The sequence below is a fragment of the Mesorhizobium sp. Root102 genome (assembly GCF_001425625.1).
Classification (GTDB): domain Bacteria; phylum Pseudomonadota; class Alphaproteobacteria; order Rhizobiales; family Rhizobiaceae; genus Mesorhizobium.
Genome location: NZ_LMCP01000011.1, coordinates 1 through 57,671, shown reverse-complemented (window position 1 = coordinate 57,671; position 57,671 = coordinate 1). Strand labels below are relative to the sequence as shown.

General features: G+C 58.0%; 53 protein-coding genes and 3 pseudogenes (1 of these 56 running past the window's edge). 7 read left to right on the top strand and 49 right to left on the bottom strand.

Features of this window, described 5'->3' with window-relative positions; genetic code table 11:
* Positions 1-176, bottom strand: partial view of a 2-amino-4-oxopentanoate thiolase subunit OrtB gene (gene ortB / locus ASD12_RS10890; RefSeq protein ID WP_056585255.1) — the 5' portion only. 1,225 nt of this gene lie to the left of the window's left edge; only the first 176 of its 1,401 coding nucleotides appear in the window; its start codon is at positions 174-176; its stop codon lies beyond the left edge, outside the window.
* Between ortB and ASD12_RS10885 the strand changes: the two genes are divergently transcribed.
* The gene (locus ASD12_RS10885) at positions 175-474 is read left to right on the top strand and encodes a hypothetical protein (RefSeq protein ID WP_056585253.1); all 300 of its coding nucleotides are present in this window, start codon (positions 175-177) and stop codon (positions 472-474) included. The two genes, ortB and ASD12_RS10885, sit on opposite strands and share 2 nt — an antisense overlap.
* A gap of 102 nt (positions 475-576) precedes the next feature.
* Here ASD12_RS10885 and ASD12_RS10880 read toward each other — a convergent pair whose 3' ends face one another.
* The 9 genes from ASD12_RS10880 to ASD12_RS10840 form a co-directional block, all read right to left on the bottom strand.
* A complete protein-coding gene (locus ASD12_RS10880; RefSeq protein WP_056585251.1) occupies positions 577-1,587 on the bottom strand; it encodes a branched-chain amino acid ABC transporter permease in 1,011 nt (336 codons plus the stop codon).
* Positions 1,587-2,471 carry a branched-chain amino acid ABC transporter permease gene (locus ASD12_RS10875; protein WP_056585249.1) on the bottom strand — a complete coding sequence of 295 codons (885 nt, stop codon included), beginning with the start codon at positions 2,469-2,471 and terminating at the stop codon, positions 1,587-1,589. Before ASD12_RS10875 ends, ASD12_RS10880 begins: the two co-directional genes overlap by 1 nt.
* Positions 2,468-3,199 carry an ABC transporter ATP-binding protein gene (locus ASD12_RS10870; RefSeq protein WP_244482822.1) on the bottom strand — a complete coding sequence of 244 codons (732 nt, stop codon included), beginning with the start codon at positions 3,197-3,199 and terminating at the stop codon, positions 2,468-2,470. Before ASD12_RS10870 ends, ASD12_RS10875 begins: the two co-directional genes overlap by 4 nt.
* Positions 3,196-3,927: an ABC transporter ATP-binding protein gene (locus ASD12_RS10865; RefSeq protein WP_056585247.1), complete on the bottom strand. Its 732-nt coding sequence runs from the start codon at positions 3,925-3,927 to the stop codon at positions 3,196-3,198. Before ASD12_RS10865 ends, ASD12_RS10870 begins: the two co-directional genes overlap by 4 nt.
* A gap of 24 nt (positions 3,928-3,951) precedes the next feature.
* Positions 3,952-5,127: an ABC transporter substrate-binding protein gene (locus ASD12_RS10860; RefSeq protein WP_056585245.1), complete on the bottom strand. Its 1,176-nt coding sequence runs from the start codon at positions 5,125-5,127 to the stop codon at positions 3,952-3,954.
* Between the two features lie 34 nt (positions 5,128-5,161).
* Positions 5,162-6,943 (bottom strand): hydantoinase B/oxoprolinase family protein, encoded by a 1,782-nt coding sequence (locus ASD12_RS10855; RefSeq protein ID WP_056585243.1) that lies wholly within the window; start codon positions 6,941-6,943, stop codon positions 5,162-5,164.
* The gene (locus ASD12_RS10850; protein ID WP_056585241.1) at positions 6,940-9,006 is read right to left on the bottom strand and encodes a hydantoinase/oxoprolinase family protein; all 2,067 of its coding nucleotides are present in this window, start codon (positions 9,004-9,006) and stop codon (positions 6,940-6,942) included. Before ASD12_RS10850 ends, ASD12_RS10855 begins: the two co-directional genes overlap by 4 nt.
* A 104-nt stretch (positions 9,007-9,110) precedes the next feature.
* On the bottom strand, positions 9,111-10,043 hold the full coding sequence (locus tag ASD12_RS10845) for a 3-keto-5-aminohexanoate cleavage protein (RefSeq protein ID WP_056585239.1): 933 nt from the start codon (positions 10,041-10,043) through the stop codon (positions 9,111-9,113).
* A gap of 196 nt (positions 10,044-10,239) precedes the next feature.
* Positions 10,240-11,019, bottom strand: a complete 780-nt coding sequence (locus ASD12_RS10840; RefSeq protein WP_082525373.1) for an SDR family oxidoreductase — start codon at positions 11,017-11,019, stop codon at positions 10,240-10,242.
* 116 nt (positions 11,020-11,135) lie between these two features.
* Here ASD12_RS10840 and ASD12_RS10835 point away from each other — a divergent pair, with 116 nt between their 5' ends.
* Positions 11,136-11,846 carry a GntR family transcriptional regulator gene (locus tag ASD12_RS10835; RefSeq protein ID WP_162252242.1) on the top strand — a complete coding sequence of 237 codons (711 nt, stop codon included), beginning with the start codon at positions 11,136-11,138 and terminating at the stop codon, positions 11,844-11,846.
* 57 nt (positions 11,847-11,903) lie between these two features.
* Positions 11,904-12,032: pseudogene (locus tag ASD12_RS35260) on the top strand (sugar kinase); the annotation flags it as partial.
* 260 nt (positions 12,033-12,292) lie between these two features.
* On the opposite strand, the gene ASD12_RS10830 reads toward ASD12_RS35260, so the two are convergent.
* The 23 genes and pseudogenes from ASD12_RS10830 to ASD12_RS10725 all read right to left on the bottom strand — a co-directional run bounded on the left by ASD12_RS10830 (position 12,293) and on the right by ASD12_RS10725 (position 37,328).
* On the bottom strand, positions 12,293-12,715 hold the full coding sequence (locus tag ASD12_RS10830; protein ID WP_056585233.1) for a nuclear transport factor 2 family protein: 423 nt from the start codon (positions 12,713-12,715) through the stop codon (positions 12,293-12,295).
* A 322-nt stretch (positions 12,716-13,037) separates the two neighbouring features.
* Positions 13,038-13,232: pseudogene (locus tag ASD12_RS34830) on the bottom strand (hypothetical protein); the annotation flags it as partial.
* A gap of 42 nt (positions 13,233-13,274) precedes the next feature.
* Positions 13,275-14,708, bottom strand: a complete 1,434-nt coding sequence (locus ASD12_RS10825) for an NAD(P)(+) transhydrogenase (Re/Si-specific) subunit beta (RefSeq protein ID WP_056585231.1) — start codon at positions 14,706-14,708, stop codon at positions 13,275-13,277.
* An 18-nt stretch (positions 14,709-14,726) separates the two neighbouring features.
* The gene (locus ASD12_RS10820; protein WP_056585229.1) at positions 14,727-16,301 is read right to left on the bottom strand and encodes a Re/Si-specific NAD(P)(+) transhydrogenase subunit alpha; all 1,575 of its coding nucleotides are present in this window, start codon (positions 16,299-16,301) and stop codon (positions 14,727-14,729) included.
* A gap of 46 nt (positions 16,302-16,347) precedes the next feature.
* Entirely contained in the window at positions 16,348-16,977 is a 630-nt protein-coding gene (locus tag ASD12_RS10815; protein ID WP_056585227.1) for a 3-oxoacid CoA-transferase subunit B, read from the bottom strand.
* Positions 16,977-17,681, bottom strand: a complete 705-nt coding sequence (locus ASD12_RS10810; protein WP_056585225.1) for a CoA transferase subunit A — start codon at positions 17,679-17,681, stop codon at positions 16,977-16,979. The genes ASD12_RS10815 and ASD12_RS10810 overlap by 1 nt, the downstream gene beginning before the upstream one ends.
* Positions 17,682-17,884: 203 nt before the next feature.
* Positions 17,885-18,799, bottom strand: coding sequence for an alpha/beta fold hydrolase (locus tag ASD12_RS10805; RefSeq protein WP_056585223.1), 915 nt, complete (start codon positions 18,797-18,799; stop codon positions 17,885-17,887).
* A 350-nt stretch (positions 18,800-19,149) separates the two neighbouring features.
* The gene (locus ASD12_RS10800; protein ID WP_056585221.1) at positions 19,150-19,842 is read right to left on the bottom strand and encodes a TetR/AcrR family transcriptional regulator; all 693 of its coding nucleotides are present in this window, start codon (positions 19,840-19,842) and stop codon (positions 19,150-19,152) included.
* A gap of 69 nt (positions 19,843-19,911) precedes the next feature.
* Positions 19,912-20,730, bottom strand: coding sequence for a helix-turn-helix transcriptional regulator (locus tag ASD12_RS10795; protein ID WP_082525370.1), 819 nt, complete (start codon positions 20,728-20,730; stop codon positions 19,912-19,914).
* Between the two features lie 115 nt (positions 20,731-20,845).
* Positions 20,846-22,048, bottom strand: coding sequence for a cytochrome P450 (locus ASD12_RS10790; RefSeq protein WP_082525369.1), 1,203 nt, complete (start codon positions 22,046-22,048; stop codon positions 20,846-20,848).
* 596 nt (positions 22,049-22,644) lie between these two features.
* Positions 22,645-23,691, bottom strand: coding sequence for an ABC transporter permease (locus tag ASD12_RS10785; protein ID WP_082525368.1), 1,047 nt, complete (start codon positions 23,689-23,691; stop codon positions 22,645-22,647).
* Positions 23,688-26,225: an ATP-binding cassette domain-containing protein gene (locus tag ASD12_RS10780; protein ID WP_056585217.1), complete on the bottom strand. Its 2,538-nt coding sequence runs from the start codon at positions 26,223-26,225 to the stop codon at positions 23,688-23,690. Before ASD12_RS10780 ends, ASD12_RS10785 begins: the two co-directional genes overlap by 4 nt.
* Positions 26,226-26,295: 70 nt before the next feature.
* Positions 26,296-27,414 carry a substrate-binding domain-containing protein gene (locus ASD12_RS10775; RefSeq protein WP_244482821.1) on the bottom strand — a complete coding sequence of 373 codons (1,119 nt, stop codon included), beginning with the start codon at positions 27,412-27,414 and terminating at the stop codon, positions 26,296-26,298.
* Positions 27,415-27,523: 109 nt separating this feature from the next.
* Positions 27,524-28,312 (bottom strand): glucose 1-dehydrogenase, encoded by a 789-nt coding sequence (locus ASD12_RS10770; RefSeq protein ID WP_056585213.1) that lies wholly within the window; start codon positions 28,310-28,312, stop codon positions 27,524-27,526.
* Positions 28,313-28,399: 87 nt separating this feature from the next.
* The gene (locus ASD12_RS10765) at positions 28,400-30,100 is read right to left on the bottom strand and encodes a class I adenylate-forming enzyme family protein (protein WP_056585210.1); all 1,701 of its coding nucleotides are present in this window, start codon (positions 30,098-30,100) and stop codon (positions 28,400-28,402) included.
* 11 nt (positions 30,101-30,111) lie between these two features.
* Positions 30,112-31,146, bottom strand: a complete 1,035-nt coding sequence (locus ASD12_RS10760; RefSeq protein WP_200953693.1) for a 3-keto-5-aminohexanoate cleavage protein — start codon at positions 31,144-31,146, stop codon at positions 30,112-30,114.
* A gap of 580 nt (positions 31,147-31,726) precedes the next feature.
* Entirely contained in the window at positions 31,727-32,455 is a 729-nt protein-coding gene (locus ASD12_RS10755) for an SDR family oxidoreductase (protein WP_200953692.1), read from the bottom strand.
* A gap of 45 nt (positions 32,456-32,500) precedes the next feature.
* Positions 32,501-33,070, bottom strand: coding sequence for an S-(hydroxymethyl)glutathione synthase (gfa, locus tag ASD12_RS10750; protein ID WP_056585208.1), 570 nt, complete (start codon positions 33,068-33,070; stop codon positions 32,501-32,503).
* Positions 33,071-33,134: 64 nt separating this feature from the next.
* The gene (locus ASD12_RS10745) at positions 33,135-34,262 is read right to left on the bottom strand and encodes an S-(hydroxymethyl)glutathione dehydrogenase/class III alcohol dehydrogenase (RefSeq protein ID WP_056585206.1); all 1,128 of its coding nucleotides are present in this window, start codon (positions 34,260-34,262) and stop codon (positions 33,135-33,137) included.
* A gap of 74 nt (positions 34,263-34,336) precedes the next feature.
* Positions 34,337-35,104, bottom strand: a complete 768-nt coding sequence (locus ASD12_RS10740) for an SDR family oxidoreductase (RefSeq protein ID WP_056585204.1) — start codon at positions 35,102-35,104, stop codon at positions 34,337-34,339.
* A gap of 57 nt (positions 35,105-35,161) precedes the next feature.
* Positions 35,162-35,947 (bottom strand): MOSC domain-containing protein, encoded by a 786-nt coding sequence (locus ASD12_RS10735; protein ID WP_056585202.1) that lies wholly within the window; start codon positions 35,945-35,947, stop codon positions 35,162-35,164.
* Positions 35,948-36,019: 72 nt separating this feature from the next.
* Entirely contained in the window at positions 36,020-36,826 is an 807-nt protein-coding gene (locus tag ASD12_RS10730; RefSeq protein ID WP_056585200.1) for an alpha/beta hydrolase, read from the bottom strand.
* A 46-nt stretch (positions 36,827-36,872) separates the two neighbouring features.
* Complete coding sequence (locus ASD12_RS10725) at positions 36,873-37,328, bottom strand: flavodoxin domain-containing protein (protein WP_056585198.1); 456 nt, start codon at positions 37,326-37,328, stop codon at positions 36,873-36,875.
* Positions 37,329-38,089: 761 nt separating this feature from the next.
* Here ASD12_RS10725 and ASD12_RS10720 point away from each other — a divergent pair.
* The gene (locus ASD12_RS10720; protein ID WP_156398578.1) at positions 38,090-39,463 is read left to right on the top strand and encodes an aminotransferase; all 1,374 of its coding nucleotides are present in this window, start codon (positions 38,090-38,092) and stop codon (positions 39,461-39,463) included.
* A 120-nt stretch (positions 39,464-39,583) separates the two neighbouring features.
* On the opposite strand, the gene ASD12_RS10715 is transcribed toward ASD12_RS10720, so the two are convergent.
* From ASD12_RS10715 to ASD12_RS10650, 10 genes are all read right to left on the bottom strand, one after another.
* Positions 39,584-40,471, bottom strand: coding sequence for an alpha/beta hydrolase (locus ASD12_RS10715; RefSeq protein WP_056585194.1), 888 nt, complete (start codon positions 40,469-40,471; stop codon positions 39,584-39,586).
* 48 nt (positions 40,472-40,519) lie between these two features.
* On the bottom strand, positions 40,520-41,128 hold the full coding sequence (locus tag ASD12_RS10710; protein WP_082525366.1) for an alpha/beta fold hydrolase: 609 nt from the start codon (positions 41,126-41,128) through the stop codon (positions 40,520-40,522).
* Between the two features lie 269 nt (positions 41,129-41,397).
* Positions 41,398-41,577: a hypothetical protein gene (locus ASD12_RS10700; RefSeq protein WP_156398569.1), complete on the bottom strand. Its 180-nt coding sequence runs from the start codon at positions 41,575-41,577 to the stop codon at positions 41,398-41,400.
* A 357-nt stretch (positions 41,578-41,934) separates the two neighbouring features.
* Positions 41,935-43,416, bottom strand: coding sequence for an APC family permease (locus tag ASD12_RS10690; protein WP_056585186.1), 1,482 nt, complete (start codon positions 43,414-43,416; stop codon positions 41,935-41,937).
* A gap of 326 nt (positions 43,417-43,742) precedes the next feature.
* A complete protein-coding gene (locus ASD12_RS10685; protein ID WP_056585183.1) occupies positions 43,743-44,159 on the bottom strand; it encodes a nuclear transport factor 2 family protein in 417 nt (138 codons plus the stop codon).
* A gap of 44 nt (positions 44,160-44,203) precedes the next feature.
* Complete coding sequence (locus ASD12_RS10680) at positions 44,204-45,406, bottom strand: cytochrome P450 (protein WP_162252240.1); 1,203 nt, start codon at positions 45,404-45,406, stop codon at positions 44,204-44,206.
* A 42-nt stretch (positions 45,407-45,448) separates the two neighbouring features.
* Positions 45,449-45,712, bottom strand: coding sequence for a hypothetical protein (locus tag ASD12_RS10675; protein WP_056585180.1), 264 nt, complete (start codon positions 45,710-45,712; stop codon positions 45,449-45,451).
* A 471-nt stretch (positions 45,713-46,183) separates the two neighbouring features.
* Complete coding sequence (locus tag ASD12_RS10670) at positions 46,184-46,396, bottom strand: hypothetical protein (protein WP_056585177.1); 213 nt, start codon at positions 46,394-46,396, stop codon at positions 46,184-46,186.
* A 111-nt stretch (positions 46,397-46,507) separates the two neighbouring features.
* Entirely contained in the window at positions 46,508-47,827 is a 1,320-nt protein-coding gene (locus tag ASD12_RS32990; protein WP_162252239.1) for an FAD-dependent oxidoreductase, read from the bottom strand.
* A 548-nt stretch (positions 47,828-48,375) separates the two neighbouring features.
* The gene (locus ASD12_RS10650) at positions 48,376-48,588 is read right to left on the bottom strand and encodes a cold-shock protein (protein ID WP_056585170.1); all 213 of its coding nucleotides are present in this window, start codon (positions 48,586-48,588) and stop codon (positions 48,376-48,378) included.
* A 522-nt stretch (positions 48,589-49,110) separates the two neighbouring features.
* On the opposite strand from ASD12_RS10650, the pseudogene ASD12_RS10645 reads away from it, so the two are divergent.
* The 3 genes and pseudogenes from ASD12_RS10645 (at position 49,111) to ASD12_RS10635 (ending at position 52,250) form a co-directional block, all read left to right on the top strand.
* Positions 49,111-50,530, top strand: a pseudogene (locus tag ASD12_RS10645) (NAD-dependent succinate-semialdehyde dehydrogenase).
* A gap of 701 nt (positions 50,531-51,231) precedes the next feature.
* Positions 51,232-51,822, top strand: a complete 591-nt coding sequence (locus tag ASD12_RS10640) for a DUF433 domain-containing protein (RefSeq protein ID WP_056585168.1) — start codon at positions 51,232-51,234, stop codon at positions 51,820-51,822.
* Complete coding sequence (locus ASD12_RS10635) at positions 51,819-52,250, top strand: type II toxin-antitoxin system VapC family toxin (protein WP_056585166.1); 432 nt, start codon at positions 51,819-51,821, stop codon at positions 52,248-52,250. The genes ASD12_RS10640 and ASD12_RS10635 overlap by 4 nt, the downstream gene beginning before the upstream one ends.
* A gap of 271 nt (positions 52,251-52,521) precedes the next feature.
* Here ASD12_RS10635 and ASD12_RS10630 read toward each other — a convergent pair whose 3' ends face one another.
* From ASD12_RS10630 to ASD12_RS10610, 6 genes are all read right to left on the bottom strand, one after another.
* Positions 52,522-53,838, bottom strand: a complete 1,317-nt coding sequence (locus ASD12_RS10630; RefSeq protein ID WP_156398567.1) for a hypothetical protein — start codon at positions 53,836-53,838, stop codon at positions 52,522-52,524.
* A complete protein-coding gene (locus ASD12_RS32985; protein WP_082525362.1) occupies positions 53,819-54,040 on the bottom strand; it encodes a hypothetical protein in 222 nt (73 codons plus the stop codon). Before ASD12_RS32985 ends, ASD12_RS10630 begins: the two co-directional genes overlap by 20 nt.
* A 564-nt stretch (positions 54,041-54,604) precedes the next feature.
* Positions 54,605-54,859 (bottom strand): hypothetical protein, encoded by a 255-nt coding sequence (locus tag ASD12_RS10625; protein ID WP_156398566.1) that lies wholly within the window; start codon positions 54,857-54,859, stop codon positions 54,605-54,607.
* Between the two features lie 42 nt (positions 54,860-54,901).
* Positions 54,902-55,513, bottom strand: a complete 612-nt coding sequence (locus ASD12_RS10620; RefSeq protein WP_056585160.1) for a GIY-YIG nuclease family protein — start codon at positions 55,511-55,513, stop codon at positions 54,902-54,904.
* 253 nt (positions 55,514-55,766) lie between these two features.
* Positions 55,767-56,468, bottom strand: coding sequence for an SMC-Scp complex subunit ScpB (locus ASD12_RS10615; protein WP_056585158.1), 702 nt, complete (start codon positions 56,466-56,468; stop codon positions 55,767-55,769).
* A gap of 5 nt (positions 56,469-56,473) precedes the next feature.
* Positions 56,474-57,496, bottom strand: a complete 1,023-nt coding sequence (locus ASD12_RS10610) for a DUF1403 family protein (RefSeq protein ID WP_056585318.1) — start codon at positions 57,494-57,496, stop codon at positions 56,474-56,476.
* Positions 57,497-57,671 lie beyond the last annotated feature (175 nt).

Here is a 57,671-nt window from a genome sequence, read left to right as displayed (position 1 = left end):
ACGCCCGTCTGACGTTGAATTTCGGCTATGCGATGCAAATCATAGCCGATGTTGGCCATGAGGTTATCATAGTCGAATGCAAGCCGGCCCCGGCTGACGCGCGCGTAATCAATCCCTGTTGCCTTTAGGAGGATCTCGGACCGACGGCTCATGACACTGGTATAGTCATTCTCCATGGACGAGTTCCTCTTTAAGCAAGGTAATTTCGCTTATAGCCGCCGCCAAGGCGGGGTCCGGTTGACCGAAGCCGTGACCGGTCACGGGTTGCACCTCGGTCAGTTTGCCCGTGATTTGTCGGCCCGCGACGGTCCGGATGACCACCAAGTCACCTATCAAGGCCTTCTCCAGGAGATAGCCATTGCAGCGGACGACATATGGTGTGGCAGCAGTGTCCGAAACCAGACCTGGAGCACGCTGATCGGGCTCAAGCAACGTAAACATGATTCGAACAAAGGTCTTCGGGGGGACTTCTAAACTCGTCAATTCATGCCTCCATTGCGCCTGCAGGCCGACGCCGCATGCGCAGCAAATGCCAGACGCTCTCCGTTGTTACGTCCTTGGGATCATGGCGTGCCGTCATTTTGGGCTTGCAAGTCGGCTAGGCAGCGCAAGTTCGTGCCCGCCCATGAGGCCGCTCGGACGCGCCCTCAGCACGAAAAGCATAATCAGCGCGAGAGCAATCTCGCGCATGCCCGGCATTGGCGGGATGGCGATACCGCCCACAGTGCCGCCACCCGCGCCGACCCTTAGCAGCTCTCCGACGGTCGCAATAAGCAGAGTTCCCATGACAGCACCCGAAATGCTGCGCATTCCCCCTATGACCAGCATCGCCAATGTGAGGAAAGTGAACTCCAGGTAAAATTGTCCCACGGACAACATACCAAGAAAATGGCCTTGCAAAACACCACCGAGCGCAACCACTGCGCCCGACAGAACAAATGCCACCAGGCGCAATCGATGGACCGCGATACCAGCGGCCAAGGCTGCTGCCTCATCCTCGCGCGATGCTTCAAGCATCAACCCGATGGGGGAATATTTGAAAAAAAACGCGACGGCGAGGGCGATCAACGCGCAGATAGCTGCCGTGCCGGCACCAACATCTAGCGGCAGGCCGACGAGCGAACTGCTTCCTTTGGTCAACGAGTCGGCATTGGCAAGTATGGTGTTGATGATGACAAGCCAAGCGAGGGTAGCGATACTGGCCGCAATACCTGAGAGCCTGACAACGGCGATGCCGACGATCAAAGCGAGGGTGGATGCGAAGACAATGCCAATTGTCGCGCCGGCAGTGAGGCCGTATTGAGTGGCGAGGACGAATGCCGGCAACTTAGGCAGAAACAACTTCTTTGCAACGATCGGCATCGTGAACCAAGCGGCGCCATAAGCGCCGAGCGCCGCGAAGCTCGCATGTCCGAACGATAGCACGCCCGAATTGCCGATGAAGATCGAAAGACCGAGCACGACCACGAGCTTGATGAGCATGTCGGTCACAACACGCTGCACAACCGGATTGCCCAACGCGCCAATGGCTGCAACAAGCAACACGATAAGCGACAGTATGACCAGGGTGGACCAATGCGCGCGCATTACACACGCTCCCTTTCAGCCGCGCTGCGAAAAAGTCCCTGCGGCCTCAACAGCAGCACTGCGATCACCGCGGCATATACGAAGGCTTCGCGGAACACCCTGAGATCGGGGGGCAAGACCGCTTGAAGCAATACACTGATCGCACCGACTGCTAGACCTCCCAGCACAGCACCCGGAAGATTGCCCATGCCCCCGATGACCGTGGCGACAAAGCCGACCAAGGCTAGTTGCAGACCCATGGCTGGCGAGGCCGTTCCTGTCTGAGCAGCGTATAGAATTGAGACCACCGCCGACATGATGCCGGCAAGGCCGAAGCCGACTGCGATTACCCTGTCAGCCTTGACGCCCATGAGACGCGCCATTCGGAAATCCACAGCTGCGGCACGCATCTCGATACCAGTGCGCGTGAGGCGCAAAAAGAGGCCTACACCCAAGAGCAGGGTGCTTGTTGCGGCGATCGTCACGATATTGAGCAGCGGGATGCGCACCGTTTCGACCTGGATAGCCTGACCCAACCCCGGCAGCACATCAAAGCCAATCGGGCGCGCACCGAAAAGCAGAACGAGCCCATTCTGAAGAAAATAGCTGACCGCGAAACTCGCAATCAGCAGCGTGGCTGGATCGGCGTTCCGCACAGGACGAAAGGCCAGTCGTTCGACCGTGAGCGCAAGTAGCACGACGACGACGACGGCCGCCAACGCCGCCAGTGGGAACCACGCATTCGCCAACATCATGAGCGTATAGACGCCGACGGTGACGAACTCGCTCTGGGCAAAATTGACAAGCCGCATGATCCCGAAAAGCAACCCGATACCCAGGGCCGAGATCGCATACAATGCCCCGACACTTATAGCGTCTATCAAAGTTTGGATCGCGAACGTCATGCGCAAACCTCATGTTCCTCGGCGCCCAAATAGGCCCTGCTCAACAGATCCGAAGAAAGTACATCGGCAGACGCGCCGGAAAGCCGAACCGCTCCGTTGGCCAATACAACGGTCCGATCCGCGACTTCAGCAATCCTGGCGGGGTTCTGCTCCACCAGGAGCAGCGCCACGCCTTGCTGGCGCAAGTCCCTAAGTATCTTGTAGACCTTATCGACCATAATCGGCGCGAGGCCGAGCGACGGCTCGTCCAGGATCAAAAGGCGCGGGTTCATGAGCAGCGCACGCGCTATGGCCAGCTGCTGTTGTTCGCCGCCCGACAGTCTTGTGCCGAAACCCGTCCGGCGCTGGCGAAGGATTGGAAAAGCATCGTATATACGTTCGAGCGCATCGCGCCTTGCTTGCCTGCCGACAGCGCCATTCAGGCCAATGAGCAGATTCTCCTCAACGGTGAGGCCCTCAAATATGTGGCGGCCCTCAGGAACGAGAGCTACGCCAAGCCGTGCGATGGTCTCGGGGAGCAACCCAGCAAGTGACATGCCGTCGAAAAATATGTCCCCTGACGATGGACGCACGATTCCAGCTATTGCCAGGGTGAGCGTCGACTTCCCGGCTCCATTGGCTCCCACGACGCCAAGCGTTTCTCCCTCCCCCAAGGATAACCCGACATTCCGCAGCGCCGGAACGGGGCCGTAGGCCGCACTGAGGCCGTCAATTCGAAGCAAGGTCATTGTTTTTCCCCGGAGACTTCGCCTAGATACGATGCTCTGACGGCCGGATCGCGCCGCACTGCCTGAGGCGATCCGCGCGCGATCACACGCCCGCTGTCGAGCACGACGAGCCGCTCGCATGTCGACATGACAAGTGACATATTGTGCTCCACGAGCAGCATTCCGGTTCCGGTATTCTCCCGCACCTCAAGGAGGATGGCCTTGATGTCCGCAACTTCAGCGGGCGTCATGCCTGCTGCCGGTTCGTCAAGCAGCAGAAACCTGGGTTTGAGCGCCAGACTGCGCGCTATCGCCAAACGCCGCTGGTGGGCATAGGAGAGCGATCCAGCCCGCTGATCGCGAAGATCCGAAAGACCGAGCATCTCGATGAGAGTGTTCGCAGTTGACAAAGACCCACCCAGCGCCGCCGCCGCAGCCGCTACATTGTTGACGACCGACAAGTCCTGAAAAAGACGCACGGCCTGGAAAGTACGCACAATTCCGGCCCTGGCCACAAGATGCGGGGACAGGCCGCCTATTGGACGGTCGCCCAGCTTCACGGCCCCAGCCGTGGGCCTCTGGAAACCGGAGAGCACATTGATCAGCGTGCTCTTTCCTGCTCCGTTCGACCCGATCAGCCCCACTATCTCGCCAGGGCCGATCGCGAGATCGACCGCCCTCAGCGCCTCCAGGCCGCCAAATCTGACACTAATGGCTTCCGCGACGAGATGCTGAGAGGCGGTGTTCATGGACAAATGCCGATCCCTGAGCGACTAAAAGCTCACTTTGGGCAACTTGGTCGTGATGAACCGCTCGATCGGCTCGTGCTTGCCGTTGACAATCTTCATGATGAGCATCGGTCGGTCGACGTTGATATGCAGTTCCGGCGTGAAGGTCGTCTTACCCACCATAAGCGGCTCAGCAGTGAATTTATCCAGTTCGGCACGCACGGCATCAGTATCGAAAGTTCCAGCACGCTCGACCGCTTTTGCCCAGGCTTCGACTACTGAATAGCCCGTCAGTGCGTGCCCCGTAACCGGCGCCACCCCATATTTCGCGCTAAAGCTTTTTACGAAGTCATTGACCTTGGGATCGGGATCATTTCCGAAAGCTGACCCGTAGACCGCCACATAGAAGTCGGAAAGGTTAGGAATGGCAGCAAGCCAATAGGCGCCGTCCATCGATTCGCTGGATAGCAGTGGCAGATCGATGCCGGCGGCGCGAATTTGGCGCACTGCCGAACCGCCATTGACGGCTCCGCAGAACATCACGAAGTCCGGCTGCGGAGAGTTGGCCTTGATCCTGGAAATCTGGCTCGCAATAGAGGTGTCGTTCACACCGTGAAATGTGTCGCGACCGACGATGCTTTCTGCAGAGCTGAGTTCTGTCCAACGTGCTTCGAACGAGTCGCAAACTGACTTGGTATACTCGACCATCGTGTCTTTCAGTATGTAGACGGTCTTGAAGCCCTTCTCGTTGTGAGCCCATTCAGCGAGCGTAGCGCCCTGGGAAATCGATGCGGTCGACATCGTATAGGCATTCTTGCCAATTCCCTGAACGCCAAACTTCGGATCCGCCGCGCAGGACGAAAAGGCGATGACGTTCTGCGATTCGGCAACCAGGGCCGCCGGCGCGCCGAAATCGAAATCACAAGTGACCATGATCATCTTGGCGGCCTTGCCTAGAACGTCGGTAGCGGCAGTGGCCCCTTGAGCGGGGTCCGACTTGGTATCGGACTCAACGGAGATGATCTTCTCCCCCAACAACCCGCCCCTGCTGTTGATGTCGTCGATGGCCAGCAGAGCGGCTTTCAGAGGTCCGTCGTCATAGGGCGCTACGAAGCCCGACAGGGCAAGTGGAAAACCAACCGTCACTGCGTCATCTTGAGCAGACGCAGGCAAAACTGAAACGGCTACGGCGGCAAGTGCAGTCAACATTAGGATTTTCATGTCCAAGTTCCCCTTTTGGTTCTTTCTTCCTTGACTAATTGTGGTGGTGGTCTGACCTGAGTGCTACGGTAGCTTCAAGATCGACCCGGTCTCCTGCGACCGCGACACGATAGACGTTGCGTGCACGCTCCGGGGTAATCCAACCCTCGGCAACGTCGCGAGCGACGGCGTCGGGATCCCGTTCTTCCGGAAACCCGTAGCCCCCGCCCCCGCAGGAGATCGAAAGCAGCCTTTCCCCGTCGCGGAGCGTGACTTGTGCGCAACTGTCGAGTTGGGCCTTGCGGCCTTCGGAAGTCAGGCGAAACTGGTTGGCGTTACCGCCGTTCCCACCGCCGCGTACGCCCCTTGCCGCATTGATGGCGCCGTCACTCACATAGCCAACGGAAATGCAACAACCGACTGGACCGAACTCGACGGCCACGGAGGGCGCACCGCGATAGCGGCCCGCGCCCTCGGTATCCGGAACGAGTTCGCGCGAATATACGTGGATCGGCTGGCGCAACTCGTCGAGTTCAACGGAATCGACGTTACACAATCCGCCATTGCCAACGTGGCAGATGGTTATCCAGGCATCTGCACCTGGTGCCGCAGCTCCGCCGGTCATGCCAAGGCAAAGCTGGTTCACGAAGTGCGCTCCGGTGGTTGGCTTCACACCCGAAATCACGCCCGCGGCAGGCGGGATCACTGCGCCGCATTCGGCCAAACCATACCCGTCGGCAATGTCGGCTATTGCTGCCTGCACGACATTGGCGACGCGATCGGCGATGTTGGTCGTTGCGACCGACGTCGAGGTCGGATGGCGTGGGATCCCCACGACGCAGTTCTCGCGCAGGGACAGCTCGATGCGGCGAAAGGCGCCTGCGTTCTTTGGCACGGAATGATCGATTGAATTGAAGATTCCGACCATCGCAGCGGTCCGTGCGCAGGCTTCCGACAGATTGAGGCCGCATGGTAGGCAGTCGATGTTGTCCGTTAGATCGACCTGAATACGCGCTTCGCCCGGATCAATCGAAACCGTTGCGTTTACGGTTACGCCTTCGGCTGGTGTCCCTGGAAAGGGGTCGTGCGTGCTGGACCGTTTTGCCGATCCGACCGGCATCCTGCGAATGGCGTCCTCCATCCGGCGTTCTGAGTAGTTGAGCCATTCACGTGAAAATGCCGTCAGGAGGTCCCATCCGACTTCGGCGGCCATTGCCATGATCTCCTGCTCGCCGATGCGCGCGGATCCAATCGCAGCAAGGAAATCACCCCACCATTGATCGGGCACCCGGATGCGCATACGGCACATCCGGACAATGTCTTGGTTTGTCTCGTAGTTTTCCTGAACCTTGGTGGAGGGGAAAATGAGAGCCCCTTCTTCGTAAACGTCGCGCGCGGAGCCGTGATAAGTCGTTGGAATGGAATTTCCGACGTCTGCCTGATGCGCTTTCGCCAATACCGTAAAGCGATGGACGCCTTTGTCGTCGATCACCGGCACAAGGATCGTGTGATCGGCTGCATGGCTGCAGCCGTGATAGGGTGAGTTGTTCAGGAAGGCATCGCCGCGCTTCAACATCGGTGCGACTTCCTTCATTATCCGGGCCATGATATCGGGGCCCGAGAGGACGTGGATCGGAAGACCTTCATTAGCGACCAGCAACTCGCAATCTGCGGTAACGATGCAGCATGAAAAGTCTCGGGCGATGTTCAGCACACCAGACCGCCCCGTGCGCAGGAGCGTGTTGGCCATCTTGCGCGCAACGCCCTCAAAGCGATGGTTAAGGAGCGCCAAGGTGACGCTGTCCAACTTGGCAGTATTCTCCTTCAGAGCAGTCATTGGCTTTGTTCCACCTCGATCAAAAGGCTGCCGGACTGCTGTCGTGTGGCCACCGCTCCGGGATCGACAACAATCGTGGTGAACGAACTCTCGACGATCGCGGGCCCGCTCACAGCTTCGCCGATAACCAGGTTGTTGAACTGTCGGACCGGTACATCGACCCAATCGGTCGAATGGAAATAAGCCGCCCGGTTCGGGCGCTCTGCGAGAGTCGCCGCGGATGTGAGCCGCAAGCCGGATTGTTCACGAAAGCGGCAGTTGACCTCGGCTGTCCACGCAATGATCTCGATGGGAGAGATGGGGTCCGAAAAGCCGAAGAGATTCTCATGCGTCAGATGGAAATCCTGAACGAAACTGGCAAGCTCCGCCTCGGAAGCAAGTTTGCCGCGCAATAGCACCTCGATCTCCCACACCTGCGTGTCGTAGCGCGCATCGACCTTGAAGGTGATCGCAGTTTCAACGGCGCCGGCACCAGGTCCATCGATAAAAGCGCGGCAGCGCGAGGAAAGGCGGTCGAGAGTCCTTTTCACGCCATCAAAATCGAGGGAAGACGTAGAGACGAAGAAGGCGGCGTGAAAATCCGCCTTGAGACTGGACATCATCGCCCCGGCAGCGGACAATGCTGCGCCGGTGTCGGGGATGATCAGAGTGCGGCAGCCAAGGCGGCTCGCGATACGCACGGAATTGAGTCCAGCCGCGCCACCGCCACCGACCAGCACGGCCTGTCGTGGATCCACCCCTTGGTTGACAGTGATATCTACGATAGCCTGCACCATGTTTTCCGTGGCTATGCTGATTATGGCGTTCGCTGCCTCGGCAACACCCAACTTGAGCGGATCCGCAATCTGGCGGATTGCGGCAACGGCCAGATCGCGGTTAAGCTTGATCGCGCCGCCAAGAAAATAGTCCGGGTCGAGGTGACCGAGTGCGATCGAGGCGTCGGTTACCGTGGGCTCCACACCGCCGCGACCGTACGCAGCCGGTCCAGGCACTGCGCCTGCGCTTTTGGGACCGACCCGCAAAAGACCGCCCGAATCGATCCACGCGATGGAACCGCCGCCTGCCCCGACGCTTTTCACGTCGACCCACGGAAATCCGATCATCGTGCCGCGATACGGCTCGCCGATCCAAGTCTCACGCGAGGTCGGAATGTGCCCTTTACGCACAAGGCTGACATCGTAGGTTGTCCCCCCGGTGTCCGCCACGATCGCTGTGTGGGATCCACTTTCCATCAACGCATAGTGACGGCCTGCGAGTGGCGCCATGGAAGGTCCGGAGTTGACGATATGGATCGGGGCTTCCGCCGCATCGCGCGCATCTATGACACCTGCGCCGGACGTCACCACCAACGTTCGTCCCGCAAAGCCCGCCTCATGGAGCCGGCTTTCAAGCGTACGCATGTAGGTTCCCATGGTTGGCTTGAGGGAAGCATCCACCGCCGCAGACGAGGCGCGGCGGAACTCGCGGATTGTCGGATTGAGCGCGTGCGACAGTGTGAAGGGCACACCTGGCAGGCATTCCGCCAATAACTCTCCGATCCGCATCTCGTGTGCAGGATTGATTATCGACCACAGCAAACAGACCGCCACTGCTTCGATTTTCCGCGAGGCCAATTCGGCCGCGGCTGCGCGTACCGCAGCCTCGTCAAGCGGGACCATGACCGAGCCATCGGCGCGAACGCGCTCAGGAATCTCGAATGTCAGGCTGCGCGGGACATAGGGTTGCGGATATGGGTCTGTGAAATTGAAGGGATCTGAGCGACCTCCTTCACGCAACACCAAAACATCCCTGTGGCCGCGCGTGACCAGGAGGGCCGTTCGTGCTGTACGGCCCGTGATAATCGCATTGATAGCGCGGGTGGTTCCGTGGACCAGGATCTCACCGCGACGAAGCAATTCGCCTAACGTCATGCCGTACGCGTCGGCTGCCAAGGTCAACGCGTTCAGCAATCCCGTGATCGGATCGTCGGGCGTCGTACGGGCCTTGAACATCCGGCACTCACCCTCGTCGTCCTCGACGATGAGGTCAGTGAAAGTGCCCCCTGTATCTATCGCGAAACGCATCAATCCCGTATCCCGTCTATCAGCCCGGCTTACCCTGCATCACGGCTCATCAGCTTACCGACCACATGCCTTCGGACATGGTCACTGGATGCGCACGAAAGGGGTCAGAATGCCACCCGGTCGCCCCCCTTCAGATTCAGCATGTCGCGCGCCTCTTCGGGCGTGGCGATTTCCATGCCCAAGTCCTCGACGATGCCCCTGATCTTGCGCACCTGCTGAGCATTAGAATTGGCGAGCTGGCCGTGCCCTATGTAGAGGGAATCTTCCAACCCCACTCGCACATTGCCGCCCAAGAGCGCGGCCATCGTTAGAAACGCCATTTGCGCCTTGCCGATGCCGAACGCGGAGAGTCGGTAGTTGGACCCGAACAGGCGGTCAGCGGTCTGTTTAAAATACATCAGGTTCTCAAGGTCGGCACCCATACCGCCCGCTACGCCGAATATGCCCTGAATAAAGAAGGGGGGCTGAACCAAGCCGCGGTCAGCAAAAATCTTCAAGTTGTAAAGATGGCCGATGTCATAACACTCGAACTCGAAACGAGTCCCATAGGCTTGACCAATATCAACCATTATTCTTTCGATCATCTCGAAGCTATTTGGATAGAATGACTTCCAGCTGGACTCGACATATGCCTTTTCCCAGTCATGCTTCCACTCAGAGTATTTGGAGGCGAGTTGGGCGAAGGAGAAGTTCATTGAGCCCATGTTGAGACTGGTTACCTCGGGTCTCGCCGCGTGGGCCGGCGCCAGCCGTTCCTCGAGCGTCATACCCAGGGCGCCACCCGTGGTCAGATTGAGCACTGCCTTTGTCGACTGCTTGATGCGCGGCAGGAACTCCATGAAAAGGTCGGAGTTCTGCGTCGGCCTTCCCGTCTCGGGGTTGCGCGCATGTAGATGAATGATCGCGGCGCCCGCCTCCGCCGCCTCAATCGCCGACGCGGCAATCTCGTTCGGTGTTATCGGAAGATGCGGCGACATGGTCGGCGTATGGACGCTACCGGTGACGGCACAGGTGATGATGACTTTGTTACCGAACATAATTCCGGCCCCTTACTGATCTGATGTTGCGCTTGCGGCGACAGCCGGACCGGCGTAGCGGTCCATTCGCCTCGTCCCTAGATCTACAACGTTACTCGTGGCTGCGACGCAGTGGATCGTCGCCCGCTCACCCGCAGAAAGGAGCGCGACACGTCGTGCGTGCTCGAAAGGTCAAGCAGCACGGCCAACCCCTCATTCATTCTTCCCACTCCATGTTGCCGTCGACACCGATCAGCTGTCCGGTGACCCGGCTTCCGCCGGGCGAAGCCAGAAACAGGATCATCGCCGCGATGTCATCCGGCTCCACCATGGTGCGCAGTGAGACATAGCGGAGCACGGACCGCTCATGCTCCTTGGGATCGATGCCGAGCGCCTCTGCCTTGGCTTGAATCACACGGTCCAGTCGCGGGCCGCGGATGGCTCCGGGCAAAATCGCATTGACGCGGATACCGAAGGGCCCGAGCTCGCGGGCAAGGTTGGTCGTGAGCGCGAGCACGGCCCCCTTGGAAACGACGTAGGGCAAGCGGAGCGGCAACCCAACCTTGGCACTGCCCGACGATATGTTGACGATAAGTCCGCTCTGCGCGTCTTTCATTAGAGGGATTGCCGCACGGGCGAAGAGAAAGTGGCTGGTCAGGTTGACGCGAATCGATTGGTTCCACTCATCCAGCGTGACCTTCTCGGCCGGCGCCGTAGGCCCGCTTATGCCAACGTTGTTCACCAATACATCGATGCCGCCGAGCTTTTCTCGGACCACTGCAAAAACCTGCTCCACGCCTTCTTCGTTGCCTGCATCGGATTCCACGCCGACCAGTCTTGGACAGTCCTGTTCCAAGTCGCGGAGTCCTTTGCGATCCAAATCGCAGGCTACGACATGAGCGCCCGCTCTATGGAAGCGTGCGGCGATAACCCGTCCGGCCCCACCACCTGCGGCCGTAACGACCACACGCAACCCATCAAGCCCATCAAATTGCATGGTAATTTCCGTTCCCGTGCCAAACCATTGGCATTACTGCTATATCAGTATTAGATATCGATGGCCCCGCAAATGTCAATCTGCTATTTCAGAAATAGATGACACTGGAGATTGGAATGGATTGGGCAGCTGGAACCAAACGCAGGCGTGGCAAGCCATCCGTGCCGGCACCGCCGCTCTCGCCCATCGATTCGACACTGGCCGATCCGGTGGAACGGCAAGTCTACCGGAGCATTCGAAAAGCGTTGATGAGCGGGCTAATTGCCCCCGGAGCCACGCTGTCCGCCCGCTCGCTCGCGACCGAATTGCTGGTCAGCGCTCAGCCTGTCCGCGACGCGTTGAAACGACTTGAAGCCGATGGTGTGTTACTCGGAAAACCGCAGAGCGGTTTCTTCCTCCACAATCTTACGGTTTCCGAGTACCGCGAGATAGCGCAGATACGAATGCGCCTTGAAGGCCTCGCGGTGCGAAGGGCCATTGAGCACATAGCGCCCGCGAAGATCATCAAGCTTAAGGAGATTAACGAGAGGATCGGGCGGTCCGATAAGCCCCAAGACTATCTTTCCGAGAACTACCGCTTCCATTTCTCAATCTATGAAGAAGCTCGAATGCCTGCGCTTCTCGCCATTATTGAGAACCTTTGGATGCGGGTTGGGCCGGCATGGCATCATCATCCTTACGACTACAATCTAGCCGAGACTCGACGCAAGCATGAGGCAATTATCGACGCATTGGAGCGCCGCGACGCAGACGCGGCGGAGGCTTCGCTGGCCTATGACATTAGTGACGCAACGGAAAAGGTCGTCGTCAAATTGCCGCCGGGATAGGGTCTTGAAGATGTGCTACCTGCGTGACGCTCTGAGACGTTATGCCATGTGGACCCACCGCCGATCACGCCGGACTGGGCCAACGATTCCTGGGCGCGGGGCGCTGCTGCCCTCGCTACCCAGAGGCTTTTCGACTTCGAAGCTCTCTCCGGCGCCACGCGAATGATACCTCTAACTAGGCCGTGAACTCATAAATGTTGGCGTCAGCAAGCAGCAGCAATCCCTGATCGGAGCAGAACGTTCGGTGATCACTGGAGGGGGAGAAACCTCAGCCGAGAAGTTTCTGTTCGCGAATGTTGCTAGCCATCGGGTAAGCCTCGCATCAACAAGGACGTCCCGAACGCCAAACACCGATTGACCCGCCGATCTCGTATTAAGGGCGGCACGATTTTTCGTGCCGCCCTAGGACGTTTGTGCCTTCCGAGGCGCTATCCGGCTCGGTCACATTAGTGGGAACGGTCAAGCAGTACGTCGAGCCGAGACAGGCGCCAAATGCCTTCGTCACAGACGAAATCGGCCTCGCATTTGCCGGCGCTGACGATTGAGCAGCTATCGCCTGTTGTCGAGTTCAGGGCGAGGTAGAACCTTGCAGACGCAGAGGAGTCAGTTTGTTTCGTGAAAAGAAAATTGGTGATGATATGCCTGGGCTGATCCGATTGGCCCTTACGCATCGCGCTCAATACGGACACGATTTCATCGCGTCCACGCATCGGTCCCCAAGCCACGTCGCCAGTCGACCAGACACCCTTGCTGGTAGCGTCCTTAGTGAATGCCTCGCCAATCATCTTGAACCCGGCCTCGTCATAGCCGAAAGCATATCGTGAAACGACCTCCAAGATGAGCTGGCGATCAACGGCATTGTAGGTCATGTAATCTCTCCTCCGGTCTACATTTCAGGATTTGCTGTGAAGTGAGCTTCGGCGGATAACCACGTCTGTGTCTGCCGCCTCGGCAGGAAGGGTCGGGCACAAGCGTTCACTTTTGACGGTCCCCTACGGCCGAGCTGTCACCCGGCGCCGGAGCCAGGCGCTTGGGCGATCGTCTCTCTGTTGTCCGCCTCGAAGCAGTATCAAACCGACGCAGAAGACGCGCATCGACGCGTGTCAAAGTGTGTTTCGAATGAGCCATCTTGAGCTGTGCTGGTGACAACTGTCGCCCATCGCAGAGCAGACCGCGCATCGGCCAGCGGTTCTTTTCCTGCGGAATGCCGGCTTTGATCGCCGCCTGACGCGCCGGGTTGGCCCTCGCCGGCGCGCTCCAGAACCCCTTTGACGGCGGCAGCGCCGATTTCGTGAGGCGGCGTAGTGCCAAAGAGCCGACAGCTGTGCAGGCGGCGCTCGCGATCACGATTGAGCCGGAAGCATGCTGCCAACCCTCGCAGACAATGCTGGCAACCTTGCAAATGTTACTATCGGTTTTATCCTGCCTTCACACCACAATTGGAAGCAAATCGCTTACCGATTTCTTGGCATCGCCATAGTACATGCGTGTGTTTTCCTTGTAGAAAAGGGGGTTTTCAATGCCAGAGTAACCAGTTCCTTGGCCGCGCTTCGACACGAAGACTTGCTTGGCCTTCCATACTTCAAGAACCGGCATGCCGGCAATTGGGGAGTTGGGGTCTTCCTGGGCAGCTGGGTTCACGATGTCGTTCGAGCCGATGACGATGACGACATCCGTTTCGTGAAAGTCGTCGTTGATCTCGTCCATCTCGAGCACGATGTCGTAGGGCACCTTGGCTTCAGCGAGAAGTACGTTCATGTGGCCTGGAAGGCGACCGGCGACCGGATGGATGGCGAAGCGCACGTTCTTGCCGGCGGCGCGCAGCTTGCGGGTAAGTTCGGAGACCGCCTGTTGCGCCTGGGCCACGGCCATTCCGTAGCCCGGAACGATGACCACGCTGTCGGCTTCGTTGAGAGCGGCTGCCACGCCTTCCGCATCGATTGCGATCTGCTCGCCGATGATCTCCATCTGCGGCCCTGTAGTGGCGCCGAAACCACCGAGGATGACCGAGACGAAGGAGCGGTTCATTGCCTTGCACATAATGTAAGAGAGGATCGCACCCGACGAGCCGACCAGGGCGCCGATGACGATCAGAAGATCGTTGCCGAGCGTAAAACCAATCGCGGCTGCCGCCCAGCCCGAATAGGAATTGAGCATCGACACAACCACCGGCATATCGGCACCGCCGATGCCCATGATCAGATGGTAACCGATAAAGAAGGCAAGAGCGGTCATTAGGATCAGCGTCCAGGCGCCTTCGCCATTCACGTACATGACAAGCAGGATCAATGAGAAGATCGCCGAACCGGCGTTGAGGAAATGACCACCCGGGAGCTTCTTCGCCTTGCCGTCGACCTTGCCGGCAAGCTTGCCGAAGGCGACGATCGAGCCGGTGAAGGTGACCGCGCCGATGAAGACGCCGAGAAAGACCTCGACGTTCATGATCGCCAGCTCGACCGGCGTCTTGTGGGCGAGGATGCCGGCAAAGCCTGACAGTGCGTCCTTGCCGGTCCCATCGAGCATAGCCACACCGGCAGCCTCGATATGAGCGTTGAAACCTATGAAAACTGCGGCAAGGCCGACGAAGGAATGCAGCGCCGCAACAAGCTGCGGCATCTCGGTCATTTGCACCCGGCTTGCCACAAAGGTGCCGAGCACGGCACCGCCGGCGATCATCAAAAGAATGATGAACCAGTTGCCGATACCAGGGCCCAACACGGTGCCGATCACCGCGAGCGCCATTCCGACGATGCCATACCAGACGGCGCGTTTGGAGCTTTCCTGGCCGGATAGTCCGCCAAGCGATAGGATGAAAAGAACTGCGGCTGCGATATAGGCGGCCGATACGATGCCGATTATCATTTTGAGTGCCCTACCCGCTCAGGACTTCTGGAACATGGCGAGCATGCGTCGGGTCACCAGGAAGCCGCCGACGATGTTGACAGTGGCGATCAGAACCGAAAGGGCCGCCAGCGTCACCACCAGCCAGTTGCCGGAACCAATCTGCAAGAGCGCACCTAAGATGACGATGCCGGAAACGGCGTTGGTCACCGACATCAGCGGCGTGTGCAGTGAATGCGAGACGTTCCAGATCACCTGGAAGCCCACAAAGCACGCCAGCATGAAGACGACGAAATGGCTCATGAAGCTTGCCGGCGCATAGACGCCGACTAACAGAAGAAGAGCGGTGCCGCCGGCTAACAGGATCCCCTGGTTCTTGGTCTGTGCCTTGAAGGCGGCAATTTCCTGCGCCCGCTTTTCCTCTGGCGTCAGTTCCTTCGCCTTTTCCTTGGGCTTCTGGGCGGCGATTGCCTTCACCTTTGGTGGCGGTGGCGGATAGGTGATCTCGCCCTGATAGGTGACGGTCGCGCCACGGATGACGTCGTCTTCCATATTGTGGACGATCACCCCATCCTTGGCGGGTGTCAGGTCCGTCAACATGTGGCGGACGTTGGTGGCATAGAGCGTCGAGGCCTGCGCTGCCATACGGCTGGGGAAATCCGTGTAGCCAACGACGATCACGCCGTTGTCGGAGACGACCCTCTGGTCGGCGATGGTGAGGTCACAATTGCCACCGCGCTCGGCGGCGAGATCAATAATCACCGAACCGGGCTTCATGGCTGCGACCATGTCGGCCAGCCACAGTTTTGGCGCGTCGCGACCGGGGATCAGCGCGGTGGTGATGACGATGTCGATCTGGGGCGCCAGTTCGCGGAACTTCTCAAGCTGCTTCTCCCGGAATTCCGGCGACGAAGGCGCGGCATAGCCGCCGGTCGCCGCCCCATCCTGGCTCTGGTCGGCAAAGTCGAGATAAACGAACTCGGCGCCCATCGACTCGATCTGTTCGGCCACTTCCGGCCGCACGTCAAACGCGTAGGTGATTGCGCCAAGCGAGGTCGCCGTACCGATCGCTGCAAGGCCAGCAACGCCGGCACCGATCACGAGCACTCTGGCCGGCGGCACCTTGCCGGCCGCAGTCACCTGGCCGGTAAAGAACCGCCCGAAATTGTTGCCCGCTTCGATGACCGCACGATAGCCGACGATATTGGCCATGGAGGATAGGGCGTCCATCTTTTGTGCGCGGGAAATGCGCGGCACCATGTCTATCGCGATGACATTGGCGCCCCTGTCTCTTGCCTGTTCCAGAGACTCCTTGTTTTGCGCCGGGTAGAAGAACGAGATCAGCGTCTGGCCGGCAGCTAGCCGGCCGATCTCACCCAATTCCGGCGGGCGGACCTTGGCGATAACGTCAGACAAGGCCCACAGGGCTTCGGACGTCGGCACAATTTCGACCCCGGCACTGCGATAGACGTCGTCGGAAAACCCCGCGCCTAGACCAGCACCGGTTTCCACAAAGCAATGATAGCCGAGCTTCTGCAATTGCAGCGCCGAGTCCGGCGTCAAAGCCGCACGCTTTTCCCCCGGGAAAATCTCTTTTGGCACCCCTATCTTCATGTTCGCTTTCCATTCAAATTCGTGGACTGCGTTGCCTGTGGGATCACTAGTCGACGATGGCTGCCTCCGTCGCACTGCGAAACTGCTCCTTGGAAACACCTTCAGCGAGTTCGACGATCTTCAATCCGCCAGGCACAACATCAAGGACGCCAAGGTTCGTTATGACCCTGTCGACGACTGCCTTGCCGGTCAAAGGAAGCGTACACCGTTTCAGAACCTTCGATTCCCCAGCCTTGTTCGTGTGGTCCATCACGACGACCACGCGACCCACCCCCGCAACAAGGTCCATTGCTCCGCCCATGCCCTTGACGAGCTTGCCTGGGATCATCCAGTTGGCAAGGTCACCTTCTTCGCTGACCTCCATGGCGCCGAGAATTGCCATGTTGATTTTGCCACCGCGGATCATCGCGAAGCTGGTAGCGGAATCGAAATATGCCGAATTGGGAAGCTCTGTGATTGTCTGCTTTCCCGCATTGATAAGGTCGGCATCCTCCTCACCAGCAAACGGGAAGGGTCCCATTCCAAGCATTCCGTTCTCAGACTGAAGAGTGACGGAAACGCCGGGAGGAATATGATTTGAAACAAGAGTCGGTATGCCAATCCCAAGATTGACATACCATCCGTCCTGAGCCTCGCGGGCGGCGATAGCTGCCATCTGGTTGCGATCCCACGACATCAGGCTGTCTCCTTGGCTCTTACGGTTCGTTGTTCAATCCGCTTCTGATGAGTTCCCGTAATCAGCCGGTGAACGTAGATCCCAGGCAGATGGATACCATCGGCAGGGATCGCGCCAACGGGGACGATTTCCTCGACCTCGACGACGCAAACCTTTCCGCATGTCGCAGCGGGAACGTTGAAGTTGCGCGCGGTCTTCCGGAATATCAGGTTTCCGGATTCATCGGCCTTCCACGCCTTTACGATTGAAAGATCTGCGTTGATGGCCCGTTCAAGGATGTATGTGCGGCCATCGAAATCCTGATGCTCTTTGCCTTCGGCTACGACCGTGCCTACGCCGGTGGCCGTGAAAAACGCGGGAATTCCGGCCCCACCCGCTCGCATTCGCTCCGCAAGCGTTCCCTGCGGATTGAATTCCAGTTCCAGCTCTCCAGACAGGTATTGGCGCATAAACTCGGCGTTTTCACCCACATAGGATGAGCTCATTTTCTTGATCTGGCGCGATTGCAGCAGGAGACCCAAGCCGAAATCATCGACACCGGCGTTGTTTGAAGCGACCCTTAGATTCTTGACGCCGCTCTCGCGGAGCGCGTCGATCAGCAATTCCGGGATGCCACACAATCCGAACCCACCGGCCGCGATCATCATGCCATCAAAAAGCAGACCATCGAGCGCGGCTGTAGCGTCCGAGTAGACCTTGCTCATCCTGTTCCCCTCCATAAGTCACGCGACGAAGCCTTCGGCGCGGCAGGGTCGGCGGCCTGCGCCATGAGATCCTGGCACAGCCCGAAGCAGAGACCCTTCCGGCTTCCTTCTTGATGGTCTTTCGCGCCCGCTCTGGTGATACACTCACCGGAGCGGGCGCCTTGAGTGTCGTACGCTCGACGCCCCGTTTTGCAGAGTCTCGTTCAGAGGTTCGCGAGGGTCTCCTTGAGCCACTGTGCCGAGGCTCTACCGATCTTCTCGAGGTGGTCCGGCTTTGTGTAGAGGCTCATGTGATCGACCCCACCTACTGACACGAACGACTTGTTCGGATTGGGGATGGCGTTGAACATCTCGATTTCGAGGTCTGCGGACGTGATGTTGTCGCCCTTTGCGATCGCCACCAAAATTGGCGTTTCATAGATCCGTTCGGCATAGGGCTTTGCCTGGTAGCGCAGCAACCATTCCACGGATTCGATCGTGTTCCAGTGTTCGTGCAGCGGGGCGGACTCTTCCTTGATCGCCATGAAGCCGGAATAGATATGGGGGAACGGCCAGGAGGTGAGCTCTTTGCTCGGATCCTCTTTCGGCGATTGCGCGATCTTGCCGCTGGGCTTGCCTTGGTATCGGTTCTTGCGATCTTCCGCCACGACCTCGAGCAGCTCCGCAAAGCGCGTTTCGCCGTGGCAGCGGCGAAGCGTAAGATAGCCGTCGATCACGGGCACCGCGGAAATGACGAAAGCGAGGCGCGGTTCGATCGCAGCCGTGATGATCGCGTGACCTCCCGCATAGGAAATACCCATCAGACCGATGCGGTTGTGATCGACGCCCTCGAGGGTTTCTGCGAATGAGATCGCGTTCCTGATATCCTCGATCTGCTCCCAAGGGTTGAGATCTTGGCGAATGTCGCCTTCGCTTTCGCCGAAGTTCCGATAGTCAAATGCCAGGGTCGCGCACCCGATGTCGACAAATTTCTTCGCATAGTTGGGAAGGACGATCTCCTTTGTATAGCACCAGCCGCCAGCCATAACCACGAGCGGAACATTGCTCTTGCCTGCTGGTCGTGTAAGCACCCCTTTCAGAGTGTAGCCACCGCTTTTGAATTCGACTTTCTGTTCCAAGTTGGATCCTCCGCTGGGCCATATCTCGCCGACGCAATCCGTCCGGCGCGTCGCTGAAGACGTGACCATAGCGGCGCGGTGTCTCCCCTGCCCTTTCCTTCAAGCCAACTTTTACGCAGGAAAGGCCATTCTTTGCCGCCACTCATCATCGCGAAGAGAATGACAGCTGGGTTCGCCTCGTCTTGTCACAAGGATCATCAAACCATTGAATTTGTGATATCATCTGGCCCTAGTTGGCCGGCCTGGGATCTAGGCACTATCGCTAGGGCGACGCCCATTTTGGTCGCACGAACGACACTTTCGATGATAGAAACCCGGTCGCCTTGGGAGGGATCGGCCCCGAGTGTCCTTCAGGCGTCCACCTTTGCCGTGCGCAACGCTTGCGGCCGTTGGGTCGCCTCCGAAGTCAGTACGCCACGAGAGAACGCAACAGCTTTCGTAAGTGTCGCGGTCTGGACTTTCGGATCAGTGGACCAATCGCACCAGATGACCGCGCAATCCAACAGAGACATGACTGCACGGGCTTTTTCCATCGAGTTGGAGAACCCAAGCGCTTCAGCGACCGCGGCATAAAGTCGAATGAACAGATTAAGCCGCTCATGCATATCATGGCGGAGGGGCGGCGGCAGGAATTTGCCAACGCGGTCCGACGCAACAATCATGTCCCATAAGCTGTTGTTGGGGTTTATCAATTGTTGTTTGCAGTGGTTTCGGACCAGAGCGTCCCACAATTCATCATGATTTCGGGCAGTCTGGACTGTCGCAAGGACGGACTCGGCATAGTCTCGAGACTGCCAGCGAAGGCAATATTCGGTGATCTCTTCCCGGCCGTTCGGAAAATGGGAATAGATGCTCGGGGCCTTGATCTTAAGTTCAGCGCCGATCGACCGCATCGTGACCGCTGCATAGCCGCGAGCTGCTGCGAGCCGCATGAAAACGTTGAGAATTCCAAGCCTCTTGCTGCCAACATCCGAGAAATCAAAAGTCGAGACGCTGGCTCGAAGCTCCTCAAGTATCGCCTCGATCTTGTCCGAAAATGCCACAATTCGCTCCTTCAACAAGAAAGACGTTTACACTCGACGGTCCCGGTCCACAACATTTGTTCCTCCATGCTAACAGGCAGGAATAGCCATCATATCGCTCCGGGGAGTCGGAGAATTCGCGACATATCCGCTCGGCGTCACTCCCGTCACGCGTCTGAACATTGCTGAAAACGCGGCGGGCGTCTCGTATCCCAAATCACATGCAACGATGGTGACTGGCTCGCCTTGGTCGAGCCGGGTTGAAGCGGCTGCGACACGGACCTGCTGTCTCCATGCCAGGAACGACAGGCCGAACTCGGACTGAAAACGCCGAGCCAGGGTCCGTTTCGATGCGCCAACCAGATCCGCCCATTCGTCCAGGCTTCTATGGCAGCCCGGATCTTCCAGAAGTGCTGTACATACCTTGCTCAGCCTGCGATCCTGGCATTGCGGCAATGCAAGCTCGAGCGGAATCGCTCGCTCGCTCTCGCGCAGAAGAGCGCCCATTTCGTCGACAATGAGCGATAATATTTGGTTCTTGAGCCCGTAGCTGTCGTGATTGTTCGGCGAGTCGACACTCCGCAGTACGAGCTCGCGCAAGAGGCTGCTTACGGAGACCAGGATCGGAGCAGACGGAAATGTGTGAGGAATAGCGTCGGGCGACAGATATACCGTCCTCAGCTCGACGGTACCGCGAGCGCGCATTTGGTGGACAACGCCGGGAGGCATCCAGACCCCGCGCTGCGGCGGGACGAGCCAGAGTTTGTTTCCGACGATCACCTCCATAACGCCTGCGATAGCGTAGATGAGCTGGCCGCGCCGATGAGAATGAGGCTCGACGAATTGCGCGTTCCGATAGCTCACTTCGCGCGTAACGATATACTTTACGGCGTCAATACAATGCGGCATTTGAGCTCCTCCCTTTTGTAGACCTCGACCGCTACTGCTCACCAGAAGCACGGTCAGATTCTCTCGAGCTCCTCTCCCATGGAGCCCGAAACCTTGGCGGGGTTTGCCACCAAGACTAGTGTGCCGCGTGGGATACTTTGGCTGGCAAGGCCACATACGCTCGAGAGCGGTCAGTCACGTCGTATGTTGGCTCACCTGCAAGCTCGATCCGTTCCACACGATCGCTGATAACCCGGAAGATTGTATCCGCCCCGGCGCGGCTAATGACTTGGCCGGCACACGCATGAGGGCCAATTCCGAAGCTGAGGTTCTGAGCGGCCTCGGGAGGCCTCGAAGGATCGAGCTTGTCGGGTTCGGGGAATACTTCAGGATCGCGGTTGGCGGCATCGAGAAGAAAACGAACCCGTTCACCCGCCTTGATGTGCGTACCGCGGATCTCAACATCCTCGGTCGGATAGCGCACGAAGGAAAGTTCCGGCGGATTGAGCCGCAGAATTTCGTTCTGTATTCCCGCGCGGGACTCAGGTTGTTTGCGATAGAGCTCGTAAATTTCGGGGTGCCGGGCAAAATACTCGATGCCCGCGCCAACAAAGAACGAGGGGTTATGCCCTCCAGAACCCCAAAAGAGCGAGATGGTCTGAATGACTTCGTCCTCTGTCATTTCTCCGCTTTTCTCGGCCTCGAGAAGAGCGTCGGCCAGGCCGTCGCCAGGATTCTGGCGCTTATAGGCCACCAGCTCAACGGAGCGAGACCGCAGATACTTAAAGGCTTCGGCCGCTCGCTGATCATCTTCCTTGTCGGCTATGGCGCTGAGAGCGGCCATGGCTTTCAGCATGGCAGCGTGTACCGGCTCAACATTGTCGGTCTGCAATTGCAGCGCGCTGCACATCGCCGCATGTGTTGGGATAACGCCAAGTTCGAGGTTCGCTTCGAACACGGCACCAGGCTGCAGGCGATCCAGGGCCTCGTTTACCGCACTTTCCGCTGCCTTGACCCACTCCTGAACAAGCTTTGGGGTAAACCAGCGATTGGTCCGGCGCCGCAGCGCAGTGTGTGCGGGTGGGTCGAACCCAAGAACGGTCTTCGAGAGGGCCGCCCACGGACCTTTCGGAACCCATTCAGGGTCGACGATACTCATGATTGGCAATTTGCCGAACTTCATAATGTCGTCGTAGCGAGAGACGACATAGGTGCCATCGGCCATCTTGTAGACGGGGTGTTCAACTCGAACCCGAGCATACCAAGGGTACGGATTCTTCCGATAGTTTGCATCCCCCCAAGGAAGATATTCATCTTGAGCTATTGCCGCAGCTTCCATCGATACGATCCCTTACGCGTGATTGGGATGTCAAATGCTGATAGGGTCCCTCGCCGTATTAATCGGCGAAGTCGCCGCCGGTTTAGCAGCAGCGACGATCAGTCGAGCAAAAGTGAAAACGTTGCGCTGGCTGCATCCCAGCCGTCTGCCGCACACTCGCGCTCCCTCGCCGACAGCGGTCCACGACGACCCCCCGGGCAATCGCGCACTTGCCGCTGCACGGCCTTGAGTGCGATCCTGTCCGACGTTCCGGACAATTGTCTGGTTTCGAGTCCCGAGCCGTAGCGCTGCGGTCGAGGCTTTGCGCCAATAAGAACTCGACGGCGAAACTCGAACAAGAGCGCCACCTATTTCTCGGAAATCGCGCGGCCCCGAGATGCTTGGTTGGATCGCATGCATACTTCGTATTCCCCTTGGTTTTTTGTACGAAGTAACGGAATGACCCATACTAACGTTTGTTAGCTAAAAGTCAAGCGAGCTTTGCAATTCTGTCACACAAAGCGTCGACAGAGCGCAGCTGGCAAACGATCAAGTGTTTGAAAGTCAATAAAAAAAGCCGTTCTGTCGTACAATTCGATTTGCCGGCGGAATTAGGCCTACTTGCCTTGGTGAGGCGACCTCAGCTCTGAAAGGTACATACCTGTCCCAATGGCGACCCCCTGGATTACCAGTTGCCACGAGGTCGGCAGCCCGACCATTTTGAGCGACTGGTCGAGCTGGATCAAAAAGATCGATGCAACGGCAACTGACAGCATATTTCCAACGCCGCCACTCATTGCAACGCCGCCCAACACCGCCGCAGCGATCGGACTCATAAAATAGGGCGCGCCAACGTCTAGGGTGGGGTTTCTAATAAAGCCGGCGAGCAACATTGCGGCAATGCCATACATCATGCTCGCAGTCACATATGCTCCAGCCTGATAGATCCGGACCCGCATGCCGATGACATGGGCAGCTTCCGGATTTGTCCCCACAGCCTCAAACCGGCGACCCGCCACAGTTTTTGTCAGAAAGAGCCCCGCCAGGCACGTCACTAAAAAGGCAATCGCGACAGACGTCGGAATCCCGAGCAGCCGGCCGTTTCCGAACTCGGCAAGGCTCGGCGGGACAGGTGACTCTGCTCCCACGCTTTGGCGGTACCATATCGTAACGCCGGTCACGATTGCGCCTACCGCCAAGGTGACGATCAAGGCGTTCAATCTGAGAAACGCAATCAAGACCCCATTTACCGCCCCGACCAGAACCGCCGCCAGGATCGCGGCACCAACCGCGCTGAAAAGGTAGGCGTCGTTCCCAGCCGAGAACCCGATCAAAATGGCGCATGAAAGGGACATGATCGCAGGAACGGAGAGATCTATTCCGCGAGCCATGATCACGATCGCTTGCCCGATCGCCGTGATTGCCAAGAATGCAGCGAACGGCGAAACTGCCAGCAGTGTTGATCTTTGAAGGCTCCTCGGAAGAAAGACGGCATCAATGAGGACCAGAGTCCCAAGCGCGATCCAAATGGCCAGGAAGCGGATTTCCACCTTGGCGACTCGCGAGAAACGGGGCTTCAAGGTTGTGAGTATCTCTTGGGTCCCGGACGGCGTGGATTGGGGTTCTGAAACGAGATTGGGGTAGCTTTTTGAACGTTCGGTCATGATGCCGCGCCTTCCGCTTCTCGTCTTGACCTTGTGAAGAACCGAACCAAGCGGTCGAAGCCGGCGACGCCTGAGTAAAGTACGATCGCGACAAGGGTCATTGTCCCCGACGCTATGACCCCAAAGGCGGAGTTCAGTCCGAGTACCGAAATCACGTTCGACATCAAAGTGAAGAAGAATGCCCCCAACAGGGCACCGGAGAACGAGCCGCGTCCACCTGTCAAAGCAGCTCCACCAAGAACCGCGGCCGCTATGCTGGCCAGCGCGTAATTCTGGCCGACGGACGGATGTCCCACGCCAACTTGCGCGCCGAGAAACATACCTGCAATCGCTGCACCCACGCCGGCCAGGATATAAGCGCGAAGATGAATCCAGGTGACGGGCGCACCGCTTCTACGTGCAGCTTCTTCTCTGAAGCCAGTAGCCTTGACGAGCAGTCCTGATCGAGTGTGATGCAGCCAGTAATCGCCGACTAGCGCAGCAATGACGACGAATATCGTTGCCGCAGGTAGAACACCGATACAGGTGCGCAAAAGCGAAGTGACGCGTCCATCGATAATTCCGGCTGGTGTCGGTCGACCAACAAGTGCGAATCCCTGCAAGATGCTCAATGTGGCGATGGTCGTAATGACCGGGTTGATCCGGCCGAACCGCACAAGGGCACCATTTGCAAGCCCAGTCCCAACTCCAAGAAGGAGGCAAGCGGCGGTTCCTCCCGCAATCATCAGAGGGCTCGCTCCTGATACGACAAGAAACGACATCGCAACGACAACGGTGCTCATGAGGGAGCCGACGGAAACATCGATACCTTTTATGAGAAGCGTATGAAGCTGCGCCATTGCGACGATCGCCACTGGAGTGAGGGCAAGCAGCAGATGACGGAAGTTGATGGGTTTGAGGAAGACGCTGCTGTTCGTCGTAGCATAGGCAGCAACGATCGCGACGAGTCCAAGCAGAAAGAGTAGTGGAACCCACCAACTTGCGCTCCCGCCTGTTAGCTGCTGGAGGAAGGTGGCGGTTGCCGTTGCAGCGTCAGCGTTTGTCGTTTGCCTGTCATCGCGAGCCGTGAGGAAACCACCAACGATGTTCTCTTCCGTAATCGCGTCGCCTACAAGTTCATGGACAATTCGGCCGCGCGAAAACACGAGGACTCGGTCGCATATGCCTGCAAGTTCCTGAGCGTCCGAGGAATTGACGATGCACGTACCATCGCTTTGGATGTTCTCTCGGATGGCCTTGTAGATTTCGAAGCGAGCACCCGCATCGACGCCCTGTGTCGGTTCATCGATCAGAAACGCCTTTGCACCCGATCTGAAGCTGCGGGCCAGAACGGCTTTTTGCTGATTGCCGCCCGAAAGCTGGATCACCGGGACGGACAAATCGGCAGCAGCGACCCCGAAGTCGCGTTTCATTGCTGCAGCTGTCGCCTGTTCCTTCTTACGCGACAGCAGACCCAGAGTGGTCAGCTTGCCGAGAAGAGGGAAGATCATATTCTTGCCAACGCTTAGCTCGGGGAAAATAGCTTCTCCCTTGCGGTCGGAGCTCAGAAACAGCAAGCCGCTTTCGAATGCAGATCTGGGCGACGCGGTCGAGACTTGCTGGCCGGCGCATTCAACGGTCCCATGCGCCTCTTCAAGCCCGACAAGGGCACGCAGGACTTCACGTTGACCGTTCCCCTCGGCACCTGCGAAACCAAGGATTTCTCCTCTTCGGGACGAAAAAGAGATGTCTTGGAAGGCTTTGCCGGAGAGCTTTTTTACAACAAGCACCGGGTGCTCGTCGATGATGGTCGCCTTCGCGGCATACTCAACATCGATATCCCGGCCGACCATCAATGTAATGAGGTCGTGCTCAGAAAGGCTCTTGGTTACAGCGAAGGTGCCTTGGTGCATGCCATCGCGCAAGACAGTGACGCGGTCGGCGAGCGCCAGAATTTCAGGCAGGCGGTGGCTCACATAAATGATGCCGGTCCCACGCGCGGTGAGGTCGCGGATGATGCTGGCGAGTTTGCGCACGCCATCTGCATCGAGTGTGGAGGTTGGCTCATCGAGCAGGAGCGCCTTTGGCTCAGACTGCAAGGCCTTCACGATTTCCACGAACTGCCGCTGAGCAGGCGAGAGATCCGCGATCAGGGCGTCCGGAGCGATATTCACGCCGTAGGCCGCAAGCCGTTCGGCGGCCCATACGTTCATATCGTCGAACCGCACAGAACCCGGTCTACTCGCCATGAACAGGTTTTGAGCCACGGTTAACTCTAGAACGAGCGAATCGTCCTGGTAAACCGTCGAAAGGCCAAGTGCTGATGCTGTCCGAGGATCGACACTCGCTGAGCGCTGTCCGGCAATTTCGACAACACCGCTGTCGGGTCTGACGACGCCGCTTGCGATCTTCATCAGGGTACTTTTCCCCGAACCATTCTCTCCGATGATTGCGTGGACTTCTCCCGGCAAGCAATCAATGCTTACCTGATCCAGTGCCCGAACACCGGGGTATGTTTTGGACACGCCCTCGAGTTTTAAGACAGGCATGCTCATTGGGGCTCCGACGTTTTCAATGCGGTCGTGCCGGCTAGCGCCGCGGCGCCAGCCGGCTCTGGGAGGAGCACTAGTTCGGGAACATCGCCTTCAATGTCTTCGCATTGACGAGCGTTGAGACCGGTGTTTCCAGCGGGAGGTTTTTGTCGCAGAGACCCTTCTTCACGGCTTTCATGGAGAAGGGCACCTTGATCCAAGGCGATACCGTTTCACCAGCCTGAGCCATCATCGCAGCCGATACCGCGAAGCGCGCTGTGACCGTCGTGCCGGAAGCCGAATAGTAGATACGAAATTTGGGGTTGTTGGCCGCTTCCCAATCGCAGAACAGACCCTGCTCGTCGGTGCGCAACGCCGCGACAGTGTCTACCTCCTTGCCGGCTGCTTGATATGCACGCATTGCGGCCCTGAATCCGTCCGCGTACTCGTAGATCCAGCCATCAAAGTCACCGTATTGCGCCAGAGCCGCCGACACAGCTGTGAACGTGCCTTCTTGCGTCCAGTTCGTATCGAGTTTTGCGAGGATCTTGATGGACGATGCATCGGCCTGCTCTTGCGCGCACTTCTGCCAAGTTGCGCTGAGCGAATTGCCGGGCGTGCCGCCAAGTGCGACCAAAGCTTTGGCGCTTGGCTTGTCAGCGACGACAGCCTTCACCATGTCCTGCCCGAGAGCGCACAGATCCTCGTGCACGGTGCTGACGTAGTCCTCGCCCGCGGTGCCGACCTCTTGGCCGTTGTTCAGCACGACGGTGATGCCCGCTTCTTTTGCTTCGCGAACGGTCGCGAGAAGTGCTGGACCGGCATCAGCGTATAGAACGATGATGTTCACGCCCTGGGCGATATTTGCATTGAGATCTGCGATCGCTTTCGAGACATCGCCCCGAGCCGACGAGTACTGGATCTTGCCGATTTCCGGATAGGCAAGCGCCTGCTGGATGAACTCCATCTTGGTGACGCGGCGCCAGACATTTTCTCCGAAACCGTCGGCGTACGCGATCGTCAGTTTTCCGCCCGTGCCGGTTTCACAAACGTCGTTCTTCCAACACTCAAGCGCTTTCGCCTCCAGTTCCGGCGTAAGTGGCTTCGCGGCGATCTCAATCGCCTTCGCGATGGCAGGGTCGACGTCGGTTGTGCCAAGACGGCTTTTCAGAATTTCCTCTGCCGTTTCGGCAAAGGCAAGGTTTGCACTCAAGCAAAAAGCTCCAGCGACAATGGCTGTGGTCATTGTGGACCGAAATAGGTTCATAGACGCCTCCCGTTAGTGTTGGCTCACCTCCCCGGATGAGACAAGCGTTGAAGTTTCAGATCAGGACCATGCCGCCATCGACCATGATGGTCTGGCCGGTGATATAGTCCGAGGCATCGGATGCGAGGAACGTCGTCGTGCCGACGATATCCTTTGGAACTGACACACGGCCCAAGAGAATGTTTGCCGAAAATTCCGTGATCAACTGCTCCGGCTTGGAGGTGATCCCGTGTTGCAGAGCTTCGTCGTCAAGCTGCTTCCACAGCTCCGTGGCAACGACACCCGGGCTGAAGCAGTTGACCGTGATACGGTGCTTTGCGAAGGAACGCGCAGCGGATTGTGTCAGCGAAACCACTGCAAACTTCGATGCGCAGTAATGGGCGTAGTCTGGCCACCCCTGCTTTCCTGCGATCGAGCTCGTGTTGATGATCTTGCCGCCATGACCCTGGTTGATCATCTGCCGGACGGCCTCCTGGGTGCCGATCAGCACACCGAGGCCGTTGATCTTCATGATGCGGTTGAAGTCATCTTCGGTGACTTCCATGAATGGGCAAGTTTGGCTGATGCCGGCGTTATTGAAGAGAACGTCGAGGCGGCCGAACTTTTCCACGACCTTTGCGATCATCGCCTTGATTTGTTGACGGTCGGAAACGTCTACCGCGACCGACATTGCCTCGCCACCGGCCTGCTTGATCTGCTCGGCAACCGTCGCAGCATTCTCGGCATTGACATCCGCAATGGCTACACGGGCTCCGTTGCGCGCCAGATCGCCAGCGATGGCGGTACCAAGGCCACGGCCTGCTCCTGTGACGATAACGACCTTATCTTTTACTGATCCTGACACGAAAGGACTCCTCCATTTTTCAATGATGCTATTGAAGCAACAGCTGTCGCTGCTGCGCGGAATTTGTGTGTTTCGGAAGGGCACGATCTATGAAGCATGGAGCTGCTTGGCGAGCTCCCTTACATCGGCTTTCTGAACCTTTCCGTTTTGGTTCCTTGGGACCGGTTCGTCTCCAACAAGCCAAAAATCTGGAACCTTGTAGTCAGCAATGTTGGCCCGAAGGTAAGCGCGCAACGTCTCGCCATTCAGCTCCGCAGTTCGACGTTTGACAAAGGCAAATGTCCTTTCACCCAGGACCGGGTCGGGGACGCCGACCACCGCGCATTCCTCGATATCGGGATGTTCCATCAGCGAGTTTTCCACTTCCGCGCTGAAGACCTTGAAACCGCCGCGATTGATCATGTCCTTGAGCCGATCGTGGACGTAAATCAGGCCGCAGATGTCCCGCTTTCCGATGTCGCCACTCTTCCAGAACCCATTGTTGAACGACTGGCGGGTTGCCTCCTCGTTGTTCCAGTAACCAGGGCTGACGTTTGGTCCCCTGATCCAGAGTTCTCCGGATTCCCCGTCAGGAACCGGCTTTCCATTGGGGTCCACGATGAGGATCTCGTCGCACTCCAGGGAGAAGCCGACGCTGGTCGGAGCTGATGACGTCAGCTCGGGCGGGATGATCGTGCATACGGCGCAGGTTTCTGTGGCCCCGTACGCATTGATCATCCGGAGCCCAGGCGTGATCTGGCTGAACCGCTCAATAACAGCGGGCGGCATTATCGCACCGCCATAGATCCCGTATTTCCATGCCGACAGATCGTAGTCCTGGATATTCGGCGCCATTGCCAACAACTGGTACATCGAAGGCACCAGGACGGCATAGGTAACTTGTTCGCGAACCATGAGTTCAAGGACAGGGGCGACTTTAAATTCTCGCGCCATGACAAGCGTGCCACCGGAGGCCAAGGTTACCGACGCTAGAGGACCAAAACCTGCAATGTGGGTTGCGGGTACGGCCAACAGACTCCTCTGCGGGCGGTCGATAGCGAGTGCGTAAAGGTAATGAAGGCAGGTGTGCACGAAATTAGTGTGCGTAAGGCAAGCCCCCTTTGGCTTACCCGTGGTTCCGGACGTAAAGACGATCATCATGAGACCTTCTTTGTCCAGAACAGGAAGAGCGACCGGCGAGGCCTGAGCCAAAGTGGCGAACGTGTCCGCCGCACCTGGGTCGCCGTCAACTACGAAAACCCGTTGAAGGCTACTCCCCGAAGCCGGAAACTTCTCCAACCATTGCGACCCGGTAACGGCAAGAACCGGTGTCGCGTCGCCAACAATGTAGCTGACGTCCGAAGGGCCAAGCCGCGTTCCGAGTGGGACGGCAATCCCTCCGGCCCTCACCGCAGCCAGGATCGCGACGAGGTATTCGAGCCGGTTGTCGAGCATGATGGCGATACGGTCGCCCTTCTTGAGCCCTGCGTTGATCAGACCGAATGCGGTTTTTTCCACCACGCTGTCGAGTTCCCGATAGGAAACTCGACGATCTCCGCAAACCACAGCCTCCTGGTTGGGAAAACGCAGGGTGGTCGCGCGAAACATTTCGTCATATGTTTTTGGGCGAGCGGCGTAACGGACATGAAGACGCTCGGGCTCTGTGATCGTCTTGTTGATTTCAGCATCGACATTCCACCGACCGCCGCGGAATGCGCCCAAGGGCGCACCCCAGCTATCTCGGTACGCGGTCCGGTCGAATGCCCCCTGTGCGGGGACACCGTCTCCTTCGTTGTTCTTGTCCTTCATGGCACTTCGCCTCACTCGGCTGCAGCGGAGGTGCTGGCTCTTGCAGAAATTCCGCACATCTGACGGAACTCCTCGGCAGTCATAAGTTCGCGACCAAGGCTTTCGACCATCGTTCGTGTGATGCGGAACGCATCGACGTTGCGCTCGATCAGGTCGTCACGATGCGGCCACTTCCACACGGTGTCTTCCATACCGACGCGAACGTGGAGACCCATCAGCAATGCGAGGTTTGCGAGGTGAAGGCTTGCCCGGCCGCCGGCGCAGACGATGATGTTTGCCCCCGGATCAACTTGCCGGATGAGCCCAACCTGGCGAACCAGACCGTCGATCATGCTCTGCGGCGAGTACATTGGCGTGCAACCCGGAAGACCGGCAAGCAGCAACCAGGTCAAAGGGCCCTTCACCAGACCGCTGTCGATGAGGAGCCGGCGCGCGTTATCGACGTCGCCGTCGGTGTAGACGGCGAGCTGTGGGACCAGCCCGGCCTCGAGGACCATGCGCGTCTTTTCGATAATGGCGTGCGGCGGCTTTACGAAGAGGTTATCGCCGAGGATCAACGCCGTGGTGTTCACGGGAACAGCGTTCACGAGCATTCGGTCGATGACCTCCTGCATGGCCTTGCATTCAGTGTCGTTGACGGCCACAAGGCAAGCGTCGAGCGCGATGCCCGGGTGATCGGACTTCAGACGCCCAAGGACATCGGCGAAACGGTCGACATCAAGGACGTTGTGGCCACCGTCATCGCGAACGTGAATGTGTATGATCTGGGCGCCTTCAGCGATGCAGTCCTTCGCGGACCGAATGATCTCCTCGGGCGTCTGCGCTTGGTTTGGGTTCTCGGCCTTGGTGAAAAACGCGCCGTTGATCGCAACAGAAACGGCAGCTTTCGGGGGCGCATCCCACCGCGGCATTTGTGGTGCGCCTGAGATCAGACTATCGCCGGCCGACATAATGGTCGGTGCCGCATACGGTCTCCAATAGGTCCGTATGCCCTCCTTGGCGACTTTGTTGCGGACGCGTTCCCAATTGATCGTGTTGCTGCTCATGGATTTCCTCCGATCAGTTTGACGTGTCAGGCAGACTTTGACCGATCAGTCCAAGTCCTTTTGTTGGACTGAGCTTATCCAGTCAGATCGGGGTTGGCTCGGCGCCGGTTGACAACTGCTACGCCAAACCTGCCAAAATGGAGCTTGAAGCCCCAGGCAACATCATTGGAAGCGCTCTATACGAGGACAAGCCCATACGAATGCCAGACGTGTCGACTAAGTGTGGCCTTGCTACTTTTGAGCAATCGCAGCCACCGATTGGCCGGTTCGCAGTAGTCAGTGTCCGATACTGCCCTTCTGCCGCAGCCAGTTCCCCGTAGCCACAAAATGACCAACGCAGATATGTTCTATAGTTGCTGTTTGAATCTGCTGGACAAGATCAGCCCGAGGACTGTCCCACTGGGGCAAGCCTATCGAGGGAAGCCATATGAATCGGCATAAATGGTGACACATGCTGCGCGGATCATTGGCAGAGTTGAGATCCGCGCAGTGTGCCCACTCGGGCGAAAAGACGACTCCGCAAACTCGGGAAGAGAGGAAAGTGCGACGACGCTGGCGCTAGCCGCACCTGAAAAACGGGCTATTGAGCGGTGAAGCCGCCGTCGATCACATGTTCTGCGCCGGTAATGTAAGCCGACTCATCTGAGACAAGGAACAGAGCGAGTGAGGCAATCTCCTCGGGGCGGGCGAACCGCTTCAATGGGACGTGGTCAGCATTGTAGCCTCTGCCTTCGATCATGGGGGTTTCCGTGTCCCCCGGATGAATGCTGTTGACGCGAATATTCGAGGGTGCCAGATCCAGTGCGGCAGCCTTAGTCATCCCACGAACCGCCCATTTTGTGGCAGTGTAAGCAAAGAACCCGGGGTAACCCACGATGCCAGCCGTCGAAGAGACAGTTATGATCGACCCTCCACCCGCGCTTTTCATCGAGGGGATGACAGCTTTCATCCCGAGAAAAGCACCGACCTGCATGACATCGACCAAAAAGCGATAGGTCTCCAGACTCGTCTGCTCGATCCCTTCCTCAACCAAGATGCCTGCATTGTTGACCAATGCGTGGATGGGTCCGTCAAAATGCCTCTCGGCTTGACTGACGACATTAGCCCAACCCTCTTCGCACCGCACATCGAGTTCGACGAACGCAGCCGCGTCGCCGATCTCCTTGACGAGCGTCGCGCCCTGAACACCACTTCTATTGGCGATCAAGACTCGAGCCCCTTCCGAAGTGAACCGCCTCACCTGGGCAAGCCCCATCCCGCTCGTCCCGCCGATGACGATGATATTCTTACCTTTTACTCTTCCAGTCACGTTGCTGTTCCTTCCAATCGCTGCTGCATCCCGATCTTCCTCGGATTACGACGGACCTACGCCATTCTTCTTCGCGGTCCAGGTGGCGATGTAGTCCATCAGGGCCGGGTTGAGGCAGTCATAGGGTTCCAGGCCAATTGACTTCAGCTGCGCGCGGATGCCGTCCATGCGCTTCGGATCGACACCGGATTCGATGATCGACGAGACGAAGGCGGTGAAGCCCGGCGGCGACCAGCCGTCCTCGACGAAGCGCTCGGGATGGATGAAGGACAGGCCCTTGAACGGATGGTCGCGCTCGACCGGGCCGTGCATGTGGACGCCGCAACCGGTGCAGACGTGGCGCTGGATCAGCGCTGCCGGATCGACCACTTTCAGCTTGTCGCCGTTCTCGACGACGGTGACGTCGCCGGTACCGGCGACGGCAACGACCGAGAAGATCGCGCCATCAGGCTTCCAGCACTTGGTGCAGCCGCAGGCATGGTTGTGGGCGATCTTGCCCTTCACCTTCACCTTCACAGGCTTGCTGGTGCAGGCGCAGACCAGTGTGCCGCCGGCGAAGCTTGCGCTTTCCCTGGGCAGGCCATTGTCGATGCTGTGATGCAGTTTCTCGTTCATGAAATTCCTCCCTTGTTGAACCTGTACAACGTCCATGTGTATCCGCGGTGGATAGCTTTCTTCGTCAATAGACCACGACGCTACGAATGCTCTTGCCCTCATGCATGAGGTCGAAGCCCTTGTTGATGTCCTCGAGCTTGAGCGTGTGGGTGATCATCGGGTCGATCTGGATCTTGCCGTCCATGTACCAGTCGACAATCTTGGGCACATCGGTGCGGCCGCGCGCGCCACCGAACGCGGTGCCCATCCAGGTGCGACCGGTGACCAGCTGGAACGGCCGCGTCGAGATCTCCTGGCCGGCACCCGCCACGCCGATGACGACCGACTTGCCCCAGCCGCGATGCGACGCTTCCAGCGCCTGGCGCATCACCTTGGTGCTGCCGGTGCAGTCGAATGTGTAGTCGGCGCCGCCGATCTGGTCGGCGCCGCGCTTGGTCATGTTGACGAGGTGCGGGACGACGTCGCCGTCGATCTCCTTGGGATTGACGAAATGCGTCATGCCGAATTTCTCGCCCCAGGCTTTCTTGTCGTTGTTCAAATCGACACCGATGATCATGTCGGCGCCGGCAAGCCGCAGGCCCTGGATGACGTTGAGGCCGATGCCGCCGAGGCCGAAGACCACCGCTGTGGCGCCTTGCTCGACCTTGGCGGTGTTGATGACCGCACCGATGCCGGTGGTGACGCCGCAGCCGATGTAGCAGATCTTGTCGAAGGGGGCGTCCGGGTTGACCTTGGCCAGCGCGATCTCGGGCAGCACGGTGAAATTCGAGAAGGTCGAGCAGCCCATATAGTGAAAGATCTTGTCCTTGCCGATCGAGAAGCGCGACGAGCCGTCCGGCATCAGGCCTTGCCCCTGCGTGGCGCGGATCGCCGTGCACAGATTGGTTTTTCTGGACAGGCAGGACGGGCACTGCCGGCATTCCGGCGTGTAAAGCGGGATGACATGGTCGCCCTTCTTCACCGAGGTGACGCCCTTGCCGACATCGACGACGATGCCTGCGCCCTCATGGCCGAGGATGGCTGGAAACAGGCCTTCGGGATCGGCGCCCGACAGCGTGAACTCATCGGTGTGGCAGATGCCGGTCGCCTTGATCTCGACTAGCACTTCGCCGGCACGTGGGCCTTCGAGCTGGACCGTCATGATTTGCAAAGGCTTGCCGGCTTGAACAGCAACAGCGGCGCGTACGTCCATGTTTTCCCCTAGGTAGTTGTTCGTTTTCAACTTGGAAGGCGCGGTCGCCTTCACATTGCAGGCTCGAACGGACGCTAAAACGCATCTCGAGCGGCGGTCAGCCAACCGCCATCAATGACGAACGAACTGCCGTGTACAAAATCGCCCTCGTCGCCTGAAAGAAAGGCCGTCAAGCGAGCGATCTCCTCCGGACGGCACCAACGTTGAGCCGGGGTTTTCATGATGCCTTCGTTCATATCCGGAAGAGCGTCGGTTCCGCCATGCAGTGCCATCGGCGTTGCCGTGGCTCCGGGGCAGATGGCATTCACACGGATGCCCTTGGCCCCGTACTCGAAGCACAACTGCCTGGTCAGACCCAGGAGCCCATGTTTGGAAGCCGTATAGGCCGATCCTCCACCGGCGGCACTGAATGAAGAGAGCGAAGCGATGTTGACGATCGAACCCTTCTCCTGCCGCAGCATGTGGGGAATGACGTACTTCGACATCAGAAACGGGCCAGTCAAATTGATTGAAAGGACCCTTTCCCAGTCCTCAAGACTGACCGTATGGGCCGGCTCATAGGTATCGAGGACGCCGGCGTTGTTGACAAGAACATCAATGCGACCCCAGTGCCCAACGATCTGCTCGATCGTTTTGGCAACGCTGCTTTCAACTGAGACGTCTGCACGGAAGGTCTTGGCTCTTTCCGGGTTACTTAGGAGCCGAACGCTTTCGTCGATTTTCGACTGTGTACGGCCGATCGCCGCAACAAAAGCGCCGCGGCCCGCGAATTCTTGCACCATCGCACGGCCCATCCCGGATCCGGCGCCGGTGATAGCTACAACTTTGTTCTCATAGTCCATGCTAAGATACCTTTTGCGCAGGTCGGATCCCAAGAATGAGCCTAGGTTTGTCCACGGCTACACGAATGAAACTGCGTCACCCACCGCGACCTCTCCGGAGCAGCGAACTTCCGCATAGGAAGCAAATCCCGGTGTGGCGTAGTCAACCATCAGCCCGTCCGGTAGATTCACACTTTGTCGGAATCCCATCAAAGCGGGGATCGTACGGGCGTTGTTGACCCCTGTGTCCGGATCGAGTTGCGTTACGACACAGCGCGGAACCGAGCTGCGAATTCGCAGAACAGCGGAACCGATCCGCATCGTTTTGCCGTCCCAGCCGTCCTCGGCAAAAGGCTCCTCATGCTCGATCACTAAATTCGCCCTAAAGCGACGGTAGTCAACGAGAGAGCCCATCCGCTTGCTGAGGTCATCCAAGGAGCCCGTCGTAACAAGGGTGATCGGCAGCACATCGATCCCGTCTCCATCCCTAACGACTCTCACAATCGTCACCGCCTTGCCGGAAAACTTTCCCAAGCGATTGTTCCACTCCCCCTCGACCTTGCGGACTGCGATGTTGCGCATTCCGAGGAAGTCGAGATCGAACGTTTCCTCGCTCAACAAACAGTCCTCGGCCACCCAACTTCCGTCCGGATATGTCAACATCAGAGCGTTCTTCTCTTCGTCGAAGTCGAACTTGAGCGGCAGGTAATGCCGGTGATGACCAGGGGGTAGCGGGCTTCCGGACTCATCGAGCAAAACGAACTGACGATCGCCCGCGATGCCTCGGGCCGTCACGGATGCCCGTTCGAGTTCGAGCAATCGTGTGGCCTTCACGTGAGCCATTCCAATATGTTTGACCTTCATGAATCGGAACCTGTCATAGCAACCAAAATTGGCTTTCGCCTGACGCCGCAACGCTTCGGTGCGACCAGATCGCTAATGAAGAGGCTCCCATGCGCTGCCGCTGAGAAACTCCATGATATCCTTTGCCGCCATCTCGGGACTTTCCCAGATTACGGAATGACCATAGTCGACGTAGGTTTTGTACTTCGCTTCTGGAAGGACTTTCTTTACGTCTTCCTGATCTTCCGCATTGAAAAATTGGTCCTTGTCTCCCCACATAACGAAGACCGGCGCCTTGATATTTTGCGCCACCATCGACCAGTTCGTGACCCGGAAAGCGACAAGGCATCCGAGCCAAGTCTCGTAGGGAACCTCTGAGGCTTCCTGCTTGAGGTACCTCATGATGATCGGATTGATCGGATGTGGATTCCAGGTCCATTCCTCAAGGAATTTGTCATTTACATCGAGCGGATAGGTTTGTTTCTCGATTGTTTCGACAAGCCAATCGGCCACGGCCGATCCAGGCTGCAGCGCTGTGGCTAGCAAAACGACTTTGTTGACTTTGTGACCGTACAAGGCAGCAAAGATTACCGCGGTCATCGACCCCATCGAGTGGCCGACGAGATCCGCTTTTTCGATACCAAGCTTATCCATGAACTCACCTAGATCCGCGGCGAAGCTCAAAAGATTGATATCCCTCTTGACCTTCTCGCTGTCTCCGTGACCGCGAAGGTCGATCGTAATGAAGCGCCGTGACTTCAGGTAAGGCGGAGGGGCACTCAAGTCTCCCCATTCGACATAGGCAAGTTCAATGCCACTTTGGATCGTTACCTTTTTCTTTGCCTGGACCCAATCGTCCTGGCTGGGAGGTAGGATCTCGCTGCTTTCCACCGTTGGCATTCCAGTACTCCAACTTTTGCCGGAACCGTATCGACAAATGTTGGGCTTAAGCGGCCCGGCGACCAAGCTCTGGCAGGTATTTACTGACCCAATCGACGGCAACTTGCGACAATGCCAGCCCCTTGGCTGCATCGTGACGGCCGGTATCTCCGATCTGCTGGGCTCCAAGATTGCGCAGCAAACCAGATACGACATCAATCCCGTTGCCATAGGTCTCGTAGGTGCTATCACCCAGACCAAATGCAGCGAATTTGAGAGCAGACAAATCGGGGCGGATCTCTGCCAAGGCGTCATGAAAGGGCTTGGTTGTTTCGGGCAACTCACCTTCACCGTAGGTCGAGGTGATCACGATTGCGAACCCTGTCGCGGCCAAGTCCGACACGTCGCAGTCCTCCATCGGGATGACCTGGGCGCTTTCGCCATTGTCGCGAATATACTGCGCAATATCGTCCGCAGCCATTTCAGAGTTGCCGCTTTCTGTCCCAAAAAGCACCTTGATCATTCATCAGTTCCCTTTTTTATTCGGTCAGATTGCTCAGATCATCCGGATTATGTTGCCAGGTTTGGTTTGTTGAGCGAATTTTTCAGGGGCCGCGACGGACAGCATTTGCGGTAAGTCCGTAATTTTTCTGCGGCACCGATCTGGGCCCGCAGTCGCCAACGTTGGATTCACTAACGCCCTGCACATTGATCCGGCAGACACCGAGACGGCGCACGTTTGTTTTGCTTGGCCCCCTCCTGCTCAGCGCTTTTGCAAGCACGCTCCATGATCCACGACAATAGGATTAATTGGCGCCATTGGCAGATGGGTTCTTGCCAAGAATTACGCCGAAGGGGACAAACTTCCTGCGGCAACGCGCCGACGCCCGCGGGAACAATCGGTGGCTCCTGGGACATGTACAGCAAGGCGAATTACTGCTCCTTGCGTCTGCTGGCGGTATGTTGCCGATAGGCTCTAAAGCTTCCGGAGGTGAGCCAATCTGCCCATTCCAGGGGGTCGAATTCGGTACCAAAAAAGTTTGCAGGAAGAGCGTGCTGCTCACTTAGACGTACGACCGGGCATCGGGCAGCGGCATGGCGATGAGGCTGTGTTGATAGGCTGCGCCGAGATAGGCATGTGAATTGCGTCGTTGCTAACTATCGTTAGTTTGTGCTTAATACTCAAGGAACCCGGCTGAGGACACCGCACATAATCCGCGCAGCGTCCAGAACTGAACTACCTAACGGAAATTCCGCAAATGAGAGGAGGAAGACATGAACCTGATGACAACGGTAAATTCCATGGAAGCGCGCGACATCAATTATGTCCTGCATTGCCATACTAACCACGTCAAACACAAAGAAGTCGGCCCGACGATTATCGTGCGCGGCGAAGGCGTCTTTGTTTACGACAACGACGGCAACCGCTTTCTCGAAGGCATGTCCGGCATGTGGTCGGCGGGACTTGGCTTCAGCGAGAAACGGCTAGCTGACGCAGCAATGCGACAGTTCGATACTCTTCCATTCTACCATACATTTTGGCACCGCTCGACGCCGCCGACCATCGACCTTGCGGAGAAGTTGGTCGAAATGGCACCGGTCCCCATGAGCAAGGCGTTTTTCAACGCATCTGGCTCGGAAGCGATTGACACCGTGATCAAGCTGCTATGGCATCGCTCGAACGCGATGGAACAGCCGAAGCGCAAGAAAATTCTTTCGCGCAAGCGCGCTTACCACGGCGCAACCATCGCGACCAACAATCTGACGGGGCTCGATGGCAACCATATTGGCCATGACTTGCTTATGCCCGTAGTGCGCTTAAGTTGCCCCCATTTCTACAGTGAAGGTTTGCCAGGCGAAACAGAAGAAGACTTCGCGACACGTCTTGCTGTCGAGATGGAAGATGCGATCATTGCCGAAGGGCCGGAAACGATCTGCTGCTTCATCGCTGAACCCGTCAACGGCGGCGGCGGGGTCATTGTACCACCGGCGACCTATTGGGAAAAAATCCAGTCTGTCCTAAAGAAATATGACATTCTGTTCGTGGCCGACGAGGTCATTTGCGGTTTCGGTCGCACCGGCAAGATGTTCGGCACCCAGACTTTCAACCTTGAACCTGACGTTCTCGTCTATTCCAAACAGCTAACCTCATCCTACATTCCTTTCGCGGCTTTCCTCTTCAACGAGAAGGTTATGGGTCCGATCTATGACGCGAGCGAAAAGTATGGCGGCATGTGGCACGGGTTCACGACTTGTGGCCATCCGGTAGCCTGCGCATTGGCATTGGAGACCATTCGTATCATCGAGGAAGAAAAGCTCGCTGACAACGCAGCGGTCATGGGTGAACGTCTGCGCGCGGGTTTTCGGAAGTTCCTGAACCACCCGCTTGTCGGAGAGGTTCGTGGCGTTGGTCTTTTGGCCGGTGTTGAACTCGTCCTCGACAAGGAAAAGAAAACCGCACTCGGAACTGTTGGAGAGCTTGGCGCCATGATGGCTGATCGGATGCAGGCCAATGGGGTGATCACCCGGCCGACCTATGATGCCGTTCTGTTTGCTCCGCCGATGATCATTAAATCTGAAGAGATCGACATGATCGTCGACGCCTTTGGCAAATCTTTGGACGAAGTTCTTGAGCAAGTGACACTTCTAAAGCGTTAACCCAATAGAACTGAACTGGGCTTGCTGGCCCAGTTCAGTTCCTGCAGCTGCTCGAAAGCGATCGCTACCAGCATCCGGGTCATGCGTGCCCGCCATGCTCACCTGGCGGGCAATCTCTGGTCAAGGAGTCAAAAACCCATTGATCTCCTTCGCGGCTTTCTCTGGTTGCTCCCAGAAGAAATTATGCCCAAGTCCGGTGAAAGTTTTGTATTCTGCGGCAGGCAGCAACTCTTTCAGACGGGTTTGGCTGGCGGCATCGAACAGCGGATCCTGATCGCCCCAGATGACTAACGTCGGAGCGGTGATGCGCGAGGTAATCGAACTCCAATCCGTCGGGGTGAGCGCCCTGAGTACACCCATCCAGACCTGAGCAGGAACAGCGGCACTTTCGCCGCGTTCTCGGGTTATGAAATCTTCATTCACCGGCGTTGGGTTCGCATACCATGCCTTCATAAATTCCGAATTGGGATCGATCGGATATTTCAGTTTCGGTACATTGTCCCACAGCCAGTCAGCTGTGCCTTTCGGAACATTGGTGGCGGTTGACAGCAGCACCAGCTGATCGACACGTTCGGGGTAATAGGCGGCCAGAGTGGCGGCTGTCATAGAACCCAGCGAATGGCCAACGACATCAGCCTTGTCAATATGCATCACCTCCATAAAGGCGTTCACGTCATGGGCAAACGAGTCGAGCCCATAGCAGCAGTCAGGTGCTGCGCTGCCGCCATGGCCGCGCAAGTCAAGGGCGATCAAACGCCTCCCTGTAAGAAGCGGTGCAAGCATCGACCAGGCGCGGCTGTTGTCGGTATAGCCATGCAACAGCAGCACCGGTTGACCATCGGCGGCGCCCATCTCGACATAGCTAAGCATCTGCCCGTCCGCAGTGGTCACCGTCTTGCGGGCGGCGTTCCAGTCTGCCTGCGAAGGCACAGGTGTATCGGCAGCCGCCGGCGCGGCGAATGATAGAAAAACTGCAAGCAATCCTTGGCTGACCATCATTTTAAACATAGTGCCATCCTCGTTATATTGTTGAGTTATAGGTATGTTCCCTTTGCGCTAGCGGGCAAGGAACCGATTGATTACCTTCGCGGCTTTCATGGGTTGCTCCCAGATGAAATTGTGGCCAAGCCCCGGGAAGGTTTCGTACTGTGCGGCGGGCAGCACCTCTCTCACGCGGCTCTGGCTGGCAGCACCAAATAAGGCATCCTGATCGGCCCACATGACAAGCGTCGGGGCGGTGATGCGCGTGGCGAGCAGGCTCCAATCGAGCACGGTAAACGCCTTGAGGACACCCATCCAGACCGGCGCGGCAACCGAGGCGCTTTCCGCGCGGTCGCGGGTCAGAAAGTCTTCTTCCATCGGCGTCGGGTTCGAGAACCAGGCAAGCATGAATTCCGAATTCGGGTCGAGCGGATGGCTAAGGTTGGGCACGTTGTCCCAAAGCCAATCGATGGCTTCTTTCGGAAAGCTTACCGCTGTGGAAAGGAGGGCCAGCCGATCGACGCGTTCGGGGTAAAAGCCGGCAAGCGCGGCCGCAGTCATTGAGCCGAGCGAATGGCCGACGACATCGGCCCTATCGATGCCCAGCGCCTCCATAAAGCCATTCACGTCATGGGCCAACGTGTCGATGCCGGTAGCTGCCGGCTGGGATTGCGCTACCACCATGGCCGCGCAGGTCCAGCGCGATCAGCCGCCGTCCCGCCAGATAGGGGGCCAAAGGCGACCAGGCGCGGCTATTGTCGGTATAGCCATGCAGCAGCAGTATCGGCAGACCATCGCGGGCGCCCATCTCGACAAAGCTAAGTCTCTGCCCATCAGCCGTGGTCACCGTCCTGCGTGCTGCGTTCCAGCCGGCTTGCGAAGGCACGGACGTATTGGCGCACCCGGTAACATTGTCTGGCTGGCCCTCTTTTGGTGTTGGTTCGCACATGTCATCAACCGCCGGGGATCGACAGTTCGGCCCAAGCGTCGAAGCCGTCGGCAAGAGAGCCGGTCGAAACCAGCGTTATTGGCTTGATGTCAACGCCACCGTTAGGACCCTCTGTGCGTACCTGCCGGGTCGCACGACCAGCGAAAGCACCGAGTTTGGCGTTCCAGTCGCCCAGAACCGGCATGATCTCGACTTGCCGTATCCCGAGGTGATTGATGGTGGGGCAAAAGGTTAAAAGCGCCTCGATTTTGTGGCCATCTGGGAAAGTTAGACTCATCTGCGCCTCATACGCATGGATTCAAGCGGTAGATAAGCCCGTGCTTGCTCGGGGAAATCAGACAATCCTGGCCATCGAGCAGCACAAACCTGCGATCACCCGCAATGCCGGTTGATGTGATCATCGTGCTGTTGATGTTGAAAAAACGAGTGCACTTAACATGCACCATTCCAAGGCTGTGAACCTGCAAGAGATAAAATCTCTCAATCAGGGCCATGGTAGTACGGGGGCGGATGCGCGGGGTGCGCAGCCGCCCCCGTCTACTCATGTCCGGGCGATAGCGTCGAAAATGCGTTCAGCGCGACCGAGTTTCTCGTAGAGGTCATTGCGATTGAACTTGTAATGGGCCGCAAGACCTGCACCCAGCACAAAGACCCCGATCAGCACGAAAATGATCCAGTTGTTTGCATCCGGTTCTCCGCCAACAATGAAGTGGAGGTGCAGCGCGGTGAAGATCGCGACACTGAGAAGTGCCGCCCCAGCGATTGCCGGCGCGATAAACACTTTGAAGGCGTTCTCGCCCTTCGGAACTCCGGTCTGGGCAAACCAGCCGATCACAGCGACGCAGACCAACCCCATCAAGAAGATGACGCCAATCGAGCCAATGCCGACCACCATGCCGTAGAGCAGGCTGCCGCTGATGCCAGTCAAGTAACAGCCAAGCAACAGCAGACCAACGATGGCGCCGGCAGCTGTCGAAGAACGGTGAGGCGAATGGTGCCGACTGTGAACCGCCGCCAGTGATGACGGCAGCGCTTTGTCAATGGCAAGGTTGAAGATGTAGCGCGCAAGCACGTTATGGATGGACACAATCGCGGCGAAGGTGGACAGCGCGACCGAGCAGCGGGCGATCTTGCTGAAAAGTGGGGAGACGAAAATGCTGCTCGAGGCTGTGAACATTCCTGTGGGATCATTTTTGGCCGCATCCCAGGCTCCGGCGCCAAACGCCGAGGTCATCGCATAGCAAGCCAATGTGTAGAGCAGGCCGATGAGGATCACCGCACCATAAGTAGCGCGCGGGATCGTCTTGTCAGGATCGCGGACTTCGTCGCGAAACAATGCAGTCGCCTCAAATCCCATGAAGACGAGGATCGCGTAAAGCATCGTTACAGCCATATCACCTTCAGAGAAGGCCTTTAAGGTGAAAGGCACGGAACTTAGCCCTTCCTTGCCGCCTGCAGCCAGCGTGCAAAGGCTGTAGACCACCACGATGATCACCTCAATCACCATCGCCCAGGTCAGGACTTTTGCAGAAATCTCGATATGCAAATAGCCCAAGGCCGACACCGCCAACCAAGCTGCGATTGCCCATGGCACCCATGAGGTTTCCGGCCCCCCAAAAGCCGTGATCACTGAGGCCACGCTTATTCCGCAGAATATGGTACTGCCTGTCAACACGCAGAGATAGGAGAAGACGGCAAGGAATGCAGCGCCGAGGCCCGTGATGCGGCCCAGCCCGGAACTGATGAATGCATAAAAATCGCCTGGTTTAGGAACATTGCGCGCCATGGTCACGTAGCCGATTGCAAAGAGGCCCAGAACGATCGACGCAAACACAAAAGCAAGCGTCGCCCCTGGCCCCCCGAAATAGATTGTGAATGGGATGAACCCATCGACAACCGCCATAGGCGCCGAAAAGGCAAGAACCGTCAGCATTAGCGAGAGGGTGGTCATCTTCCCCGTCAGGCGTATGTCACGGCTGGGTGGAGATTCGATCACTCCGGAACCGATTGTTGTGTCTGTCATTTACGTTCCCCTGTTGTTTTCTTCGAAACGAGTTTGGTTAGTCGTTTTCAACAAAGCGCGGTCCTTCTCCACATTCTGCGAACCCGACTGGCACTGCGGAAGTTACTGCTCGTTCAGCATTTTTCTTTTTGGCCGAAATCTCGCATTTCGGCAGATCCCTATAACTAACATTCGTTAGTTACATCAAGGCATATGAGACTTCTTCAGCGGCTGGATTGAGCGGCTGCTTGCGTCCCCCTTCGGGCTTCACAAGCTTAACAGACCCGGCCCCGCAACTAAGTCATCCTGCCTCGCTAAAAGTTGCGGCCCGCCCGTTTGCTTTTTCGTTATTGCTTCAAGGCGAAGTCAGTTCCCATTCCAAAGAACTGTGACAAGCATTTCCACTTTCCATCAGCTTTTGTCCAAATGAGTTGGATCTTGTAGGCGAGTGTTTCTTCAGTTGTGTCAACAGGGACGATTGTGCCGATCAAAAACTCTGACACGACATTGTCTGATAACTGGATAAGGCTCTCGCGATCGTTTTTCCAGCGATACTTGCCAACGATATCGCGGTAGAGTGAGACCATCCCGCTCCGGTCACGCCAGGTCATATCGGCACCGCCAACAACCCAAGCATCATCGGTAAAAAATTCATCTCCGAGTAGGGCCGCGTCGGCGTTTTCATACGCCAGACGCATCAACTCATGCTGTGCATCAATAGCTGCGACGGTTTCTTTGCTGATAGTCTGATTTGACGTGGTCATCGCTTATTCCCATTGGGGCTTGCTTCAGCTTAATTTAGGCCATCTCAACTGACGAGCCGCAGTGGCAATCGGAGGTAGCGCGCTGAACGGTCATCATGTCCGTAGATTGGCGCACCGCCGAGCTCAATCCGCTGAACGCGCGCAGCCAGCGTGTTGAACACCGCTGTCGCTTCCGCCTGTGCAATGACAGTTCCCGGGCAGGAATGCGGACCTGCCCCAAAGCTGATATGCGGCACGGTGTCGGCTGGGCGGTCCACCCGGAACTCATGAGGGTTATCAAATGCCTCTGGATCGCGATTCGCGCTCGCAATCAGGAAACGGATATGGCTATCCACAGGGATAGTCACGCCAGCGATTTCAAGCGGCTCGGTGGTGAACCGCTCAAAGGACATTTCTGCAGTGTGAAGACGCGCAAGCTCATTCAGAATGGCATGGTGCTTTTCAGGAGCATCGCGCCACATGGTGAAGAACTCGGGCCGACGCGCAAATAGTTCCAGGCCACCCGCGATAAGATAGGCCGCGTTTGGCGTACCAGTCGCCCAGAAGAGGATCAGCGCTTCGTTTAACTGGACTTCAGTCATCTCACCAGCAACGACCAGCTCAATCCAATTGGAAAGTGCGCCGGGCTGTGGGTTCGTGCGTGCATTGGCAATATGGTGCTCGACCCGATCCTGTAGGAAAGCAAAGGCAGCCACACAACGCTCTTCCTCTGCATCGGTCACCGCCGCGCCAAGTCCGATCATCGCGTCACGCATGTATGCCGAGCCCGCATCGTAACCGTCGTTGGGCACACCCAGGGCTTTGCACATGGCATGGTGCGCGGGCATCAGGGCAAGATCGCGAAAGCCTTCCACCATGCCATTGGGACCGAGATCATCTATCACCCGATTGACTTCGGCTATGCTGGCTTCGATCCATTGCGCCGCCATTTTGGGTGTGAACCATTTGTTCGACAGCCGACGCAGCGCAGTATGTTCAGGGGGATCCGTGACGATTATCGAATCCTTGAATCTGCCCCAGGCCCCTTTCACGATCCAAGCCGGCGCGTGCGACGTCAGAGAAGAGTGCTTACCGAATTTTGCTACATCGGCGTATCGAGAGACATTGTAGGTGTTCGATCCGTTGGGATCGAGATAGACGGGCGCCTGTTGGCGCAAGACATCGTACCACGGGTAAGGATTGGCTCGAAATTGCGGGTCAGTCCAAGGCAACAGCGTTTCAAGCGCGGTTGAGATTTGCATGTTCATCATTGATCCCTCGATCTTGGCGTCAGCTGGCAAGAGCTGGTATCAGCGCGCCAGTCCAGCGCACCGCGACATCACAATCGCCGCGTCGTGGTGGCCCGTTACGCCAATTTGTTTGGCACCCAGCACGGTCATCGACTCAGATGCCTGATCGATGCCATTCCATTCGGTTTGAAAGGTGCCGTCACCTAAACAACGCATGCTATTTTGCACAGCTGTCGCCATCCGTAGACATCGCCCCTCGCCCAGTGCTTTGATGCGATCGATCCTCCATGACGCATCCAAGCACGCCACATGGTGCGAGAACATGCCAAATCCTGCCAAGAAATACGTCGAAGAAGACAAAGTTCCTGCGCTAGACGCACCGACACAAACCGGCCTTTGGACGGACCTGATAACCGAGCGTAACGCGAACGCCATGGGACATCGGGGCCATCTCACGCCGTGATTCCGCCTCGACAAGGTGTGTGTGCCCGAGCAGAACCTGGTCGGTGCCGACGGGGCGGAAGAGACATCGTAATGGCAAGTTTTGTCGCCACACACCGCTCTTGTCGATGTCATGTCCACGGGTGTCATGCGGGCATTCGATTGCGCCCTCAGATACGCAAAGACCGAGCGGCGGGGTGGGGCCGCCCCAATTGTCGAGCACCAGGCGGTTGGATATGCGCTGGCCGACGCCAAGGCTTCGCTGGAATCCGCCCGTCTCTCAGTTGGCGTGCTTGTTGGCGGCCGACGCTCAGGTCGCGAGGGCGGCCGAGCTTGCCCCATGGCGCGCACCAACTAGATGCCGCTGCCGTCCGAATCCAGCTTTGACCGTATTGTGTTGATGGCGTCCACGATGGCATCGGCAGTCTGCTGGTCTAGAGCGATATCCAGCAGGCCTTCAGTTGTCAGGATAGAGAGGATGCCAAGAGCGCCTCTCTCGTCCCTGACTGTGCTGACATGGATTTCGGTCGGCACGAAAGGCAGCGCCTTTTTTCCGGTACGCGTCATTGGTACTCTTTGCCCATTTTTAGGCCGCGCGGTGACGATCGCGTAACCCAGCAATGATTTCAAACTGAGACGCGATCCAATCGTCAGTTCCCTTTTGTGTATCCAGAATTCTCAGATCATCCTGATTATGTTATCGGGCGTCGTCTGCTGGGCGAATCTGCCGGGGGCTGCGATGGATAGCATCCGCGGAATGTCCGTAATTTTCCTGCGGCATCGATCCGGATTCGCAGTCGCCAACTCGTGTGAATCGATGTTTTTCCAACCTCGGAAGTCGACGGCGTAGGGTTCGATTGTCTTTTCGATCGCAGTGAAGCCCTTGGCATCTACGGACAGGTCGCCGGCTTTGAATTGCGCTATGATAGCTTCGACACCGGCCTTGGCCACTCGCCGGTTCTCGGCAACTGTCCCTTTACCGTCTCGACTTAACCAACCCGTGCGGAAAACATTTTTTCCAACCCAGTGTTCGACGTCGCCCGTAGCGGCTTCGCTAAATCTATTTGCAAATCCGATCGCAGTAATGATGGAGTCGACCTCGAACTCCGAAGGAAGCTCTTGTGTGTGACGACGGACCGTCAACAGGCTTCTGTCGCTGCTTTTGGCAACCCTGAGCGGATCGGCCTCAAAATGGAACGTCACACGGATGCGGCTGTCCAAGACGCCATTGCCGGGATCTGTCCCAGGGTTTGCATCGAGGTGCTGTGAAAGAAGTCGGTAACGCTGGCAGCCTTCCTGTGCCTCTCTCAGGCCAGTCACGGCAATGGTTACAGACGGTAGATGCAATATCTCCTTCAGCATTGACAGGTCGAACTTGGCGCTGGAGACCGACGAGCGGCCAAAAACGTCGATAGAGCGAATTCGTTCTGCCCGAAGCTCCGAGAGACGTTTGTCATCAACGTCGGACCCTTGGAAATTGTGAATGGACTTTGACAGAATGCGGATAACGTCCATTGCGACATTTCCGTTTCCGACAACGGCCAGCCGCTCGCCAAGCGGCGCCAATGCTCCGTTCGAAAGGAGCGGTAAATGAACTTCCGGGTGGCCATTCAGCGCTTTTAAAATTGAGCCTGCCCCAAGGACTCGGCTGCGATGGTCAACCTCTGCAGTCAGTCCACGATCGCTGTTCAAACCGGTCGCAAGAACGACGATATCAAAATTAGATGCAAGGTTCTCGAAAGCGAGATTTTTCCCGACCGTGACGTTTCCCGCGAAACGAACGTTTTCACGTTCGAACAGCCGATCAAATTGGGCCGCGACGGCCTTTGTCCCTTGATGGTCGGCGGCGACTCCATAACGAAGAAGGCCGTATGGCACAGGTAAAGCTTCGAAGACGCAGATCTCGGCGTGCGGCCATTCCTTTCGAAGGAATTGAGCCGTGTAACAACCCGCAGGGCCGCTTCCGATGACTGCGATACTGGGCTGGGGCTCGACCAACACTGCCTCCTCCGACAGATAACTAACGTACGTTAGTTTAATAAATACAAGCGACTTCCATGCCAAGCCCTGATCGCTTGCATCCTGGGTGGAATTGGCGTTTTTTCAGCTGCGCCCCGCACACCAATCCGGCAGATGCCAAGCTATGTCTATTTAACTTGCCGGCCGTCAATACCCACCAGGAATAGCTGATTGCACGGCGCTTTTGCGCGTCGCAAGGTTAGCTCCGTAGGCAGAATGCCGTGAAAGTGTTGCAGCACGGGCTCCTCGTCCGATGCATACTTGATGCGATCGATCCTCATCGAGGCATCGAAGCGTTCATTGTCCAATATAGAACTAAATAGTGCCAGATGCGTGCCGGATCTTGCCAAGAAATACGTCGAAGGAGACATCCTTTCTACGGATGAACGCCTAAACCGCGCGTGCTTCCAGCAATCTGCTGCTCCAGCCTTCCGGTCGAGCCCTGCTCTCGCTCGCTCTCATCGCGCGGCGTCAGACACCCTGGACCTACCGCGTCGATCCGGCTGTCGCCAGGAGCAGCAGAAAATTCAGCCGGCTTTGCTGAGGCTGCCAGCTGAGGACTTGCCAGTGCGGGGGTCCTGTTCGATTTCATAGTTGATCTTCTGGCCATCAGTGAGAGTCGAGAGGCCCGCTCGTTCAACGGCGGAAATGTGGACAAAAACATCCTGACCGCCATTGTCGGGCTGGATAAATCCAAATCCCTTTGTGCTGTTGAACCACTTCACCGTTCCGGTCGCCATATGCGTTTTCCTTTGTAACAATTGCAACGTGGGTAGGCCGTCAGGCCAGTCCCGATTCATAACCGAAACGTCTGCGTTCGGCCCAGCAAAAACGAGAAATTTGCAAGCCCCGGTTTGACCGGCGGCTTAACCCCTCATGGACCGTCCAGCATCCGCCCGTTGGGCTCACGTTACGACACGTTTTATGTCCGCAATGCGATACCCGAGACGGACGGGCTATAAGGCAAGCGCTACCAGCCAGGGCGACGAGACGTTGATGATGGCTTGGGGACAAATGGGGCTGTGAACGACGCCGCCGGCGGAGGTTTGGGGCTTGCCAATGTCGACGGAAGCTGGCCGTCAGCCTTCCCCCGCGGCGGGTCCCCCCGGCCCCAAGGGACGCACGACTTTTCGTGAGAGGTGGTCCTATGCAAAAGCCATCCGTGCGCAGTAGATGTCCACCCGGCCGGACAGGCCAGGGCCTTTAAGGAACCGACATTGCCGCTGCTCCCGTCTTTGATCCGCCACCTCAAATCTCCTGACCTGTTTGGCAGCCTTGACCGCCTGCCGGCGCTTGGCAAACCAGTTAACGAGCGCACATTCATGGTCCTCAACCCATCGACGGGGAAGTGCTGGCAGAGCTTCCCGACATGGGCGTCGAGGAGACGCGCGCTGCGATCGCCAAAGCCTATAGCGCGCAACCTGGATGGGCGGCATTGACGGCCCGTGAACGCAGCGACGTTCTGTGGCGCTGGCATCAGCTCATTATCGACTACGCCGATGACCTTGCCGCGATATTGACCGCGGAGATGGGCAAGCCCCTTGCCGAGGCCAAATCGGAAGTGTCGCATGCGGCGGCGTACCTGCAATGGTACGCTGAAGAAGCCAACCGCATCTATGGCGAGACGATCTCCGCACCATCGACAGACCGTCGCTTGCTGGTGATCAAGCAGCCGATCGGCGTCGTCGGCACGATCACGCCATTGAATTTCCCGGCTTCCATGGTGGCGCGTAAGATTTCGCCGGCCTTGGCGGCGGGCTGCACGATCGTGCTGAAACCCGCTGAACAGACACCGCTCGTGGCGGGGGCAATGTTCGCCCTTGCGCATCAGGCTGGCTTTCCCGAAGGCGTGGTCAACCTGATCTACGCGATGCCGTCGGCCATGAACTCTGCACAAACCCCAAGGTCCGCAAGATCAGCTTCACTGGTTCCACCGAGGTCGGACGGCTGCTCATGCGCAAGTGCTCGGACCAGATCAAGAAGGTCAGCCTCGAGCTGGGCGGCAATGCGCCTTTCATCGTCTTCGACGATGCAGACGTCGATGCTGCGGTTGAGGGGGCGATCCAGGCGAAGTTCCGCAATGCCGGCCAGACCTGCGTTTCCGCGAACCGCCTTTACGTACAATCGGTCGTTCACGACGAATTTGTCGACAAATTCGTGGAGCGGGTTCGCCAACTTCAGGTTGGTGACGGTTTCGATCCAGGTGTGGCCGTCGGCCCGCTGATCGACAGGCAGGCCCTGGCCAAAATTGAATTGCATATTTCCGATGCCGTCGCAAAAGGCGGCGTAATTCGATGCGGGGGCAAACGCATTGGCAAGGACGGCACATTCTTCCAGCCGACGGTCCTCACTCAGGTCTCCAGCGAGATGACGATTGCGCGAGAGGAGACATTTGGGCCGCTGGCCCCGACCATTCGCTTCGACGATGCGGATCAGGTCGTGCACGAGGCAAATGACACGATCTACGGTCTGGCCGCCTACTTCTACGCCTCGAACTTGCAGCGTGTCTGGCGTGTGGCCGAGGCCTTGGAATATGGCATGGTGGGCATCAACACGGGACGCATGTCATCGGAAGCGGCACCCTTCGGCGGGATTAAGCAGTCCGGAATCGGGCGGGAGGGCTCCCGCCACGGGCTCGAGGACTACCTCGAAATGAAATACCTCTGCATGGGCGGCATCTGAAGCATCTGCTTGCGAAATTGTGGAGCGGCCCGCGCGGGGCTGCTGCTGCCGTAACACATCTCCCTAGTCTGGGGGGGTTCTCGATCTTGCCTTTCAGGTCGCCTAGTGCATCCATATGCGACGCATCATTGCACGTTCCAAGAAGCTCAATCGCCTCGTTCACGTTGCTGCTGGCATACGTCAGGTATTTCGTTTCCCTTGACCCACCCAACTTGACTCGACCCCTATTAGGCTGATCGTCCGAGAGAGCATGGCTGTCGTGCCGCGTCGGCTAGCCACAAGCAGCTAATGTAAACCTAGCGACGGGTGCACCAGATTGCCCTAACCCAAGACCATGAGCATCGGGACTTTCGGTACGGATGCCTGAAGATTCTCAGGAAATCCCGCCCAGTCGATTTGGTGGAAACCAAACCGACTGGCTGGCAATGCCGGCATGTCATCAAGCGGTTCTGCCGTGCCTGGCTTTCTCATTAGCATCAAAAAGGGTCGGGAAAGTCGACGATGTGCCCACGCAGTTAGAGCACTGCCGCGATGCGGCGTCTATTGTCCCGACGGTCTGGGTTTCTTCGCTTTTCCCAGGACCCAGCGGTTGCTTCGTCCGCCCGGCGCCGACACTAGCCCATCTCCGCGCCAACGGGCATAGCTTGCGGTCAGGCTAATTCCTCCCTATTTTCGGGACGAATTGTGAAGGAGATTTAGATATGGAAACCCTCACTGTAGCCCAGGCGGCGTTCGTGGTCGGGGAGTCCGTGGCCTCTTTCCGGAAAACGGTCGAGAAAGCTCCGATCCGGCCATCATCCCACGGTCCGAGAAAACGATGGACATTCGAGGTCAACGATCTGGTCTTTTTCCACGCCTATTCGGAGCTTAAGCTGGCGCTCACCGATGCCGGTCGGCAGGATCTTTATTCCGCACTGCGCGAAATACCTGCCGGACGCGAGGTTCGGATCGTTGCGTTCGGCAAACAGAAATATGACTTGAGCGACCATTATCGAGCAGTGGTTCGCCAACTGAAGAGACTGCGGGCTCTTCATGCCGAGATTGACGATTCAGGTGATGAGCCGCTGATAAAGGGCACAGGCATTGAGGCGCACCGCGTCGCTGCACTTCTCGCGGGCGGGGCTAGCCTTGAGCGAATTCTGGCTGATTATCCATCGCTTGATGAGGATAAGGTTCACGCCGCTGAATTATACGCCGCGGCCCACCCCAAGTTAGGACGGCCTTATCCGAAAACAACGGCGAAGAAGGCTATGGAAAGCGTCGACTTCAGCGCATTGGACGATCTTGCTTGAGATACTTGCTTGACACCAATGTCCTCAAGGAAGTTGGAAAACCTGACGCGCACCAGAACGTGAGGCGCTGGCTCGATTCGGTTGATGACAATGAGTTGGCAATCAGTGTGCTGAGCATCAAGGAAATCTTCAAGGGTATCGAGAAGCTCCGCGCCAAAAAGCCCGATGTCGCAGAAGCTCTGGAGATCGGTACGAGTGGCCTGGTGGCCGCGTTTTCTGGACGACTGATTGTGATCAACGACGACGTCGCCCGGGTTTGGGGAACCTATCTGGGAAGAAGCGACAAGCATGTTGTTGACAAAGGACTCGCCGCGTCGGCCCAGGTTCACGAGCTGGTCCTCGTGACACGCAACACTGCTGACTTCCAAGGCCTAGGCATCGCCGTACTTGACCCCTTTAAAGCCAGCCCGGTGAGATACACTGCCTGACTGAACGGGCGTTTCGCGGAACATGGCGCGTTCCCGCCCATGCTTTCATATCGCCGGGTCGAACGACGTAGGGCCTAGACACGAAGCTTGCTCATGGCGAGCCGCTGAAGCTGTGACAGCCTTTGCCCTATTCAATTGGTTTCAATTGGTTTCAATTGGATCTGAGCTCGGTCGCAGCCCTTCGCACAGCATTATACTCATCCCGGCTCATCGCCATCAGTCTCGACGACGGTTCTGAGCCTCCGTCGTGCTCACTGTACCATGCACCTCCTTAGGACCGCCGCGCCAAAGCGATCAGGAATCCCTCCCGATCGCTCGGTGGAATTCCTTTTTGACCCAGCGCCTGGCCGATGAGGGCGACGACGACGCGCCTCGCCAACTTCCGGGCGCGGAAGCGATCGGTGCTCGAGATCGAAGCCATTGGCCTGCCATGGACATAGGCGCTGCGCAAGTCAAACAGGGCCTTGAACTCGACAGCGGCGCCTCGATCATCGAGGATACGTGCGACCCGATCCATCATGATCTCCGTAACTTTGCGCCCCTTTCTTGGGTCCAATGCGGCCTTTCCACCATAGTCGGACTGGAGGCCGAGTGCCGCCTCGAGAACCGTCAAATGCGCGATGAACTCGTCGATGCCGGATGAATAGAAAGCCCGAACGAGGAAGTGTCGGACGGGCGTTTCGAACAGCGGTGATTTCGAGGCCCGCTCAAGTTCCGACCAAGCTTCCTCGTTGGCATATGTTGTCAAATCGGACGCCTCAGTCGCCAATTTGTAGTGGGCGGGCTCCTCAATCTCGACCGGCTCGCCGTATGAGTCCGTATAGATCTGCGGCAGCCAGGTGAGGCTGCTATCGACCGGCGGCGCCATCAGCCGAACGCACAAATCATCGCTAAGCGAATAGATCCAAGGAATTCGGAAGCCGCGCCAATCGACCTCCATGGCCTCCGACCAATCCTCCCATGGCGCGAGCAGCAGCAGGAACAGCGCCTGCTCCACTGCGCGGGGGAAACGATCCTCATGTGCGGTGATCGCACCGTAGTCGCGCGTGATCTCGTACATGAACGGGCTGGTTCGCGCACCGGGCTCGACGTCAATGGGTAGGTTTTCTTCGACAACGAGCCAGTAGAACTCGGATAGCCGTTCCCAATCGGGCCGCGCATTGGGAAAAGCCCGTGCAAGGCGGCGTCCGTCGACAACCTCCTGGAGCTCGCGCGCTGAGAAGCGACCTAGCCGGCTGCCGCCGAACACAACCGATGGCGGCCGGTCGGCCCAGTCGAGGGGGCAGAGGTGAACAACCTTGGCCGTCGTTGCCGTCAAAGCCTGGTGCAACTTTTCGGCAGCGACCTCGGCTGTGAGGGCCAAGTCTTTCTTGTCAGTTGGCAGCAGCATAGGGCACCCCAGTGATCTGAGGATTTCCCAGAGTGACGTGGTGAACCAGAACGCGGCACCGATCGGGTATGACGCGACACACGCCTGCTTGAGGCCGACGAACTCGGGAGTCTCGAAAGTGTTGTCGGGTCGAGGATCACGCCGCCGCCATAAAGCTGCGATGGCGTCGGTAACCTCTTCAGGTACAGGATTGTTCATACGCGCCCCTCGATTCGTCACTTTGCGAGCAAGCTGTAGATGCCGCAACAACAAAGGGAACGAACCACGCCTTCAAATCATCGTTCCAGCGGGCGCGAAGAAAGGTCTCTCGAAACAGCTCGACCGTCGTGCGATCATATGGAAATGCCGCCGTCGCGCCGGGACGATCGTTGCCGTTCGCGCTTTCCTTGCTACCGTTCATGTTTGATCAACACGCTGCGACCGGCAATCGCTTTTGTTCGACAACGTTCGAACCAGGTGCTCGGTTCTTGGGGACCCTCGATTCGGCCTTCACGTCGGCATCCCGTTGTTCATGCCGGCCCGGCTGGCGCTTGTTTCGGAAGGGCACCAAGCCAATGCTCTTTCTGGGGCACACCTTGCTCGTCCATGTGGCGGTCGTGCAGACGGGTTGATGCGGGGGGCTTTGTACGAAGTCTGTGGTCCTATTTCGGGCGAGGTGACGGTTGAGAAATAGCTACGAATTTCGGGACAAGCCTCACACACAAGGCATTTCCATAGCACAACATAGAGCCAATCGATTCCTACCACCGGCCGTTCAGTGCCCTTAGCGTACGATTTCGCACTGCTCTTGTTCCGACCCCTATGATGAAACAACAGGTGTCACGGCGGTGTTCGTCGGCCTCAGGACCGACGCAGCCGAACCTCGCACCTGGTACGCCAAGAAAGCCTCACGCCAAGAGAACTGAGCCCGACCTCGCAAACCAAGGCATGCTGATGCCTTCATTCGCGGAAGCTTGAACGTCCTCTAGCGATGCTCGCTGTCCAATTCTCCCCAGGCCGCGTCCCACAAGTCCTCGCTCTCGACCGCAACCACAGCCGTCGTTTTTCGATATTCGGCGAGCACCTCCGCTGCCGGCCGTCGCCGGTCCGTCACCGCATCCGCGTAACCTGTGTGTTCATGGCCGTCAGGTTCGAACCATTCCATGCGTTCGACGCTCGCCATGGAATCGCCCTTCGTCCCGCGCGAAATCCTGATGATAGCCGAGCCGCCGAAATCCATAATGTCCGCATCCATAGCGACGCGTCGCCACCGCCTAGCCATCTAACTCTCCACACCCATCTTGTTCCACGGTGGCTGGATCATTTTGATCAGCCCGGCTTCTAGCCCAGCGGCCGTGATCACCGGCAAGCCGTTCCACTCGAGCGCAGGGGGCATCGCGATGTAGATCTCGACGACTGTGCCTGCTGATACGTGTTCGTTGATGATCTGGTTTACGCGGGCGCTGGTTTTTTGCCCGGCCTGCCCGAGCCGGTAGTTTGACATACGGCTGCGGATGCCAGCCCGACTCACCCCGATGTACTTGATGAGACCGTCGACCACGAACACGTAGACGCCGGCGTCGCGTGGTGCGGAGGTGTCGAGCCCGATGCCGCCTGCGCCGTCGGCCACCCACATACCCAGACGCTCGAATCCGGCGTCCGCGAGCACGTCGATCGCGACATCGGCGCGAACCTTCGGGATAGGCTTTGACCTGGGAACAACGACGAGGCCACGCTGGAGGCCGCCTTCGATGCCGGCGTCGACGGCCACCTTGCGGACGTGTTGGTACCGGATGTTGAGGAAGTCCGCGACCTCCGTCCGCATGTAGCCTTCGTGCAACAGCGCGCGGATCTTCTCGCTCTTGGTCTCCAGCCCTGCGATGACGACAGTCATTTCACGCTTCATTGGCGAAGAAGCTGCGAGATCAGCTTATCGATGTCAACTGCTTCCACGGACGGCGTTGGCGGCGCCTTGTATCCAGGGCATGCCCAGTTCCTCAAGCCTTTGGCTTCGCGCGCACCCGCGCATTCGTCCTCCCTGCGAGCCATTGGCCGGCGGCTCTACCCGCAGTTAGCCCTGTGTAGCAGCGCCCGATACGACGCGACGCGTTCGTGCACAGCGTGAGGTCGCTTCCGTGACGTGTCGGTCACGCTGAAAGAGCCTCGTCATCGCCTTCTCCATCCTCGTCGGTCGTCGCGCCGATCAGCATCGCATCCGCTGTGGGGCTGTGTCGGTTCAACAAGCCAGCGTCTTCGAGGGCCTCCAGCTCAGGCAGGTCGCGAAGGGTCTCGAGCCCGAACTGCAACAGGAACTCTTTGGTCGTGACATAGGTATAGGGAGCGCCCGGTGTCGGACTGCGCGGACCGGAGGTTATCATGCCGGAACCGCGGAGATGGCCGATCAGGTCGCGAGAAATCTCCTTGCCGAAGAACGACGACAGTTCTCCACGCGTGATCGGCTGGAAATAGGCGATGTACATCAACACGAGCACTTCGGATTGTGTCAGGTCAACGGCTCGCTCGTTGCCACCGACCGCGGTCTGGATGGCGTCGGAATAGGCGGGCCGCGTCAGATGCTTCCAGCCGCCGGCGACGGCGACTAGGTCGTAAGGCCGGCCGCGCAGCTCCTCACGGATGTCGTCGATCAAAAGGTCGATGCTGCAGCTTTTCCCCACGATGCGCGCAAGCGTCTCGCGACCGACCGGCTCGCTGGCGGCGAAAATCGTCGCCTCGACACGGTTCATCCATTCCCGCCAGCGCACCGCCGGCGGCAAATGGTCCAGTTCCCGGTCGAAGAGATGGTCATCCGATCTCCCCTTCCCCGTTCGCGCGCGATCCGTCTCGGCCATCGTTCTCACAGCCCGAAAATGCGGAACGTGCTACGGCCGGACAGCTCGCGCACTGCCCCGAACTCTACCAGCCGATCGAACAGGCGGCGCAGGCCGCGGTCGCTCATCCCGATGTTTCTGTCTCCGCGCGATGCCATGATAGCATCCTCCGACAGCAATCTGTCGACGATGGCGTCTGCCCCTTTCGCCCGCAGCTTCGGCGCGACGGCGAGCAGCTTTTCCGCGCGGCGTCCAAGGTCCGCCGACAAGTCGATCGCGCGCAACGCTGCGCGCGCCTGGGCGGCGAGCAAACCCTTTGCAAGCCCCTGCCCTGACTCGACACCTTTTGTGGCAGCGACGAGGGTCAGTCGGTGGGACCCGCCGCGACCGATGCCCCAGCCAGGCTCGGCGCCGAGAAGCGGTACCGCATGTGCCCAGCCCAGGCGCTGCGCCAGCAGGGCGTCGGCGATCCAAGGTGCGAGCGTGCGCCCCAAGCCCCGGCGCTCGGCGGCTGCGATAGCGCCGGTCAGCATTCCGACGGTCCCGGCACTAGCGCCAAGCTGCAGAAGTTCGTCCACCAGATCGCCGACCGATTCATCATCGCGGTGACCGAATTCCGCCAGCACCGCCGCAAGATTATCTTCGGTCAGAAGATCTTCCACAGGCCGGGTTGCCAGGCGCCGCCAGGCGACGAGCAAAAGACCGGCAGGCCCGACGTTATCACCCGGTCGAGTGAGTAGTACGGCGTCGCGAAGGGCCGCTCCGTCCTCGACGCGGCCGGCTTGCTTTGCAGTGATCGCAGCAGTCGAAAGAGCCAGGCGCTGTCGCCAGGCCCCGGCCCATCGTTCCTGCTGGCGGACGACCGCATCGAGTGCGCCGATCACGGCGCCCGCCGCGATCGCCACGTCTTCAATGTCCTGTCCGGCAAGGCTTTGCGCGTCTGGGACCGCGCGGCGCATCCAGCTCGGCGCCGATGCCAACGGGGCGCCTCCAGCAACGCCTGCGGGTATGCCGTGATGGCGCGAGGAAGGTTTTGGACGCAGAATCATCGACAACACGATGAATCATGGCGGCGCTTTTGGCAATTTATTTGCACAAAATCCGCCGCGCTTGTCGCGATCTAATAACGAATGATAATGTTGCATTATCGTTCGTTTTGCGATCTGTATGAGAAATGGCCATTGTCGTTCGTTTTTCACCGGCGGACAGCCTCGTTTAGGCGTC

Excerpts from the sequence above, each read along its gene's own strand:
- ASD12_RS10885 (WP_056585253.1), top strand. The coding sequence starts at position 175 with ATGGACGAGTTCCTCTTTAAGCAAGGTAATTTCGCTTATAGCCGCCGC.
- ASD12_RS10880 (WP_056585251.1), bottom strand. The coding sequence starts at position 1,587 with ATGCGCGCGCATTGGTCCACCCTGGTCATACTGTCGCTTATCGTGTTG.
- ASD12_RS10875 (WP_056585249.1), bottom strand. The coding sequence starts at position 2,471 with ATGACGTTCGCGATCCAAACTTTGATAGACGCTATAAGTGTCGGGGCA.
- ASD12_RS10870 (WP_244482822.1), bottom strand. The coding sequence starts at position 3,199 with ATGACCTTGCTTCGAATTGACGGCCTCAGTGCGGCCTACGGCCCCGTT.
- ASD12_RS10865 (WP_056585247.1), bottom strand. The coding sequence starts at position 3,927 with ATGAACACCGCCTCTCAGCATCTCGTCGCGGAAGCCATTAGTGTCAGA.
- ASD12_RS10860 (WP_056585245.1), bottom strand. The coding sequence starts at position 5,127 with ATGAAAATCCTAATGTTGACTGCACTTGCCGCCGTAGCCGTTTCAGTT.
- ASD12_RS10855 (WP_056585243.1), bottom strand. The coding sequence starts at position 6,943 with ATGACTGCTCTGAAGGAGAATACTGCCAAGTTGGACAGCGTCACCTTG.
- ASD12_RS10850 (WP_056585241.1), bottom strand. The coding sequence starts at position 9,006 with ATGCGTTTCGCGATAGATACAGGGGGCACTTTCACTGACCTCATCGTC.
- ASD12_RS10845 (WP_056585239.1), bottom strand. The coding sequence starts at position 10,043 with ATGTTCGGTAACAAAGTCATCATCACCTGTGCCGTCACCGGTAGCGTC.
- ASD12_RS10840 (WP_082525373.1), bottom strand. The coding sequence starts at position 11,019 with ATGCAATTTGATGGGCTTGATGGGTTGCGTGTGGTCGTTACGGCCGCA.
- ASD12_RS10835 (WP_162252242.1), top strand. The coding sequence starts at position 11,136 with ATGGATTGGGCAGCTGGAACCAAACGCAGGCGTGGCAAGCCATCCGTG.
- ASD12_RS10830 (WP_056585233.1), bottom strand. The coding sequence starts at position 12,715 with ATGACCTACAATGCCGTTGATCGCCAGCTCATCTTGGAGGTCGTTTCA.
- ASD12_RS10825 (WP_056585231.1), bottom strand. The coding sequence starts at position 14,708 with ATGATAATCGGCATCGTATCGGCCGCCTATATCGCAGCCGCAGTTCTT.
- ASD12_RS10820 (WP_056585229.1), bottom strand. The coding sequence starts at position 16,301 with ATGAAGATAGGGGTGCCAAAAGAGATTTTCCCGGGGGAAAAGCGTGCG.
- ASD12_RS10815 (WP_056585227.1), bottom strand. The coding sequence starts at position 16,977 with ATGTCGTGGGATCGCAACCAGATGGCAGCTATCGCCGCCCGCGAGGCT.
- ASD12_RS10810 (WP_056585225.1), bottom strand. The coding sequence starts at position 17,681 with ATGAGCAAGGTCTACTCGGACGCTACAGCCGCGCTCGATGGTCTGCTT.
- ASD12_RS10795 (WP_082525370.1), bottom strand. The coding sequence starts at position 20,730 with ATGCCGCATTGTATTGACGCCGTAAAGTATATCGTTACGCGCGAAGTG.
- ASD12_RS10790 (WP_082525369.1), bottom strand. The coding sequence starts at position 22,048 with ATGGAAGCTGCGGCAATAGCTCAAGATGAATATCTTCCTTGGGGGGAT.
- ASD12_RS10785 (WP_082525368.1), bottom strand. The coding sequence starts at position 23,691 with ATGACCGAACGTTCAAAAAGCTACCCCAATCTCGTTTCAGAACCCCAA.
- ASD12_RS10780 (WP_056585217.1), bottom strand. The coding sequence starts at position 26,225 with ATGAGCATGCCTGTCTTAAAACTCGAGGGCGTGTCCAAAACATACCCC.
- ASD12_RS10765 (WP_056585210.1), bottom strand. The coding sequence starts at position 30,100 with ATGAAGGACAAGAACAACGAAGGAGACGGTGTCCCCGCACAGGGGGCA.
- ASD12_RS10760 (WP_200953693.1), bottom strand. The coding sequence starts at position 31,146 with ATGAGCAGCAACACGATCAATTGGGAACGCGTCCGCAACAAAGTCGCC.
- gfa (WP_056585208.1), bottom strand. The coding sequence starts at position 33,070 with ATGAACGAGAAACTGCATCACAGCATCGACAATGGCCTGCCCAGGGAA.
- ASD12_RS10745 (WP_056585206.1), bottom strand. The coding sequence starts at position 34,262 with ATGGACGTACGCGCCGCTGTTGCTGTTCAAGCCGGCAAGCCTTTGCAA.
- ASD12_RS10740 (WP_056585204.1), bottom strand. The coding sequence starts at position 35,104 with ATGGACTATGAGAACAAAGTTGTAGCTATCACCGGCGCCGGATCCGGG.
- ASD12_RS10735 (WP_056585202.1), bottom strand. The coding sequence starts at position 35,947 with ATGAAGGTCAAACATATTGGAATGGCTCACGTGAAGGCCACACGATTG.
- ASD12_RS10730 (WP_056585200.1), bottom strand. The coding sequence starts at position 36,826 with ATGCCAACGGTGGAAAGCAGCGAGATCCTACCTCCCAGCCAGGACGAT.
- ASD12_RS10725 (WP_056585198.1), bottom strand. The coding sequence starts at position 37,328 with ATGATCAAGGTGCTTTTTGGGACAGAAAGCGGCAACTCTGAAATGGCT.
- ASD12_RS10720 (WP_156398578.1), top strand. The coding sequence starts at position 38,090 with ATGACAACGGTAAATTCCATGGAAGCGCGCGACATCAATTATGTCCTG.
- ASD12_RS10715 (WP_056585194.1), bottom strand. The coding sequence starts at position 40,471 with ATGTTTAAAATGATGGTCAGCCAAGGATTGCTTGCAGTTTTTCTATCA.
- ASD12_RS10710 (WP_082525366.1), bottom strand. The coding sequence starts at position 41,128 with ATGGTGGTAGCGCAATCCCAGCCGGCAGCTACCGGCATCGACACGTTG.
- ASD12_RS10700 (WP_156398569.1), bottom strand. The coding sequence starts at position 41,577 with ATGCCGGTTCTGGGCGACTGGAACGCCAAACTCGGTGCTTTCGCTGGT.
- ASD12_RS10690 (WP_056585186.1), bottom strand. The coding sequence starts at position 43,416 with ATGACAGACACAACAATCGGTTCCGGAGTGATCGAATCTCCACCCAGC.
- ASD12_RS10685 (WP_056585183.1), bottom strand. The coding sequence starts at position 44,159 with ATGACCACGTCAAATCAGACTATCAGCAAAGAAACCGTCGCAGCTATT.
- ASD12_RS10680 (WP_162252240.1), bottom strand. The coding sequence starts at position 45,406 with ATGAACATGCAAATCTCAACCGCGCTTGAAACGCTGTTGCCTTGGACT.
- ASD12_RS10675 (WP_056585180.1), bottom strand. The coding sequence starts at position 45,712 with ATGTTCTCGCACCATGTGGCGTGCTTGGATGCGTCATGGAGGATCGAT.
- ASD12_RS10670 (WP_056585177.1), bottom strand. The coding sequence starts at position 46,396 with ATGACGCGTACCGGAAAAAAGGCGCTGCCTTTCGTGCCGACCGAAATC.
- ASD12_RS10650 (WP_056585170.1), bottom strand. The coding sequence starts at position 48,588 with ATGGCGACCGGAACGGTGAAGTGGTTCAACAGCACAAAGGGATTTGGA.
- ASD12_RS10640 (WP_056585168.1), top strand. The coding sequence starts at position 51,232 with ATGGAAACCCTCACTGTAGCCCAGGCGGCGTTCGTGGTCGGGGAGTCC.
- ASD12_RS10630 (WP_156398567.1), bottom strand. The coding sequence starts at position 53,838 with ATGAACAATCCTGTACCTGAAGAGGTTACCGACGCCATCGCAGCTTTA.
- ASD12_RS32985 (WP_082525362.1), bottom strand. The coding sequence starts at position 54,040 with ATGAACGGTAGCAAGGAAAGCGCGAACGGCAACGATCGTCCCGGCGCG.
- ASD12_RS10625 (WP_156398566.1), bottom strand. The coding sequence starts at position 54,859 with ATGGATTTCGGCGGCTCGGCTATCATCAGGATTTCGCGCGGGACGAAG.
- ASD12_RS10620 (WP_056585160.1), bottom strand. The coding sequence starts at position 55,513 with ATGACTGTCGTCATCGCAGGGCTGGAGACCAAGAGCGAGAAGATCCGC.
- ASD12_RS10615 (WP_056585158.1), bottom strand. The coding sequence starts at position 56,468 with ATGGCCGAGACGGATCGCGCGCGAACGGGGAAGGGGAGATCGGATGAC.
- ASD12_RS10610 (WP_056585318.1), bottom strand. The coding sequence starts at position 57,496 with ATGATTCTGCGTCCAAAACCTTCCTCGCGCCATCACGGCATACCCGCA.